The sequence below is a fragment of the Chryseobacterium sp. S0630 genome (assembly GCF_024158915.1).
Taxonomy (GTDB): Bacteria; Bacteroidota; Bacteroidia; order Flavobacteriales; family Weeksellaceae; genus Chryseobacterium.
In genome coordinates, this window is record NZ_JAMZGF010000005.1 from 1 (window position 1) to 57671 (window position 57671).

The 57671-nt window shown below is 35.0% G+C and carries 52 protein-coding genes and 17 tRNA genes (1 of these 69 running past the window's edge); 17 read left to right on the forward strand and 52 right to left on the reverse strand.

From position 1 onward, the window contains the following. Nucleotides 1–265, reverse strand: a 265-nt coding sequence (locus tag NK356_RS03195) for a transposase (RefSeq protein ID WP_253316238.1), incomplete at its 3' end; no start/stop codon positions are given. A 302-nt stretch (nt 266–567) separates the two neighbouring features. On the opposite strand from NK356_RS03195, the gene NK356_RS03200 reads away from it, so the two are divergent. Beyond that, a complete protein-coding gene (locus NK356_RS03200; protein WP_034693560.1) occupies nt 568–1020 on the forward strand; it encodes a VOC family protein in 453 nt (150 codons plus the stop codon). Between the two features lie 83 nt (nt 1021–1103). Here NK356_RS03200 and NK356_RS03205 read toward each other — a convergent pair whose 3' ends face one another. From NK356_RS03205 to NK356_RS03215, 3 genes are read right to left on the reverse strand one after another with little or no spacing between them, the layout of a single operon-like run. After that, nucleotides 1104–2447, reverse strand: a complete 1344-nt coding sequence (locus NK356_RS03205) for an SWIM zinc finger family protein (RefSeq protein ID WP_253316239.1) — start codon at nt 2445–2447, stop codon at nt 1104–1106. Between the two features lie 3 nt (nt 2448–2450). Next, complete coding sequence (locus NK356_RS03210) at nt 2451–5147, reverse strand: DUF6493 family protein (RefSeq protein ID WP_034693555.1); 2697 nt, start codon at nt 5145–5147, stop codon at nt 2451–2453. Between the two features lie 6 nt (nt 5148–5153). Further along, a complete protein-coding gene (locus NK356_RS03215) occupies nt 5154–5471 on the reverse strand; it encodes a DUF6493 family protein (protein WP_156106396.1) in 318 nt (105 codons plus the stop codon). Between the two features lie 803 nt (nt 5472–6274). On the opposite strand from NK356_RS03215, the gene NK356_RS03220 reads away from it, so the two are divergent. The 4 genes from NK356_RS03220 to NK356_RS03235 are packed head-to-tail and all read left to right on the forward strand — an operon-like array spanning nt 6275 to nt 8370. Continuing rightward, complete coding sequence (locus NK356_RS03220) at nt 6275–6700, forward strand: MarR family winged helix-turn-helix transcriptional regulator (RefSeq protein ID WP_253316240.1); 426 nt, start codon at nt 6275–6277, stop codon at nt 6698–6700. A 7-nt stretch (nt 6701–6707) separates the two neighbouring features. Continuing rightward, nucleotides 6708–7046 (forward strand): GIY-YIG nuclease family protein, encoded by a 339-nt coding sequence (locus tag NK356_RS03225; protein WP_253316241.1) that lies wholly within the window; start codon nt 6708–6710, stop codon nt 7044–7046. Nucleotides 7047–7050: 4 nt separating this feature from the next. Then, nucleotides 7051–7488, forward strand: a complete 438-nt coding sequence (locus tag NK356_RS03230; RefSeq protein WP_034693543.1) for a hypothetical protein — start codon at nt 7051–7053, stop codon at nt 7486–7488. Then, a complete protein-coding gene (locus NK356_RS03235) occupies nt 7489–8370 on the forward strand; it encodes an alpha/beta fold hydrolase (RefSeq protein WP_253316242.1) in 882 nt (293 codons plus the stop codon). It abuts the gene before it with no gap. 66 nt (nt 8371–8436) lie between these two features. Here the strand turns inward: NK356_RS03235 and NK356_RS03240 are convergent, their stop codons facing one another. The 33 genes from NK356_RS03240 to NK356_RS03400 all read right to left on the reverse strand — a co-directional run bounded on the left by NK356_RS03240 (nt 8437) and on the right by NK356_RS03400 (nt 26667). Beyond that, nucleotides 8437–8988, reverse strand: coding sequence for a 3'-5' exonuclease (locus NK356_RS03240; protein ID WP_034693537.1), 552 nt, complete (start codon nt 8986–8988; stop codon nt 8437–8439). 109 nt (nt 8989–9097) lie between these two features. Then, the gene (locus NK356_RS03245; RefSeq protein WP_034693534.1) at nt 9098–9640 is read right to left on the reverse strand and encodes a 3'-5' exonuclease; all 543 of its coding nucleotides are present in this window, start codon (nt 9638–9640) and stop codon (nt 9098–9100) included. Between the two features lie 87 nt (nt 9641–9727). Beyond that, nucleotides 9728–10291, reverse strand: coding sequence for a metallophosphoesterase family protein (locus NK356_RS03250; RefSeq protein WP_034693532.1), 564 nt, complete (start codon nt 10289–10291; stop codon nt 9728–9730). A gap of 179 nt (nt 10292–10470) precedes the next feature. After that, complete coding sequence (locus NK356_RS03255; RefSeq protein ID WP_034693778.1) at nt 10471–11415, reverse strand: hypothetical protein; 945 nt, start codon at nt 11413–11415, stop codon at nt 10471–10473. Between the two features lie 184 nt (nt 11416–11599). Then, complete coding sequence (locus NK356_RS03260; RefSeq protein WP_034693529.1) at nt 11600–12616, reverse strand: RNA ligase, Rnl2 family; 1017 nt, start codon at nt 12614–12616, stop codon at nt 11600–11602. 6 nt (nt 12617–12622) lie between these two features. Beyond that, nucleotides 12623–13186, reverse strand: a complete 564-nt coding sequence (locus NK356_RS03265; protein WP_253316243.1) for a DinB family protein — start codon at nt 13184–13186, stop codon at nt 12623–12625. Beyond that, on the reverse strand, nt 13186–13557 hold the full coding sequence (locus NK356_RS03270) for a cyclic-phosphate processing receiver domain-containing protein (RefSeq protein WP_034693526.1): 372 nt from the start codon (nt 13555–13557) through the stop codon (nt 13186–13188). The genes NK356_RS03265 and NK356_RS03270 overlap by 1 nt, the downstream gene beginning before the upstream one ends. Before the next feature lie 59 nt (nt 13558–13616). Continuing rightward, entirely contained in the window at nt 13617–14102 is a 486-nt protein-coding gene (locus NK356_RS03275) for a ribonuclease H-like YkuK family protein (protein ID WP_034693776.1), read from the reverse strand. 126 nt (nt 14103–14228) lie between these two features. Then, nucleotides 14229–14299: transfer RNA gene (locus NK356_RS03280), tRNA-Trp, on the reverse strand. A gap of 8 nt (nt 14300–14307) precedes the next feature. Next, nucleotides 14308–14379 (reverse strand) — tRNA-Gln (locus tag NK356_RS03285). A 96-nt stretch (nt 14380–14475) separates the two neighbouring features. Next, nucleotides 14476–14548 (reverse strand) — tRNA-Phe (locus NK356_RS03290). An 80-nt stretch (nt 14549–14628) separates the two neighbouring features. Next, a tRNA-Leu gene (locus tag NK356_RS03295) sits at nt 14629–14704 on the reverse strand. Between the two features lie 91 nt (nt 14705–14795). Then, nucleotides 14796–14869 (reverse strand) — tRNA-Leu (locus NK356_RS03300). A 368-nt stretch (nt 14870–15237) separates the two neighbouring features. Further along, nucleotides 15238–15309 (reverse strand) — tRNA-Glu (locus tag NK356_RS03305). Nucleotides 15310–15386: 77 nt separating this feature from the next. Then, nucleotides 15387–15473, reverse strand: a tRNA-Tyr gene (locus tag NK356_RS03310). 479 nt (nt 15474–15952) lie between these two features. Continuing rightward, a tRNA-Asn gene (locus NK356_RS03315) sits at nt 15953–16024 on the reverse strand. Nucleotides 16025–16028: 4 nt separating this feature from the next. Then, nucleotides 16029–16102: transfer RNA gene (locus NK356_RS03320), tRNA-Ile, on the reverse strand. A gap of 5 nt (nt 16103–16107) precedes the next feature. Then, nucleotides 16108–16179 (reverse strand) — tRNA-Glu (locus NK356_RS03325). Between the two features lie 6 nt (nt 16180–16185). Further along, a tRNA-Pro gene (locus tag NK356_RS03330) sits at nt 16186–16257 on the reverse strand. A 68-nt stretch (nt 16258–16325) separates the two neighbouring features. Then, nucleotides 16326–16399, reverse strand: a tRNA-Arg gene (locus NK356_RS03335). A 7-nt stretch (nt 16400–16406) separates the two neighbouring features. Next, nucleotides 16407–16480 (reverse strand) — tRNA-Lys (locus NK356_RS03340). Between the two features lie 74 nt (nt 16481–16554). Further along, nucleotides 16555–16628, reverse strand: a tRNA-Ile gene (locus NK356_RS03345). 74 nt (nt 16629–16702) lie between these two features. After that, a tRNA-Arg gene (locus NK356_RS03350) sits at nt 16703–16776 on the reverse strand. Between the two features lie 8 nt (nt 16777–16784). Further along, nucleotides 16785–16852, reverse strand: a tRNA-His gene (locus tag NK356_RS03355). Between the two features lie 576 nt (nt 16853–17428). Then, the gene (locus tag NK356_RS03360; protein ID WP_034693523.1) at nt 17429–17557 is read right to left on the reverse strand and encodes a hypothetical protein; all 129 of its coding nucleotides are present in this window, start codon (nt 17555–17557) and stop codon (nt 17429–17431) included. Between the two features lie 279 nt (nt 17558–17836). Then, nucleotides 17837–18865 carry a soluble NSF attachment family protein gene (locus tag NK356_RS03365; RefSeq protein ID WP_253316244.1) on the reverse strand — a complete coding sequence of 343 codons (1029 nt, stop codon included), beginning with the start codon at nt 18863–18865 and terminating at the stop codon, nt 17837–17839. Further along, on the reverse strand, nt 18852–20546 hold the full coding sequence (locus NK356_RS03370; protein WP_253316245.1) for an APC family permease: 1695 nt from the start codon (nt 20544–20546) through the stop codon (nt 18852–18854). Before NK356_RS03370 ends, NK356_RS03365 begins: the two co-directional genes overlap by 14 nt. Beyond that, on the reverse strand, nt 20536–22914 hold the full coding sequence (locus NK356_RS03375) for a hypothetical protein (RefSeq protein ID WP_253316246.1): 2379 nt from the start codon (nt 22912–22914) through the stop codon (nt 20536–20538). The genes NK356_RS03370 and NK356_RS03375 overlap by 11 nt, the downstream gene beginning before the upstream one ends. Continuing rightward, entirely contained in the window at nt 22905–23648 is a 744-nt protein-coding gene (locus tag NK356_RS03380; RefSeq protein ID WP_253316247.1) for a hypothetical protein, read from the reverse strand. The genes NK356_RS03375 and NK356_RS03380 overlap by 10 nt, the downstream gene beginning before the upstream one ends. Beyond that, nucleotides 23621–24754 (reverse strand): AAA family ATPase, encoded by a 1134-nt coding sequence (locus tag NK356_RS03385; protein WP_034693513.1) that lies wholly within the window; start codon nt 24752–24754, stop codon nt 23621–23623. The genes NK356_RS03380 and NK356_RS03385 overlap by 28 nt, the downstream gene beginning before the upstream one ends. Before the next feature lie 12 nt (nt 24755–24766). After that, a complete protein-coding gene (locus tag NK356_RS03390; protein ID WP_034693511.1) occupies nt 24767–25348 on the reverse strand; it encodes a DUF4919 domain-containing protein in 582 nt (193 codons plus the stop codon). Further along, nucleotides 25335–25991 (reverse strand): hypothetical protein, encoded by a 657-nt coding sequence (locus NK356_RS03395; protein WP_253316248.1) that lies wholly within the window; start codon nt 25989–25991, stop codon nt 25335–25337. Before NK356_RS03395 ends, NK356_RS03390 begins: the two co-directional genes overlap by 14 nt. Nucleotides 25992–26274: 283 nt before the next feature. After that, nucleotides 26275–26667 (reverse strand): VOC family protein, encoded by a 393-nt coding sequence (locus NK356_RS03400; RefSeq protein ID WP_253316249.1) that lies wholly within the window; start codon nt 26665–26667, stop codon nt 26275–26277. Between the two features lie 262 nt (nt 26668–26929). Here NK356_RS03400 and deoD point away from each other — a divergent pair, with 262 nt between their 5' ends. Beyond that, nucleotides 26930–27640: a purine-nucleoside phosphorylase gene (deoD, locus tag NK356_RS03405; protein ID WP_034693505.1), complete on the forward strand. Its 711-nt coding sequence runs from the start codon at nt 26930–26932 to the stop codon at nt 27638–27640. Between the two features lie 52 nt (nt 27641–27692). Here the strand turns inward: deoD and NK356_RS03410 are convergent, their stop codons facing one another. The 3 genes from NK356_RS03410 to NK356_RS03420 all read right to left on the reverse strand — a co-directional run bounded on the left by NK356_RS03410 (nt 27693) and on the right by NK356_RS03420 (nt 30110). Further along, nucleotides 27693–28478 carry a TatD family hydrolase gene (locus tag NK356_RS03410; RefSeq protein WP_034693502.1) on the reverse strand — a complete coding sequence of 262 codons (786 nt, stop codon included), beginning with the start codon at nt 28476–28478 and terminating at the stop codon, nt 27693–27695. A gap of 264 nt (nt 28479–28742) precedes the next feature. Continuing rightward, nucleotides 28743–29393 carry a hypothetical protein gene (locus NK356_RS03415; RefSeq protein WP_253316250.1) on the reverse strand — a complete coding sequence of 217 codons (651 nt, stop codon included), beginning with the start codon at nt 29391–29393 and terminating at the stop codon, nt 28743–28745. A gap of 3 nt (nt 29394–29396) precedes the next feature. Continuing rightward, nucleotides 29397–30110 (reverse strand): DUF434 domain-containing protein, encoded by a 714-nt coding sequence (locus tag NK356_RS03420; RefSeq protein ID WP_253316251.1) that lies wholly within the window; start codon nt 30108–30110, stop codon nt 29397–29399. 237 nt (nt 30111–30347) lie between these two features. Here NK356_RS03420 and NK356_RS03425 point away from each other — a divergent pair, with 237 nt between their 5' ends. Beyond that, nucleotides 30348–31187 (forward strand): DUF4822 domain-containing protein, encoded by an 840-nt coding sequence (locus NK356_RS03425; RefSeq protein WP_253316252.1) that lies wholly within the window; start codon nt 30348–30350, stop codon nt 31185–31187. A gap of 93 nt (nt 31188–31280) precedes the next feature. Here NK356_RS03425 and NK356_RS03430 read toward each other — a convergent pair whose 3' ends face one another. The 10 genes from NK356_RS03430 to NK356_RS03475 form a co-directional block, all read right to left on the reverse strand. After that, entirely contained in the window at nt 31281–32330 is a 1050-nt protein-coding gene (locus NK356_RS03430) for an MBL fold metallo-hydrolase (protein WP_034693495.1), read from the reverse strand. A 162-nt stretch (nt 32331–32492) separates the two neighbouring features. Further along, on the reverse strand, nt 32493–33188 hold the full coding sequence (locus NK356_RS03435; protein WP_253316253.1) for a hypothetical protein: 696 nt from the start codon (nt 33186–33188) through the stop codon (nt 32493–32495). 275 nt (nt 33189–33463) lie between these two features. Then, on the reverse strand, nt 33464–35215 hold the full coding sequence (locus NK356_RS03440) for an alkaline phosphatase (protein WP_051934250.1): 1752 nt from the start codon (nt 35213–35215) through the stop codon (nt 33464–33466). Nucleotides 35216–35450: 235 nt separating this feature from the next. Further along, complete coding sequence (locus NK356_RS24225) at nt 35451–37637, reverse strand: peptidase domain-containing ABC transporter (RefSeq protein WP_367399293.1); 2187 nt, start codon at nt 37635–37637, stop codon at nt 35451–35453. Between the two features lie 9 nt (nt 37638–37646). Beyond that, nucleotides 37647–38564 carry a hypothetical protein gene (locus NK356_RS03450; RefSeq protein WP_034693486.1) on the reverse strand — a complete coding sequence of 306 codons (918 nt, stop codon included), beginning with the start codon at nt 38562–38564 and terminating at the stop codon, nt 37647–37649. 10 nt (nt 38565–38574) lie between these two features. Beyond that, nucleotides 38575–39930, reverse strand: coding sequence for a radical SAM/SPASM domain-containing protein (locus NK356_RS03455; protein WP_034693484.1), 1356 nt, complete (start codon nt 39928–39930; stop codon nt 38575–38577). 56 nt (nt 39931–39986) lie between these two features. Beyond that, complete coding sequence (locus NK356_RS03460) at nt 39987–40163, reverse strand: ecotin (RefSeq protein WP_253316255.1); 177 nt, start codon at nt 40161–40163, stop codon at nt 39987–39989. A gap of 115 nt (nt 40164–40278) precedes the next feature. Beyond that, nucleotides 40279–40479 (reverse strand): hypothetical protein, encoded by a 201-nt coding sequence (locus NK356_RS03465; protein WP_034693478.1) that lies wholly within the window; start codon nt 40477–40479, stop codon nt 40279–40281. Nucleotides 40480–40808: 329 nt separating this feature from the next. Next, complete coding sequence (locus NK356_RS03470) at nt 40809–41012, reverse strand: hypothetical protein (RefSeq protein ID WP_034693474.1); 204 nt, start codon at nt 41010–41012, stop codon at nt 40809–40811. Between the two features lie 320 nt (nt 41013–41332). Continuing rightward, entirely contained in the window at nt 41333–43459 is a 2127-nt protein-coding gene (locus tag NK356_RS03475; protein WP_253316256.1) for an outer membrane beta-barrel family protein, read from the reverse strand. Nucleotides 43460–43669: 210 nt separating this feature from the next. On the opposite strand from NK356_RS03475, the gene NK356_RS03480 reads away from it, so the two are divergent. From NK356_RS03480 to NK356_RS03500, 5 genes are all read left to right on the forward strand, one after another. After that, nucleotides 43670–45400 carry a helix-turn-helix transcriptional regulator gene (locus tag NK356_RS03480; protein WP_034693469.1) on the forward strand — a complete coding sequence of 577 codons (1731 nt, stop codon included), beginning with the start codon at nt 43670–43672 and terminating at the stop codon, nt 45398–45400. A 148-nt stretch (nt 45401–45548) separates the two neighbouring features. Further along, nucleotides 45549–45719 (forward strand): hypothetical protein, encoded by a 171-nt coding sequence (locus NK356_RS03485; RefSeq protein ID WP_156106395.1) that lies wholly within the window; start codon nt 45549–45551, stop codon nt 45717–45719. Nucleotides 45720–45775: 56 nt separating this feature from the next. Continuing rightward, a complete protein-coding gene (locus NK356_RS03490) occupies nt 45776–48001 on the forward strand; it encodes a CocE/NonD family hydrolase (RefSeq protein ID WP_253316257.1) in 2226 nt (741 codons plus the stop codon). Beyond that, the gene (locus tag NK356_RS03495; RefSeq protein ID WP_253316258.1) at nt 48001–50184 is read left to right on the forward strand and encodes a lantibiotic dehydratase family protein; all 2184 of its coding nucleotides are present in this window, start codon (nt 48001–48003) and stop codon (nt 50182–50184) included. Before NK356_RS03490 ends, NK356_RS03495 begins: the two co-directional genes overlap by 1 nt. Before the next feature lie 5 nt (nt 50185–50189). Then, the gene (locus NK356_RS03500; protein WP_034693460.1) at nt 50190–51041 is read left to right on the forward strand and encodes a thiopeptide-type bacteriocin biosynthesis protein; all 852 of its coding nucleotides are present in this window, start codon (nt 50190–50192) and stop codon (nt 51039–51041) included. Nucleotides 51042–51100: 59 nt separating this feature from the next. On the opposite strand, the gene NK356_RS03505 is transcribed toward NK356_RS03500, so the two are convergent. Together NK356_RS03505 and mce are read right to left on the reverse strand one after the other, a co-directional pair. After that, nucleotides 51101–51174, reverse strand: a tRNA-Ile gene (locus NK356_RS03505). A 62-nt stretch (nt 51175–51236) separates the two neighbouring features. Next, nucleotides 51237–51635: a methylmalonyl-CoA epimerase gene (gene mce, locus NK356_RS03510; protein WP_034693457.1), complete on the reverse strand. Its 399-nt coding sequence runs from the start codon at nt 51633–51635 to the stop codon at nt 51237–51239. Between the two features lie 93 nt (nt 51636–51728). Between mce and rbfA the strand changes: the two genes are divergently transcribed. From rbfA to NK356_RS03535, 5 genes are all read left to right on the forward strand, one after another. Next, the gene (gene rbfA / locus NK356_RS03515; protein ID WP_034693455.1) at nt 51729–52088 is read left to right on the forward strand and encodes a 30S ribosome-binding factor RbfA; all 360 of its coding nucleotides are present in this window, start codon (nt 51729–51731) and stop codon (nt 52086–52088) included. Between the two features lie 3 nt (nt 52089–52091). Then, nucleotides 52092–53297 carry an ABC transporter permease gene (locus tag NK356_RS03520; protein ID WP_034693452.1) on the forward strand — a complete coding sequence of 402 codons (1206 nt, stop codon included), beginning with the start codon at nt 52092–52094 and terminating at the stop codon, nt 53295–53297. Between the two features lie 79 nt (nt 53298–53376). Continuing rightward, entirely contained in the window at nt 53377–55170 is a 1794-nt protein-coding gene (locus NK356_RS03525; protein ID WP_253316259.1) for an endonuclease, read from the forward strand. A gap of 61 nt (nt 55171–55231) precedes the next feature. Then, entirely contained in the window at nt 55232–55969 is a 738-nt protein-coding gene (locus tag NK356_RS03530; protein ID WP_253316260.1) for a shikimate dehydrogenase, read from the forward strand. Between the two features lie 74 nt (nt 55970–56043). Continuing rightward, nucleotides 56044–57671, forward strand: partial view of a DUF349 domain-containing protein gene (locus NK356_RS03535; protein ID WP_253316261.1) — the 5' portion only. It continues 172 nt past the right edge of the window; the window shows 1628 of its 1800 coding nt (coding positions 1–1628); its start codon is at nt 56044–56046; its stop codon lies off the right edge, out of view.

Genomic DNA, 57671 nt, shown 5'->3' on the forward strand with positions numbered 1-57671 from the left:
TGAACAAAACATTTTCCCGCATCGCCTTTTCTATTTTACGGGAGGAATAAATATTTTCCATATACGCAAAAACCATCACTTTGAGCATCATCAGGGGATGATAGCTAGGGTTACCTTCTTTGCGGTATGCATCTAATAAAGTCCTGATGTTGATCTTGTCTAAAACTTCATTTACAATCCGCACAGGATGATCCATAGGAATCAGATCGTCAAAAGTATGCGGAAATAAAACCAGCTGATTTTGATTATAATGCTTAAAAGCCATATATCTAATTGATTACTAAATAAATATACAAAAAAAACAAATCAAAATATATAAAAATTATTTACTTTTTAACAAGAAAAACCGCCTCAGTTGTGAGACGGCTTCCTATTGAATAATGTTATATTGAAATTATTTTAACCACAGATTAGCATAGATGTTGTGACGATACAATCGAATTCATCATTCATCATTTATAATTCATCATTATAAAATCCTTCTATCATTCATTTTCATTAAAGAAATCGCTGATGCAGAGTTTTCAGATGAGAGTTTTCTAGCTTTGTTGTTATTAAAATTAAACTATGATTAAAGGAATATATGAAACCCATGTTCAGGTGAGCAATCTGGAAAATGCAATACAATTTTACACGAAAGTATTAGGATTAAAACTGGCTCACAGAGATGAAACCAGACCTATTGCTTTTTTATGGGTGGGAGAAGGAAAAGAATTTATGCTGGGGTTATGGGAGCAAAAAGAGAATCTTCAGACCAGACATTTTGCTTTTTCCAGCAGTAAAGAAGATATTTTGAATTATTCTGTGGAGTTTCTTGAAAAAAAGGATTTAAAACCATACAATTTTCTGAAAAACGGAAGTATTGAACCTATGGTATTTGCATGGATGCCTGCACTGGCCATTTATTTTAATGATCCTGATGGAAACCAGCTTGAATTTATTTCTATTTTAGAAGGTGAAGGCAGACCCGAATTGGGAGTACTTAGCTATGAAGAATGGCTGAATCAGACTGGCAATTAATAAAAAGTTAATACAACACAGTGGCGCAAGATGTTGCGCCTTTGTGTTGGTCAACAAAATGATAAGATGAGCATCAGCAGTATTTAAACATTGATTAGTTTTTTCACTGCCAGTACATGTTTACAGGGACCTCTTTCCCCCTGATATTTACTGAACCACTCACAGGTACAACGTTCTTTTTCTTCTTGAATGATCACTGTATGATGTACACCGGTTCCTTTTACTCTGGCTTCTGTTCTTTCTTTATTATTATTTAAAATTTCAACTTTTCCGTCTTCTATCAATTTTTCTGCATTTTTTATGCGGGGATTGAGTCCGATAATACGGCTTAATTTAAAAGGAAGTCTACGATAGAAAAATTCTCTGTCATTAAGATCGTACCCCAGTAATCCCATTGCAGCAAGCCTGCCAGTACTATTTTCAACTTTGTCAAAACCGATATTCTCTTCCAAAGCAAGCCTGCCAGGATTAAAAGTCTGATTGGCAAAGGCATATTTATCCAACGCATCAATCCATTCATCAGGAACATCTGAAATCAGGCTATCCAACACTGCACCTTCACCTGAAAAACCTCTCCAGCATTCTCTCGATAAAGAAAAACTGAACCGGATATTTCCCATATTGAGTTGCCATGTTGTAGACTGCATATTAGCATGTGCGAAAACCTGCAAACCATCAATATAAGGAAGAAGAGGTTCTAATAGACGCAATCTGTGAAGTCCTCCTATACAAACAGAATCTGCAGATTTTACCGGAGAAAAAATAGGTTTATTTCCTCTCACAATTAAATAATAATCTGACTTCACCACTCCTTTAGGCATTCCTCTGAACAATTGCTGTGTCTGGATTTTATTGAAGGTATGACGCTTTTCTGATTCTGATAAATACACCTGAACAGTTCCCAGTCCTTTGATCCATTTAACAGGCAATGGCACTTTTCTTTCTATGACCTTACTTTCCTCCTTGTATAGCCCAACTTCTTTTTGTCCTACAGAAAGCATAATTTTTTCATTCGGACGGATGCTTCCCAAAGCCGTTATCATAGGCTGATTGAAATCCACATTCGTTGTACCGTTTTCAAGAAACTCTCCATCCAATCCCTCAGGCAGCACATCTACTCTTGCATACACTCCTGCACAATGAGAAAAACCTTCAAACCTTAGTCTTTCATTTCCTGCCGTTACTATGGGATCTTTAAGAAGTGCCATCTGAAAAGGTGACAGGTTAAAACTGGATTTCACGATGTTGGAAAGCGTAATCAGACATCGGGCTAAAATAAAGGGTTGTCCTACATTTCCCCAGAAAAAACAGGGAACATCGGTATTTTTGTCAATCTCACTGTATTTAGCAAGAAATAACTCTTCAAGTGCTCCTCTCCTGACTAAAGAGGAAGCTCCTGAATAGTTGTAAATCAGCGTATCTTCCATGTTCTATTTTTTCAGAAGAAGATTACATATTTTTTTAAGACTCGAGTTTTCTTTCCAGCTGTTTAATTTTTCAACGACTTCCTGATGTACTGAGGAATGGTTCAAAGCCAATACTTCATGATAGATTTCCAGAATTCTTTTCAGATTGGTAACAGGTTCTTCCATTTGAAGCAGAATATTGAAAATCAATTCTTCAAGAGCCGCATTATGATTTTTACTTACATTAAGCATGTGATGCTGCATAAGATCAGTCAATCTCTTCACCGGTGCCCATTCTAATTTTTCGTGCAGACCAATCACTCTTCCCAGTCTTGCATTATCCATCATCTGGCAAGAAATATGTTCAAGCCAAATTTCAGCAGCTGTTCCACGAATGGTCTTATCACTGTCCAGGAAAATAGTCCCAAGAAACAGATACCCAATTTCATCGAGAGGTTTTTTGATCTGGTACAACGTATTTGCAGTGTTCAGAACAAGACTTCTTTCAAAAACTTCTGCAATTCCTGAATAGAAAAGGCAGTATTTAATTACCTTCGCCAGCGCGTTTGCAGGTGTATTGGGGAAGCAAAGCATCAGTGCAGGAATTTCGTTAAGCTCTTTCTGCTCAGCAACAAAATATTCCATGAATAAAGGTTCTTTTCTTTTTTCAAGATGATATTTTGGAATCGTAATATTGAGCTCTACCGGATAATATGAGTTTTTCTTATTATCAATGGTTTTCCATTGATAAGCCCCTGAAAAGAATTCTGCAGGAATATTATCATATCCGAAATTTTTAAATTCCTCAAAAACAGTTTCCGGTGAACGGGTAATTCCAGCTGTCATCCACCATGAAGGGTGTATAAACTTACCTTCCGGCTTTTCATTTTTTCCCAAGAAGAAAAGCAGTAATTCTTTATATTCACCTTTTAATCTTTTCTCTGCTTCGGCAATAGCTTTTGAAGTATCATCTAATGCACAACGTTGCAAGGCCAGCTGAATATCCAGATGATGAGGCTCTATATTGCTGTTCTGATAGCTCTCCAGCCTTTCTACCAAAGTAACAGGAGAAATCCAGCATGGTGCATGGGTTATTGGAAACAACAAGGGAAGTTTGTCACCGCATTTTATTTTTTCAACTGCATAGATAGCAATATCTTTAAAGGCCTGTCTTGCAGGGCAATCTGCCCCAACATCTTCTATCGGGCCTAGTTTTTTCTGATAATTGGAGTAAGACTCTCTCGTAGCTTCTTCTTCTTTGGTTTTCTGATATATTTTTTCCAGATTCTTTAGCTGAACAGGATATTGTTCCATCAAAGCCAAACCATAATTGATGATTGCATTGCACAGTAAAACATTCAGATAAGGAACTTCCCATTTCGCAATGGTTTTACAAGCCTTCAAAAATACAGGTTCCACCAGTTTCACAGATTCTGCATCCACGTCTCCGGCAAATTTGATAAACCCTGTCAAAGCAATATCACAATGATAGCTGTAAGGGTCATCCATTGCCAAAGGAAGATAAAACATCAGGTCTTCAAAATTCTGAAGTACCTGTACTGCATTTTCGTCTGAGGTCAATACTCTTTTTTCCGAAGCTATCGCCTCAAGTTCCGGCTGTTTCTCTTCAATATATTTTACCAAAAGAGGGCGCACATTGGTCAGTATATTATCTGAATAATGGGAAAGTGCCTCTATCATATTTTCTGAAGCCGGAATGTATTTAAGAATGATCTTTGCTGCTTTTGACTGTATGCCGTCATCTTTACTGACAAATGCTGTACTTAAAGCCATTCCGAGCATATCCGGATCCATTTTCTTTCTCTGGAATATTTTTTCAGTAAGTCCCAGACTGGAAACCACTACTGTTTTTACCTCAGAGCTTAGTAGATTCGGAAGATAATGTGAAAATTCTTCATTCTTAAATTCTGAAGTTCCCACAATTTTTTTCAAGTGGGATAATATTGTATTCACGGCTTTTGACTGTGAAGAAACGAGCCCTGCAAGTAGTTCATCCTGTAAATCGGATAATTCTTCTTCCGTTGGTTTTAATGAGGTAAATGCATCCATAAACCAACCCGTGACATTTTTATTAAAATTCCTGTTGGCAGCCAAAAGGCACTCTTTCAGAAATCTTTTTCTTTCAATTTTCTTATCCGTAATAAGCTTTTGAACAATAGGAAACCATTCTTTGCGGAAAGGCAAAGATTTGGAAGGAAATTCACACAAATACCAAAAATGAGTATTGAGTGTTTCAGGATGACGGTCAAGATCTGCCGGATAATTGCTCAGATGATGTCCCAACAATTCAGGTTTAGGCTGTACATATCCTTTCTCTGTCCATCCTAAAATATCTTTATAATTAAATGCTGTAAATTCAGCTTCTACTGATTCATTGATAAAGTCTGAAAACCAATCCGGGCATCCCCATTCCAGGATCTGATCAGTTTGTTCTGCATTACGGAAAAGACTCCAGTAATTTTTACCAAAATTCTTTTTGTCCATGCAGACAAATGAAGCAATATCTATAATGGAATGCTGATTCACAGATCCTGCCGTATGGTAGGAGTTTTTAGTCATTACAATTTTACTGATCTCACGGTCCATTTTCTTTATAGACGGTACCAGTGTTTTCCTTTCTTCAATACTAAGCTCTTTTAGAAAGGGAATAATCTCATGTATTTTTTCCTCATTAAGGATCTCATAAAGTCTTTCTTTCATGGTGCTTTAATTTGATGTATAAATTTGTTTCAGGTTATTCATTTTTTTCCATTCTTTAGGTTGTCTGACAAGATTTTTTTTCATCCCAGACTGATTTGGTTTTAACAGTTTATGATAAAGCCCAAAGAACTTTTCAGCATTCAAAACTGTCTTTTCAACTGTTGAAAGAATGGGTATCAGCAGTTTTCCGGAAGCAACATTACAACTGGTAATCAGACTGATAAGTTTGGGAATTTTGTGGATAAATCCTTTTATCTGATTCCATACAAATCTTACCTTTTTACCGATTATTGTTCCCAACTTCATTTCTTTAAAATTATTCAAAAACATCCTGTTTATAAGGCTTCAAAAGCCGTACCACAGAGCGTTTGATAGTATTAAACAGTCCCAAAAACAAGAATAAACAAAGCCTCTTCCGGGAAGGGTATTCTGTTTCATCCAAACATTCGGAAACACAACATCTATTTAAATAAAATACTGATATACAACACTTAATGAGTTTTACTATTTTTTCCCTGTAAAAGCAGAGTCTGAAAAACAGGATACCGTATATAAAATTCTCATCAGATTATTATCATAAACACCTTGATAAAATTGAATGAAGTATTTAAAAAAAGAAGTATTATCAGGAATGTAACGATCAAAGAATTCACTGACAATGTCAACAGGTGTCTTGTCATATCCGGAATTCTGTTATTTGTACTCGTTTCCTGTTTTACAATACGTCAACAGTTTAAATTTTTCACCTGAAAACCTTTATCAATAAGCATAAACTCATTCTTATCGGCTAAAATAAAAAAAAATGACTGACAGACAGTAAATTATCCCATAAAAGTGATTTTTTTAACAAATATTAAGTTAATTAAAACAATAGCTATCAAAGCCTTTGGTAACATAAAAACAATTCCCTGTTTAAAGATATATTAATGAAAAAGTGGTTAAAAGCGTTATACCATGATATTTACACAACATTTGGTGTCTTAATTCCAGAATTTAAGATACCATATAACAAATCAGGTTAGCTTACCAATACGTTAATTTTTTTTAAAATAATAAAAACAGGATTGTAATTCTCTAAATTTTATATATTTGCAAAATAAAATACTTGACAACTCAAACACTTTTCAATGATAAGCACAGAATTATTATTTTTAATAAACATCAATAAACTACAGTCTGTAATTGCCAGAAAATTTGATTCTCTGAGCGTTCATGGTCTGGGATTCAATGACTTTGTTATTCTTTATGTACTCTATTCTTCCTCTGAGAGTAGAATGAGAAGAATAGATCTTGCTGAAAAAATAGGTCTTACAGCATCAGGAGTTACCCGATTATTGAATCCATTGGAAAAAATCGGACTGGTATCCAGAGAAACCAATGAAAGAGATGCCCGTGTAAGTTATGTGGTCATCACTCCTAACGGTAAAAAGATATTTGAAGAGGCTAAGCTGAGTGCTGAAAATATTACTAAAGAAATTCTTTCTTCCAAAAAGGGTAAATCTCTACGCATGGTCAATGAATTTTTATTTGATTTAGGAGGAAATATACAATAATGAAAAGATGAAAAATGCATTAAAAAAACAACTAAGAGAAAAGGCAAAAGACCATACAACAACAATGGGAGTACTTGCTGTTACTAACATTTCAAACGGGAAACAATATGTTCAGGCTTCTTTAAATCTGGAAGCACTGGTGAATAAGATGAAATTTCTTTTAAACGGAGGACTATTTACCCATCCACAATTACAGAAAGAATGGACTGAATCAGGAAATGATTCTTTTACTTTTGAGTTTGTAGTCGTTGTTCCGGATCAGAACAACAAATTTATCAACTATCGTAAAGAGATTCAAAAGGCTGAACAGTCTTATATTTCCGGACTAACTACAGAATTATATTAAAGTGATGTCAAAAAAATATCTATCTCCTACTTTTGAAGCTGGAAAGCATCTGTTTACTAAAAATATAAAAGGGGCCATTATTAATCTTAACCTTATCAGATTAAAGATGGAAGCAGATTATTCTGAATATCCGGATCTGAAACCCAATGAGCAAACAAGTGGTTGGGATGCCTATCTTACCTATATCAGGGAAACCGAACCTTATTTAAAGGAAAGTGGCGGAGAAATTTTATTTATCGGGAAAGGAGATCAGTTTTTGATAGGTCCTGAAAGTGAATATTGGGATCTATGTCTCTTAATCAGACAACAAAGTGTCAATGATTTTTTCGGTTTTGAAAAGAACGAAGCTTATATGAAAATTATGGGTCATAGAATGGCCGCAGTAGAAGATTCCAGACTTTTACCATTGGAAGAAGTATTGTTGAATGTAAAAAAAGATTAAATGAAAACAGTCAAAATGAATGATGTAGAATTATGCTATGAGGTATTTGGCGAAAAAAATTCTGATGTCATTGTATTAATTCCCGGATTAGGAAGTCAGATGATCCGTTGGGATATTACATTTTGTAATCTTCTGGTTGAAAAAGGCTTTAAGGTGATTCGTTTTGATAACAGAGATTCGGGGAGTTCTGTTTTTAATGCAAAAAGAGAAATTCCTTCTGGTAAAAGAATTGAAGAGATTTTCGAGAATCTCAGTAAAGAAGGGATTTCTTATTCTTTGATGGATATGGCGAATGATGTTATTGGTCTTCTTAATCATCTAAATATTGAAAAGGCTCATATAGCTGGACGTTCCATGGGAGGAATTATTGCACAGCTTTTAGGTTCCTATTATCCTGAAAGAGTTTTATCATTGACGATCATTATGTCGACCTCTATGAATCCGTCTCTTCCTAAGCCTGATCCGGAAGTAATGGCTATGATGACACAGGTAACTGCTGATCCTGTTCTTCAGAAAGAAGAGTATCTAAGAGAAAAGATCCGTTTTGCAAAGAAAATATCGGGTTCGGGATATATTTTTGATTCGAATCAGGAAAAAGCTTTGCTTGAAGAGGAACTTATACGTTTCAGAACCAAAAACGGAATTATCCGGCAGCTTTTAGCCATGGGTTCCTTTCAGTATAACTCTGAAGTGCTGAAGAAAATAACCGTTCCTACTCTGATCATCCATGGAACAGACGATCTGATCTTTCATCCTGATTGCGGAAAAGATATTGCGGATTCTATTCCCAATGCCGAATGGCTTCTTATTGAGGGGATGGGACATTCTATTCCGGTGGAACTTCACAACTTTATTTCTAACAGGATATCTGATATAGCATAATAAAAAGACTGCCTCATCATTTGAGACAGTCTTCATTTTTTAAATATCTGCTTTATTTCAGATGATTTAATAATTCTTCAGGCACCAATGCAGAATCTTTGCAATGTTTTTGGCGTCATCTACTCCTCTGTGGTGAGTACCTTCTAAAGTCATACCCAATTCACCCAAAGCTCTGTTCATTCCGACACTTTTCCTGATCGTAGGATGAATTTCACCAAATAATGTCTTCACATTGATGTGGTCATCACTCATCGGATAATCTGTGTAGAATCTTCTTGCCTGGTTTTGAAGCATATTCAGATCGTAGTTTCCGTAGCTCGCCCAAGTCAGTTCTTCCGAATCATATTCTGCTCTCAGGATATCGAAAGCATCATCCAGCATGATTCCTTCATGATCCAGCATATTTTGGGTAAGAGTAGTCAACTCCGTACAGAACGGACTTACTTTTGAATACTGGGGTTTTACTAAAATCCCTTCATTTTTAGAGATCTTACCGGTTTTTGCATTCATAATGCATACCCCGATTTCAATGATCTCACTTTCCTGACCTCTTGGCGGGCGGTTATCCCAACACGTTGCTTCGAGGTCTACTATTAATATATTATCTGTTGTTTTCACTTGTTTAAAATTTAATTGTTAAAGCATGGATGATATGGGATGGAGGAAGTTTTAATAACGTCTCATTTACTTCCAGCCTCCATCATCAGTCTTCCAGCCTATTTATTATTTACAGAATCTTACTTAAAATTCTGGCTGTGTTATAAGCATCGTCTGCTCCGCTGTGATGAGTGCCTTCAAAATCCATATTCAGATAATGTAAAGCTCTTTTAAGCCCTATTTGTTTATGCAGTTTAAAATGTCTTTTAAATTCATGCATCACATTCATATAGTTTTCTGAAAAAGGATTGGTTATCCCGAGCCAGTCACATTGTTCTATGATCTGCTCTCCGTCGAAGTTTCCATATCCTGCCCAGGTAAGCGGTGCAGAATGGTATTGATCCCTGATTATTTCACAGGCTTCTTCGAAATAGATTCCTTTTTCTTCTATCAGTTGCGGGGTAATTCCAGTCAATTGTGTACAGAATCTGTTGATTTCTGACCGTTCCGGAATTACATAAATGCTTTGTTTCTGGGAAATTGCTTTTGATGTTAAGTTTAATTTGCAAATTCCTATTTCTATAATATCGACCTGTTGCCCAATGGGAATCCTGTCGTTTTCCCAACATGTGGCTTCCAGATCGATGATTATCATCTCATTGGTTGTTTTCATGATTTTTTAGAAATTAGAAGCCAGAGGTTAGAAATTAATCAGGTTTATACTTCTCATATCCTCAAGCTTCATTTTCATCGTTAATTGTTAATTTCTGGGAGCAAATGGAGGCGTCCATTTTTTCCTCTTCATTATTTCTTTGACTTCCTCGTAGGAAACCGGATAAAAGTTGTGGCAATCTACCCCAACGTCAAAACTGAGTGCCATTTCATCATCCGGTAGAGTTCCGTGTGAATGGCCGTATAATTGCCAGACCCCGCGATGTGAGCCATTCCAGGTACGCATGGCGTAATGGAAAAGAATGATTTTCTGTTTTCCATTACTTTGATCCGATTCATCAATTCTGAGTTCGTGGTAATCTCTGATGGAAGCAAATCGTTTGGGATACGTTAAAGCAGCTCCTTCATGATTGCCCTTGATCAGATGAATATTACCATGTAACCGATCTAAAATTTCTTTTGTAAAATCCGGTTTTCCTAAACTCATGTCTCCTAAATGGTAGACTGTATCACCGGGCTCAACTTTCTCGTTCCATCTTTTAATGAGTTCTTCATTCATATGGTCCAGTGATTCAAAGGGTCTCTCTGAAAACTTTATAATATTCTCGTGACCAAAATGATGGTCTGCTGTAAAAAATATATTGGGTTTCATTTTTTTAATTGTTTTTTTAACTACAAAATTCCCAGTGTCATTCTGAATGAAACGAAGGGGAATGAAGAATCTCTAGTACTTTAAACAGATTCTTCCTTCGTCAGAAATCGTAGATTCGACGTAGTCAATGACACATTCAATGTTTAACTTAGTAGTTTTTGTTTAATAAATATTTTTAATTAATTCTTGCGAAACGCTTTATAAAAAGCAGTTTCTATTTCTTCCTGATCACTTTCCGTGTATCTTCTCGAAAAGTGAATCGGAATGGCTTCTTTCACCTTACATTCATTCATGATTTTTCCTGATGCTGAAGCAAAACTGTGAGAGTTGATCTTTGCAAATTCCTGATCAGAGTCCTTGTAGAATGTTTCTATATACACCAAATCCGCTTCTCCAAAAACCGTTTTTATTTTTTCATAATTGTCCTCGGCTACTGCATGATCCATGATAACACCCAATTTGTAACCTTCATTAAGGGTTAATAAGTGGAACAATTCTGTTGCTTTGTAAACATTCCCTTCGATTTCAATCTCTTTCCCTGCATCCTTATTTTCAAATGCAGTCTTCAGCTCACCAATCCACTTTCCTTTTTTGAAATCTGAAGCATTTTCACTGAAGCTTACCGTGTCTTTTTCTTTAAACAAATAAGCAATAGAATCTGTTTTGTGATCCAGAATAGCAAAGTCAACGTTGACATGTTTATCTTCAAACAGGAAATTCTGAGTGTTGATCAATTCCAGATTCCATTGTGGCGGACGAAGGGTGTAAACATTAATTTCTTCTTTTGAAATAATCTCACGGATTTCATATTCGATGGCTTTTTCATCAATCAAATTCCATGTGTAAGATTTTAATCTTGCTTCAACCTGTAGATGGATATTTTTCGGTCCGACAATCACTACTTTCTCACCACTTCCGATCTGATGTCTGAAAATTCCATCGAAATTTGAAAAGTGATCAATATGGGTATGACTGATGAATACTGCCGATACAGACTGTAATTCTTTCACAGTCAGCAAACTTGCTTCACCACAATCACATAAATAATGTTTTCCTGAGTTCGGAACTTTAATTAATATACTGATGTCTTCTTTTAAAAGACTTTTTATTTCTGCCTGTAACATAGTTTTTTTCTTTTTAAACCACCCCGTCAAAAATTCTTTGAATTTTCGCCACCCCTCCAAAGGATGGGAATTTTTCACACTTTCATTAGTACTATTTTTTTTAATAAAATGAAGTGTTTTTCGTTCTTCTGACTTTGATGGATACTTATTATACATAAAAAAGTTTCGGTAAAATTTACCGAAACTATACTTTAAGAGTCATCAACTCTTCTTTTATAAAATCAATTACTAGAGAATTCAACTTTTTGTTGATCCTTTTCTGCTCTTCTTTTTCAATAGTTGCAAAGGCTGCCGGGAAGTCTTTCTGGAAATCCTCTAAAATATCCTGTGAAAAAAGACCAATTAGCTTACCTATCATTTTAGGTTCGAATTCGCCGATTTTGCTCACCACATTATTCAATCTGTTGACTGTAGCATATTTTTGTATTTCTTCCCAGATCTCCTGAGCTTTTTCGCTGAAATGAATCTGTTTCTGAACAGTTTTACCCTCTTTTTTAACCATTTTGGACTTTTCTACCCATTTTTCATTCTTATTTTTCAGAATAATTCTGGCTCCGTTTCCAAAATATTTGGTTTTCAAAGTTTTTACGATGGTTCCTTCACACCTATTGTCTTCCAATTCAGGTAGCCCAAGCCAAGCCGGAATTTTTGAATTGAAAACATTAGGGAATTTCAAAGCTTCTTCAAGACTTCCCTGAAACAAAATTTTAGCATAGAAAAATCCTGTTTCTTCAAAAATCTGATTGACCACTTCTGTATCCAAATAGGTAATTCCATTCAGTTTAATATCGAAAGCGTAAAATTCGTTGTAAGGTGCATACTCAATACCTTTCTGTACTTTCACAGCATCTTTTACGGGTTCTACTTCTTTATGTTTGTATCCACCACCGAACAATTCACCGTAGATCACTACAGTTTCAACATCCGGATGGATGGTTTTCACTTTTTGAAATACTTCTATTACATTTTTTCTGTAGCGTTCCAACATCTGATGGGCATTGAAAAATTTCTCATCTTTTTCGATGAAAGCAGTTCTCTTCGCGATTTTAATTTCCTTTCCGTCGGTAAAGAAAGAGAAATTAGCTCCGTGAACTTTTTCCTGTACGATGAAAACCTCATCCCCAAAACCCTGCATCCTGATCTGTTCGATCACGCGGGCCTGGTAAGCATTTTCTATAGCGTTATATGTTTTGAAAATCATTTTGTTTTAGTTTTTAATCGTTTCTGATTCGTTTTTTCCCATCTGGGTAATGTGTCTTTGGGCATGGAGTGAAAGAAAATAAATATATTCATATACATTAATTTTCCCCAGTTCATTCACTGTCATTGTCGTTTTATACAAGAGTCCTTCCCCATTTTTCATTACTTCAAGATAGTGTAAGCATTGAAGATATTGCTGGTTAATTAAGTTTCGGATTTCATTCAAACTCAATTCTCCTTTCGGCTCCATATGTTCTGGTCTTATCCATTCAAAAGCACCATATTCACCTACTTTGCCAAAGTTTTCTTTATTGAAACTGTAGTTTTTTATTTCAGATTCCAGATCAAGATCCAAAGAATTCTTCATTGCTTTCTTTGAGCCTTTTTCGATAAGGATAAGCAGATAAAAATTCGTAAGATAAATGTGCTCTAAAATTTGCTGAACCGTCCAGCCTCCATTTGAAGGCTGATGATTCAACGTTTTTTTATCTTTTTCAAACCATCTGTCCACTTCACTAAATGTGAGTTTCAGATGTGTTTTTATATCTTCAATAAATCTAAAAATGTTCATTACAATTTTTTAAAGTTTTGCAGCAGGTTTAAGATATTTTCCTTTCCTACCGGATTCATAGAGTGGCAATGGAATTCCGGAAGGTCCAGATCATTGTCCATGCAATATTCTATCAGCCATTTGGCACAGTCGTATCCTGTTTTTTCAACAAATTCCTGAGAATCCTGTTTCAAATAATGCTCATCTGCCAAATCATGGTCAAAAGAGATCATTTCCGGAAGTCCTTTTTCCAAAATCCTGTTAACAAACTGCTCGTAATTCCGAACAATATGCCAGTCGCTTCTGAGGAAAATATCCTGTTTCGTATAATGATAGGCCTCAATCGGGTATCTTATATCATCCAGAAATAGTAATCTTTTTGTTTTTTCCATGATTTAAATTTTATTAATTCATCAAGCTTCCATCTCCCTACTTCCCGCTTCCAGCTTTATTACACCATCATATCAGCACAGTTGGAACTGGCGAAAGCAAAAGGTTTTGCTTTAAATACATACCCCATTCCGAGAATATATCCCATGGCATCTTTTAATGCTACGTTGGATTTAAAATCCGGATCGGTATTAATATCTGCGTGTACCTCCATTTCCACACCATAAGCATCCAACACAGAGCAGATCGCGTATGCAATTTCAACGGATTTGTTGACTTCATTCAGCATTCGCTCCTTGATACTGATACTCTGTATTTCTCTTTCTTTTCTGATAAAGGTAAACGCTCCTTTTCCCTCACGAATAAATACTACTGCTGTAGCATAGTTGATGGCATCTCCGTATACATGGGAGTCTGATCCCACACATACTTTCAGACGATGTCCGTTGGCCTGTTCGCGGAGGATGGCTTCTTCTACCAGCTGTGTGATAGAGTGTTGGAAAATTTTTCCATTCATATTCTGCCATGTTTGTTGTTGCGTTTCCATTTTTTCTACATGTTTTAAATTTTGTTTTAAATTAATTTGTGAATTGTGAATCGTCAATTCGTTTTACTGTCAATTTGTAAAGATTCATTTGCAAAGCAAAATTCACTATTGACTATTCATTTTTTGCACTCCGAACCGGACTCGAACCGATACCATCAGTTTTGGAGACTGAGATGCTGCCATTACACTATCAGAGTAAATACTGTTAATTCATCAGGACTCGAACCTAAACTCCAAGAATCAAAATCTTGTGTGCTGCCAATTACACTATGAATCAATTTCATGAGTAATAAGTAATTGGTAATGAGTAACATCAGAAATCAGTCAGGTATCAATGATTGCTCATTGCTTATTACTTATCATTCATGTTTTGCGGAACAGACAGGAATTGAACCTGTACCTTTAGTTTTTCAGACTAATGTGCAGACCTTCTACACCACTCTTCCGGATTTTATAAGTAATGAGTAATATGAAAATCTATGACTGGCATTATTACTCATTACTCATTATTTATTGCTTATATTTTTGGTACGGGAAGAGGGATTCGAACCCCCAAAAGCTTGATCCTAAATCAAGAGTGTCTACCATTCCACCATTCCCGCAGGTTTTTTATAAGTAATGAGTAATTGGTAATTAGTAATACTTTCTATTTTCATTATTACTCATTGCTCATTACTTAGTACTCATATTCTGTACCTCTCCCCAGATTCGAACTGGGACTTTACGGGGTTTAAAGCCGTTTTCTCTGCCAATTGGAATAGAGAGGCGTAACTTATTAGTAATGAGTAATCGGTAATGAGTAATATGAAAATCTAGGGTTATTACTCATTGCTCATTGCTTATTACTTATGTCATGCTAGGTTTGAGAAAGCTCTGTCTGTTGATAAACTATGCCTGTTAGTGTTTGTAAAGATCTTCTGCGCTTGACAAACCTTTCTCTTTTCCTAATTCTATTTTGTTTTAAAAAAGTAAAAGGCTGTCTGTTTTTATTGACTAAAGATCTTCTGCTCTCGACAGTCCTTTTTTCTCTTTTCTTCATTTTTTGTGTGAATGGTAACTGGCCAATTTTTTCAATAAAATCTGAACTTTCATGGTATTAATATCAATTCAATATTGACCAGCTATTCACATCCAGTACTCTATAAGGGAATCGAACCCTTGTTTTCTGCTCGAAAGGCAGGCGTCCTCACCGTTAGACGAATAGAGCATTAAGCCACTGACCAGGAATCGAACCTAAACAACAAGAGTACATTTCCTGCATGCTGCCATTACATTATCAATGGTTGGTGGAAGTAGTAGGATTCGAACCTACTCAGCAATGAAGCAACAGATTTACAGTCTGCCCCGACTCTCCAACTTCGGCGTACTTCCGGATTTTTATGAGTAATAAGTAATTCCTCATTTTTCCTATTAAAAAGAAAAGGTCTGTCTTTATATTGAATGTTTGAGTAAAGATCTTCTGCGCTCGACAGCCTTTTTCTTTTATTAATAAAGGATATTCTTTGCTATAGATGATAAAAGATTCTTATATCTCCTATAGTTTTTACATTGAGATGGTTATGGGATTCAAACCCACTCAGTTTACACAACGGTGTTGCAGACCGCCCCGACTCTTCCACTTCGGCGAACCATCAGATTAAAAAATAAAGTCTGTCTTCATTTGTTTGATATAAGAACTTCTGCGCTTGACAAACTTTATTTTACCTAAAAATTTATAAATGATATTCCTACTTTTAATGAATCCGGAGAGAAGAAAAGCCTGTCTCTATTTTTCGTGTTTGGCGTAAAGATCTTCTGCTCTCGACAAACTTTCACTTTTTCTCCTGAAACAATTAACAATTAGTTACCTGCGATTCTGGAAAGACTTGAACTTTCAACTTCCGGTTTAACAGACCGGTGCTCTGCCATTGAGCTACAAAATCATTGTAATTCCGGAAGGACTCGAACCTTCAACCTTCGGTGTATCAGACCGACACTCTAACCACTTGAGCTACGAAATCATTTGTATTCCATAAGGGAATCGAACCCTTGTCGTTCGGTAGAAAGCCGAATGCACTTACCTCTATGCTAATGGAACCAATTGTCTGGAAAGCAAGATTCGAACTTGCGACCTCCCGCGTCCAAGACGGGTAAACAACCACCGTTATCTTTCCAGCTTTAGGGTTCATTTCTGTTTCTTTTCCGGGAGACAGCCGGATGGGAAAGTTTCCATGAACCTTTTTGTGATTCCGAGAGGATTCGAACCTCTAACCCTGGGTTTAGAAAACCCATGCTCTATCCAGTTGAGCTACGGAACCGTTTTTGTAACCCCAGAAAGATTTGAACTTTCAACCCCCGGTTTAAAAGACCGGTGCTCTAACCATTTGAGCTATGAGATTGTTTTAATTTTGTGAATCGTCAATAATCAATTCGCTTCGCTTGTCAATTTTTAATTTCAGAATTCACATTTTTGTAATCCCAGAAGGAATCGAACCTTCAACCTTCGACGTATCAGGTCGATGCTCTAACCAATTGAGCTATGAGATTGTTTTAATTTTGTGAATCGTCAATAATCAATTCGCTTCGCTTGTCAATTTTTAATTTCAGAATTCACATTTTTGTAATCCCAGAAGGACTCGAACCTTCAACCTTCGGTGTCGTAAACCGACGCTCTATCCAATTGAGCCATGAGATTTTCTCCATTGGGTATCTCCGGGGATCGAACCCTGTTCTCCGGTTCCACAGACCGGCGCTTTACCAAATAAGCTAAAGAAACCATAAAAAAAAGCGCCTCTTTTCGGGAGGCGCTTCATATATTTAAACGTAAGAGATCATTAGCTGACCCACGTATATAAGCACCTTTTATCCACAATTCCACTTTCAAGAATACACGCAAAACCTGCCGGCTCCTGTCCGAATAGTCTTGAATATCGATTGAATATGTTGTGTAACTGTTTCATTTTATTTTTGTTTGTTTCTAAATTATTTTTAATTGAATCCTGAAAACCTGTTGCTTTCAATTTTCGGTTGCAAAGTAAATATGATTTTTTTTAACCTGCAAATAAATTTTCAAATTAAAATATTGATAATCAATTAATTACATGTTATTTTTAGAATAGAGAATTTCTGTCCGCAATATTTTGCAGATATCTTAATTACCTAAATGACTGTCTCTCACCGGGTTGCTTATCACTCTATTTTATCGTATTAAAGTTTCATTGTTTATTAAAAATTTTTCATGTTTATGGTTATTTTTTTTCATTCTAAATAATTTCTGACCTAAAAAACAAAAAACGCCTCGGTTTTCCGAGGCGTTTCTGTTGTATTTTGATTAATTTTTTACAAGTTTATAGTAAATAATTTCCAAAGTCAGCACATTTCGCCTCATTCCATATCACCTCATCACGTCCGAATAATCCTTTGTTAGAAGGACTTTCGCATAGTTCTGCATAGATATGTGCTCTTTGTATTGTCATAATTTTCTGGTGCAAAGATAAATCTTTTTTAGTATTATTTTATAATATTCACAATTTGGGGAAGGTTTTCGGCACGCAAAGGCTCAAGAAAATTGCAGTAACATTAATTTTTAACGCCTTTGCTATTTTCCAACAAAACAGAATTGCCATGCTATCTTCAACGCAATGTTTTAATTTCAGGAATTTCTTATTTTTAGGGAGCTAAGAAGAATCAATTAAAAATTGATTTGATGAAGCAGAAGTTTTATTTATTTTTTAATTGATTCAATCTTTAAATATTTAGTTCCTGAACATTTTGTTTCTTCCTGTTTTGAATCTTGAAATATCTTTCAGAATCACTTCATCATTGGGATTGAAAAATTTCAGTTCATTAACAATTTCAGAACGGGTGTTTACTTTTTCAGCAATAATTTCATAGGCTATATTTCTTGTTACAGCATGCAGCTCCTGAGATTTTTTAAATTCATATTTCATAGCATCCAGATAAGTAATCTTTTTATAGGACGGCGTTTTTTCGTATAAATTCAATATTTCAGATTCCAGCTTTTTAATATCAACGATATTGGCGAAGTAGTTATTCAAACAATTGAAAGCGTCTTTATCTTCTTCCCATCCTTTTAACAGTACTTCCTGAGCATCTTCTGTTTTTTCCATCTTTTTGCGGTACACTAAAGAAGCTTTTACCATCTGGCTGTTTTTCACATAATCATCCGCTACTATCTGATAATAATAATGGGCATTTCTGAGATCGTTGATTTCTTTATAAAGATCTCCTACTTTTTCTTTCTGCTCCATTTCTTTGTAAAGATCAATGGCTTTCTTATGTTGTTTGGCTTTTTCATAGCAGGCTGCAGCATCGGATTTATTGTTGAGTTTTTTAAGGTATACAACAGCTGCTTCATTGTAGAATCCCCCATTTTCCAATGTTTTTGCTCCCCTGTAGTTATCCTGCAAAAGATTCATATAAACTCTTGCTGCTTTTTTATAGTCTTTTTCGGCGATGTATTTTTCGGCAAGTTCTTCATATTTGCTTCTGATTCTGTCAAAGAGTGAATTTTCCAGATAGAAACTGCTACTTCCGCTGCCTTTTCTTCCTGATGAATTCCTGTTGTTTTGCTCCTTATCTTTTAAAGAAGTGATCACAAGAAGAATGATGAAGGCTACAATTAAGAAAATTCCCAATGTTCCCAGTACGCTCCAGAAACTTTCATGGAATAACTGAGCTACAATTCCGACAACCTTGAACATGGCTAGCAGCACGAATGCTGCTATAAATTTGTCTATAAATTTCTGTCTATTCATCATCATCGGAGTTTAAAATGGTTTTATCTTCTCTAAACAGACGGTAAAGGAGTAACAACACGCAAATTACCAGAACCCATACAAACCAGTTGTATCCAAACATTTTTACCAACGGGTAAAATAAATACACCAGCATGGCTACAAGAATTGCTATTAAAACAAACTTTACCCAGCCGGGTACATTGTCTCCACCAAGGTTTAACGATTTATTTTTAAACAGGAATGAGTACAATCCTACTCCGGCAATCATCAGGATTACCATATACAGAATATCTGAAACGGGAGCTTCTTTTTCTAAAGGAGTTCCTTCTGAACCCACTCCTTTTACTTTAGATTTGTCGATTGAAGCAGAAGAAGGATCTACGATATCCAGTGTACCGTAAAGTTTCCCTAATGAATCAGCCATCAATGCCTTTTTCTTTTTCAGAAGATATTTTACAACATCACCATTCACCGGTTTTCCTTTGGTGTATTGCTTTAGAGAATCTGAAATTTTACGTTTCAGATTTTCAGTTTTTTGTTCAAGATGTTTTGTAATTTTTTGGGTGTAAATGGTTTTGAGAGAATCTCTGCTTTGTTTTTCATTATTAACAAGCTTTTCGATATCTCTTCCTATTTCACTTACATCTCTTCCACCGCCTTTCTTATAATTTTCTTTGTCTTCTTTCGTTTTTGATTCTATGATTCCGGCATGAATAAGCTCTTTGGATAATCCCTTTCTCTGCTGGTGATACATTGAATCTATTTTAAGATCAATTTCCGAAGTTCCGGACTGGAAAGCAATCATATCTGAAGGTGCTTTTACCGCATTGTTTGCTATCTTTCCTGAAGAAGGAGTGTCTTCTTTCTGTTCAGTATTATTTTTATCTGAAGGTAATGCAATCTTTAAAACGATCGCTGCAATAATAACTGCCCAAAATACTCTGCGAAAATTTCGGGTTCCTGCACTCTCCTTTTTACCTCCTGCACCACCAAATAATCCTTCCAGCCAGGTAAATTTACCAAATCCATCTCCTCTCGAAGTTCCCATAACATCGAGAGAAACGCCCAATTCTACAGCTCTTTCAGGATATTTCTCAATATATTTTAAATATTTCTCTATTTCTTTTTTATTTCCGGCCATTACTTTTTTAAGATCAAATGGCAGGTCGTTCATCCATTCTTCTTCGGTTTGTTTGCGCTGTAATGCTTCCATTACTTTTTCATCATCCATTTCAACCGTGTAGCTTTCAATATTTTGAGGGATTGAAACTCCGTTCAGTGGTTTTCTGATGGTTTCATTTATGGTTTCCGGCTGTTGAATTAATGAAATCCAGTCGATTTCTTCTGAGAGTTTTACCAATCCGAATTCGGGATGCATAATCAGAAAACGAGAATCAAGCTGTACCCAATCTTCAGGATTTATTTTGGGATAAAAGGTTGTATTTTCAGGGATGAAAAGTCTGTCATCCACCTTTTGAAAGTAGCTATTTCGTCCTATTTCCTGTGGAACATGGTCATCAAAAATAAGAAAACATCCATACAGCACATTGGGGCTGTCTGCCGGAATAGCATAAGATTTAACCTGGTGTAAATTAATTCCAAGGACTTCCATTTCCTGAAGCCATACCACAGGCGAAGAACCTTTGATCAAAAGTCCTTTTTTGGGATAGTTATTTTTCGGGAAAGGTTTTATTCTAAGCTCCATAATCCAAAATCTGTTCTATAAACGGTTTTAAAAACCTGTCGCACATATCATCCATTGTTCTTACTTTCAACAAGGCATGTTCCGGAAGATAATATTCTGATCCTCCGAATTCGGTATAGGTAGCCAATGAAAGAAAACCACCCAGTGTAGAAGGAATAAAGAATTCTTCAATACTTTTGTTACTGCTTCGGAAAGTCAGCATTCCCCGGGAATCGGTAATGATTTCACTTCCGTCAGGGAATGTAAATTTATTTTTATTCTGTTCTGCAAAAATTTTGATATCAAATTTATTTTTGGAAAAGTCCAGTGTATTTTCCGAGGCACTGTATAATTCATTTCCGGAAATAACGAGGTTTTCATACTTGTTGATTCCTATTTTATTGAAATTATTGATCACCTTCAATCCACTTCCCTTCAGTTTAGCAACTTCCGCTTCTGCTTTTATATTATTTTTTTCAAATTCTTTATCCTTTCCGGTAATAGGCTCTACCGAAATGTTCCCATCAATATTTATTTTATAATGAGTAACGTTATCCGGATGATGGAGATAAAAATTCCGTCCAAAATAAATCAATCTGTAAGATTCCGGAATATTCATCCCGGTAAGGTTCTGGTCAGAATATTCTCCGGTATTAAGATTAAGTTTTAAAATAAGTTTCTGCTCAGGATGGTACTGACACAGAATAAAGTGCTGCTGTCTGTTTTTTGCTAAGGCAAACTGTCCTTTTGGTTTTATAGAAATTTTATCAAACAAAACTTCACAGCCATGATATGTTTTATAATAATCGTAGGAATGTCTGTCGTAATAATTATCAGAAAGGTAAGTTTTCAGTAATTGCTTTTTTGAACTCAAGATGAAAAATTCCCCTTCATATAAGAACTTAGCGATCTTATTAACAGGCGTTGGAAATAGAATCGGATAGTTTTGTGGAAGATCCGTTTTCTTTCCGTTGAAGTTCTGGGTGGATTGTTTTTGCTGCGGCGGATTGGCCCACAGCTCCTGCAATGGAAGTTTTATTTTCTGGATATGCTTTCTCGCTCCTTTGTGATGTTTGTAAAAATTAATTTCACCATCTGAAGCGGTTGTTACCAAAAACTTCAATTTATCCCTATTCTGATGTACAACCCGCTGAATTTCCTCATCAGCCATATTATCCTGATGGGTAATGAAGAAAACTTCAATATCTTTTTCTGAATGATGTTCGTTAAAAAACTTCTCCAATGCTTCCGAAACTTCCAGAACCGGACTTACCTGGTTAAGGTTTTCCACCACTTCTTCCACTTTATTCAGCGAAATCGGAATTGCTGCCTGCCCTAAAGCAAGAACTTTACATTCAGAATGGGCTTTGGGATGTTTAATAACAGCTATTGCAGAGGCATAAGCCAATACCTTTGGTGTTCCCCAGTTTCTAAGGGAAGTATCAATCAGGATAATTCTTTCAAAAATATTTTCTTCGGGTGGAATTTCTCTTTGAATATAAAGTGCTTCGTTATTGGCAACACGATTCATAAAGACATCATCTTCATTGGCAAATTCGGAAAGAAGCATCCTGTGAAAATCGCCTTTGTTGGTCATATCAGAAATGCCTCCGATAGGCTGCTCTCCAGGAGAAAGATGACGCATTGGAATTTTCAAACCACTCCAGATTCTCTTGATAAGGCTTCCCACCTGAAAAGTCTTTGGTTCATCAATTAATTCTTTGATAAAATCTTTACCGGAATCTGCAGTTGTCTCTTCTTCTACCACCTCATCATCCAGTTCCGGCTCATGAATCAGTCCTTTCATGGCATCAATGATGGATTGTACCGTAGGAAATTTTTCGTTCAGATTCAAAGCACTTAAATCTTTGTTTAAAGCTGATGAACCTTCATCATGTTTTTCTGCACTGGAAGCAAGTTCATGTGGTCTTTTATAATAAAACCTTAAGAAACCATCGGAAAGACTTGGAGACAGTCTGTTGTGTCCGTTTTCAAAAAGAGTCTGCAGCAGTACAATTCTGTTCTGTCTTTGTTTATAAGTTTTGGGAAGTGATTTTATTTTTTCAAGAAATTCAATTTGTTTTTCCACACTGAATTCAAAATCCTCTCCGCTATAAAACTCTGCTGTGCGTCTTAATGGACCTGCAAAATCTGTATAGCCATCCTGCATTGCATATAAAACCATAAGCAATGCTCCGAACGGAGGCCATCCCACGGGCTGAAGATAATTCAAAATCTCCATTACATAAGGTCTGTAAGCAATGGCTCCCACTCCCGGTACCGAGAGGAGATTGTTGTCATGATAACCGGAATCTCCGGGAACATCTTCATCTGTTTTCCATTCCCAAAAGTAATTTTCGTAGGACTGGAAATACGTTTTTAATTCCATTCTCTTGATTTTTCAGTAAGACGGAATGAGCTCACGGACAATGGACGGAAATCGGCATCTTTTATTAAAATACAGTCCCCATTTTCATCCCATAAAAGCCATCCTTCCTGCTCTTTATTATATTTCTGCTGCAACAATGGGCTTACATTTTTAAATTCAAAATCCAGACCGGCTGGCAGTAAATGTCTGTCTTTGGTCCAATAGGTTTTTCCGGGAAAGCTGAGTAAAGGAATTCCTACAAACAGGGCTTTATCTCCCAGCAAAGTCCATTGTATTTTTTCAAGTTTAAATTTGGGCAATGCTACCATACGGTCTTTAATATCAGCAATATTACAGAGTAAAGCGATGGCCGGCTGTTCTTCATTACTTTCTTTTAGTTGTATCTGAACCTGTTCATGAATCCCAAAATAGTTTTGGTTCGAAGGGGGAAGACTAAGCTGCAATGCTTTATCTATAGGAATCCAAAGCAGTGCTGTTCTCATCTTTTTACTGGGAACCAAAGCCTCTTTTCTGAATAAAAGCCCATCACGAAGTTCATATAAAATAAAGTCTGGCAATTGTTGTATTTCTGAGGCTGTCGCCTGTTCTTCGGTAAAACCTTTCAGCCAGATCGTTTCATCCTCTACAGCAATCTGAATATTCTTCCAGTCTCTGATTGAGCCCAGAAAATCTTCATCAGCACGGGGAATTTCCGCCCAGAATTCTTTTAAACGCTTTGAAGAATCTTCTGCCATAAGCTTTCAATTTCTTGCTGGATATACTGCTTCTGTTCCGGATTTCTGATCCAGTCACAACGGGTCTGTAAATATCTCAGTTTATCTTTTATTACATTCTGTTCTTCAAAACTCAATGTTCCTCCATTCCATTTTTCTACAAGAATTTTCACATCTTTCATGACTTCCTCAGGATTGGGAGTTTTGTTTTGCATGGCCTGTGGATGGGAATCCGGATGATCATCTTTCTCAATGGTCCTGTTGATAATTCCTTCCAGAATTTCGATCTGTTCTTCGGTATCCCAGATATGCTTCAACACCCACAAATCAGAAAGTACGGCTTCTTTTCTTCCACAGATCAGGGCGCTTGCGGCAATCAGATTCTGAAGTTTCACCGCTCTACGGTCTGAAATGGCAATCCCTGTATTTCTGAGGCTCATGATTGTGTTCAAATAGACTTCATAAATGGGTTTAAGATCTATGGTTCTACACAGTTTTTGTAATTGTCTGATTTCGTCAGCATGAATTTCCGGAACTTCCGTTTCTTCTTCGTTTTCCAGTTTTCTTCCGGCCAAAAGTACCTGTTGTAAGAGTTCGGGATTGACATAGTCTACGTTAATTCTTACCAGAAAACGGTCAAATAATGCATTCAATGCTTCATCTTCCGGAAGAACGTTACTTGCTCCTACAAACATCAGTGCAGGAAGGTGTTTGGTTTCTTTTCCTCTTTTAAATATTTTTTCGTTGAGTGCCGTCAGAAGGGAATTCAAAATTGCCGAGTTCGCATTGAAAATCTCATCCAGGAAAACCATGGAAGCTTCGGGCATCATTCCTTCTGTATTGGTCAGAAGCTCTCCTTCCTTCAGTTTTCTGATATCAAAAGGTCCGAAAATCTCGTTCGGTTCTGTAAAACGGGTAAGTAAATATTCAAAGTTTTTTCCGTCTTTCACTGTTTTGGCCAATGTTCTGACAATCGCAGATTTTGCTGTACCCGGAGGTCCGTATAAAAATGCATTTTCTCTTGCCAACAGGCATATTCCCAACAGATCTACGACATCATTTTTACCTACAAAAGTATCTTTTACGTAGTTAAGGACTGTATTAAGCTGATTTATATTCTGGTTCATTGATTTTAAAAATTAAAATTTCCACCACTTTTTCTTCGGGTTTTTCTCTTCGTCTTTATTTTCTGCCTGTTCATTTCTTTTACTGAATGAAAAAGCCAGTCTCTGATAAGGCACTTTGATATCGAAATACAGCTGTGTTCCGTCATCCAGTGTAAGGGCATCCATGATTTTATCTCCATCCTTGACCAGACTTTGTGAAACATCCTGTTTATTGAGGTGATGCCTGATCAGATCTCTTTCGTCGGAAATTCTTGTGATCATATAAGGAGAATCTTGGGTTCCGTCTCCTGTTTTTTCAAGGCATTCAAAAATAAGCTGTGCTATGGTCATTTCAATATTCCTTCCTTTTTCATCACCCAGCTCTTTGTAAGCAAAATATTTACAGATATGTGCTCTTGGACTCAGTAAAATATTGACGTTGACATATTGTATAACCTCTTCAAATTTACTTTCATTCAGTAAATCCTGCATGTTTTCAATATCTTCGGAATAGGGATCATATTCCGGATTATTGATCACCAGTTCACGGCATTTCAGGAATGTTTCTTTTGTAGGATCGGTTAAAAATTCAAATACTTTCTCATACGTTTTCATTGTGGTCTTCGGTTGTAGTTTTTAGTTCTCGCCAGAATGCATCTTTGTGCATTCCGAATTCGGCTATTAGTTGTTTATTAATGAACGGAATTTCCGCCAGTTTATAATCTCTTTTTTCAACAATTCTTTCCAGATAGAGTTTTCTGTATGTATTGTCTTTCAGTTCTTCTGTCCAGTTCACGTTCTTCAGATCAAGATCATACCCAATTCCGGAATAATGAAACTGTGTCAGAATATTTTCCAGCATGGCAATTAGTGGATCTTCAGGATCAACTGTATTTAAGGCAACTATTACCTGTGGCAAAAATCTCAGGGATAAATCTGCAGATAAGATAGAAGGAATATCCCGTGTTCCTTTGAATTGGGGAATAAGCTTGTCAATGTTTTTTTCTGTATTTTCTCTAATGAGATAAAGCTGTACACTATGGTAGAACAATTTGGCAGCCCAAACAGCGGTTTCTTTACTGCAGGTTAATCGATCTGACAAAAACTCAAGTCTTTCTTTTTCGAATTCAGTTTCAAAATAATCTCCAGCTTCCGCCTCTTCCTGAGGGGAAATTTGCTGTAAGCCTGAAAAAAGAGTAATACATTCTTCTTTACGAAGCAAAAAGATCGTGTCTAAAAACGGTGACTTGGTTTCCATGATCTAACAAAAATAAAATTATTTCGTTGAGAATAAAATTTTTATGAAGAAGATTCTTGTTAAATATTGATTCTTTAAGGGAATTATAAGATTGGAAAGCGCAAAGGTTGTAAGCATTATGCTGTTTTTAAGGAGTGAGAACATTTCAGCTTCGCTCAAGGTGAGATTTTCAGCAAGGTAAATCTTACAATCTAAACCTTATAGGTTTTAAAACCTATAAGGTTTGAAATTACGTATTCATTACTATAAAGATTGCTTCGTTGCTAAAGCTTCTCGCAATGACTTACTGTGATACAATTTCAATGATATTATTTTCGGGATCAAGGATCACGCTTTCGTAATATCCGTCTCCAGTTGTACGTGGTTCTCCTACCACTTTATATCCATCTTTTCTCAGTATTTCTGTAAGTTCGTCTACTTTTTGTTTATTGTCTACAGAAAATGCAAGATGAATAATTCCATACTGCTGGGATTCGTAAGAATTTTCACTTTCTTTGATATCCGGTCTGGTCATGATTTCAAGACGGCAGCCATTCTCAAAGCTTAAAAAATAGGATTGAAAATTTTTAACAGGATTATGATATTTTTCATTGGAAACCGCTCCGAAATATCTCTGATAAAATGCTCTGGATTTTTCAAGATCTTTAACCCAAATGGCAATATGTTCGATTTTCATTTTTAAAATTTTAAATGTTTTTCTTCTGCAAAAGTAGCCGGACTACTTTCATGATGCCTGCTCTACGTTATTATTTTGTTGTTCTGTATTTACAAGGTTAGGTTTTGGATTATACAAAGGACTTTATTTTAAATATTATTTAAAGCATTTATTAATAATATCTTATATATTTTATTAAGAAGAGATGGTTTCATTGTTTCCATTTTCGCAATTACAGAAACAAACTAAAAGTTATTATCTTTGTCGCATTCAAAAAAACATTATGAGTATTCACATCAGTGCAAAAAAAGGAGAAATTGCTAAAGTAGTATTGCAGCCGGGGGATCCGCTTCGTGCACAGTATATTGCTGAAAATTATTTAGAAAATGCTAAACTGGTAAGCAAAACCAGAGGTATTTTTTATTATACAGGGCTTTATAAAGGTAAAGAAATCACTGTAGGAGCGAGTGGAATGGGGTTCCCAAGTATCGGAATCTATTCTTTTGAGTTGTTTACAGAATATGAAGTAGATACGATCATCAGAATCGGAACTTGTGGTGCTTACAATACAGATCTTCAACTTTTTGATATTTTAAATATTGATAAAGCGGCCAGCGAAAGTACGTATGCCAAATACGCATGGGGAATTGAAGACGAAATTCTTTCTCACCAGGGGAATATCTTTAACACCATCAATGAAACGGCTAAAGATTTATCTTTAAATGCTAAAGCAATCAATATTCATAGTAGTGATATTTTCTACAGAAAAGATCCTAATACTCCTGAAATTGCTACAAAATACAACTGTCCTGCAGTAGAAATGGAAGCTTTTGGTTTATTTGCCAATGCTCAGCATTTAGGAAAAAATGCAGCAACAATTCTTACCGTAACGGATATTATCCCTACCCATGAGAAAATCTCTGCTGACGAAAGAGAAACAGCTTTGAATCCTATGATGGAACTGGCTTTGGAATCGGCAATAAAGAGTTTGTAAGAAATAAATTAATTATAAAAAAAGAGCTTTACTTTATCAGTAGAGCTCTTTTTTATAGTCTGAAAAAATTTCTGGCCGTTTCTGTAGTCTCATCTGCTACTTCAGAAATGCTGATCTCCTTCAGATGGGCAATGGTTTGTGCTACATAAGGTAAAAATGAAGGTTCATTCCGCCTGTTCTGTATTCTCGGCATATTTTTCGGAAGCATAAATGGAGCGTCCGTCTCAATCATCATCCTGTCAAGAGGTGTATATTTAATAACGTCTTCGAGATGTTTAAATCTTTTTTCATCACTGATAGCTCCTGTAAATCCTAAATAAAATCCTTTATCCAGATAGATTTTTGCTTCGTTTAATGTTCCGGTAAAACAGTGTACAACGGCTTCAGGTAATCTTGAAAGATAGTCATCCGTGATTTCATTGAATCTTTTAAAAGCTGACCTTTCATGAAGAAAAAGGGGTTTATTCACTTCAATGGCGAGTTCAAGCTGGGCCTGATAACATTTTTCCTGAATGGGCCTGGGAGAAAAATCACGATCGAAGTCAAGGCCGCACTCTCCTACCGAAATCACATGATCCTGTTTTAATAGTTTTCTGAGTTCACTGATGCTTTGTTCATTAAAAGATTTGGCATCGTGAGGATGAATTCCGGCTGTTGAAAATAGAATTTCGGGATATTCTTCTGCAATTTCCGCAGATTCTTTGCTTCCGCGTACGCTGGTTCCTGTGAGAATCATATGTTCAACACCATGATCCAAAGCCCGGTTGATAATTTCTTCGTGTTCATTATAGAACTGTTTATTGGTCAGATTAATGCCAATATCAATATAAATGTTCATTTGTTTTTTAATTTTTATTCGATGTTAATTTCTAAATATAAAATGGAAACTGACAGAATTCTATTTGAAAATTTTTGTTCTGATTGATTCATAGCTTCTGTTTTATGTCTGCAAAACTAAAAGCATGGTGCGCAATGTTTTTACGCAGTAAAAAAGTAAAAAACAAAATACTTTACGATTAGAAAATCTGCGTCATCTGCATAATCTGCGAGCGTTTTTATTTTTCCACGGATTTCACAGATGGCGCAGATGTTTGTGGATAACTTATTCGTTGATAAATTTTTCGAGAAAACCGATCAGCTTTGTTCCTCCGTGGCTCCAGCGGATTCCATGGCCTTCTTTTTCCCGAACTTCAAAGACAAGTTCATGTTTGTAATGGAAGAAAACATTCCACCAGGTTTTATTGTCAAGAATATCGTTGATTTTTGCCATTACTTTTTCCTGCTTCTGTTGGTTATCCCCTTTTATTTCTCCCCAGAAATCATCATCCATTCTTCCAATATGCTTTTCCCAGGCTCTTTGTGCAATGGTAATTTCATTGTTGAACGGTTCTTTGCAGGCATTGATCAACGTTACTTTCAAAGGCGGAATAGCACTTTCATCACGGATACTGGCAGAGGTTACTCTTTGTCCCAAAACATTCAGCCAATGTTCAAAAGGAATTTCTTCCAGAAGTTTGGCTTTTACCTCATCAGAATTATCATTTTCAAGAATCTTCATCAGTTTTTCAAAGCTTTCTTGTCTGTTAATCTTTATTTCTTCATTAAAATAGGGAAAATCCCAATCTAAGCTTCCGTCTTTAAATCGGTCAATATTTTTTTCCAGATCTTCCAGATGTTCTTTTGCTAAAAGGGCTTTGTACTGAGCTTTCCATGTTTCGGAAAACAGGGCAATATAGGGTTCGAACAGATTCATATTTTACGCCATTTTGATCAGATTAGCAGGAAGATCTTCTTCTGTAATCAAATATCCGATCAGGTTAAACCATTCTTTACAATGATCCAGAATCCAGGCATCTGAGGAAATAATAATTGCGGAACTTTCTGCCAGGAATTTATCGGGATTGTATTGCAGATCTGCCTCCCAGTTGAGATGATGCTCTTCGGCAAATTCCAGAATAATCTGTTTGATTCTTCCACTGTTGGAAACCGGTTGATCAAAGATCCATACCAATTGATGAATCTGATTTTTCCGGTAAAAAGAAGCCACCAGTTCTACCGCTCTTAAGGTTTGATTCACTCTTTTATAAGTTCCATGAACTCCTGAAAGATCACGGATGCAGCCATCCAATCCTTCAAAAACATAAGCTTCGGAAAGCAGACTTTCCAGTAAGATAAGAACATTAAACCCATCAAGATATACCGTTTTATCTTTTAAATCTGAAGCATCAACATGCTTCAACTGTCTGTTATGAAGCTGCACAGTGGATGCAGATGCTCCCCGAAGAGCTTGTATCTGACGGGTTTTCAGTCTATATCGGTTACCCACAAGATCTGAAGCCGCTTTTTCCGGATACTCTCTGCTCAACAGATACTGCATGTCTTCAACAGCTAGTTTCAGCTTGCTGAGCTGTTTCTCTGAACCGAATAAAGTATCGTCGCCAGTATTTTTTCCACGGTTTCTGTTATTCATACTCAAAAATAGAGTTTTTGGTGGATGTTAGAAACCACCCCGTCAAAAATTCTTTGAATTTTTGACACCCCTCCAAGGAAGGGGAATTTCACACCTTTGATTGTTAAATTTGTCAATGATATTATTCTTCTCATTCTAATCTGGGATCTGTTATGTTTTCTACAACAAAAGAGATATTTCGTACAACACATTGACATTTATTAGGAATAAGTTTGCAAAGACTTAAAAAATACCCTTATGAATACACTGAAAAAATTATGTTATCTGTCAGCAGCCGTATTGCTATCGGCATCATTTGTTTCATGTTCAAATGACGACAATGAAATAAGTATTGAGCAGCAGACTCCCTCACAGGTACTGTCTTCTACTCCATGGGAAACTACAGGAGCCAAAGATAAAAATGGAAATAACGTAGCTCTTACCGATGCCAGCGTAGCCGGATATGTTGGTTTTGCTTATTTCAAAGCAGATGGAAAGTTTGCAATTTATAATCTGACTGACGTATTAAGATCTATGGGAACATGGTCTGTAGATGCTCAGGGAAAGACAAGAACTATTGCAGCATTAAACCCTGATGGAACCACTATTTTCACCCGTAACGTTGAAATTCTTATTTTGAACAAAAATGAATTTGCGTACAGAATCCGTCCTAACTCCAGTGATCAGTCAGTTTACTATGATATCATCCATACCAAAACCTCTCATGCTGAGCCAACCAATGGACAGCTTACTCTGGCTTCTACGCCATGGGAAACGACTGGCGCTAAGGATAAAAGCGGAAATAATGTTGCATTGAATGATGCCAGTGTAGCCGGATTTGTAGGATATTCTTACTTCAAGGCCAACGGAACTTTTAAAATTTTTGGGTTAAATGATGTCTTGAGATCTGAAGGAACATGGTCTATTTCTCCGGATGGAAAGAAAAGAACCCTTACCACTCCTACTTTTACCCGTGTTGTGGATATTCTCGTCCTGAACGAAACTACCTTTACTTACAGAATTACCCCTGATGCTGCTAACCCAGCCGTATTTTACGATATTATTCATTCCAAGGTCAACCATAAGGAGCCTTTGTAGTGATTATTTTTTTGATAAGAAGGAAAAAACCTGCTCAGTGATGGGCAGGTTTTTATATTTTAAAATTAAAGGAATGTACTACTTGTAATTTATTTACCTGTATTCTTCCCACCATTTTTTCCAGCTTATTGTTCCTAATTGATCCAGCTTTAATTTTTCCCCGATCATTGGAAGACTTATGCTGATATTGTTTTCTTCTGCATGTTTAGAAGCCAATTCCAAAGGTTCGTACCAGGTATGCTGAGCCAGTTTAAATTTAGAATTGTGTACCGGGATAAAGTTTTGGGCTTTCAGTTCTTTTATTTCTGTCATCAACTGATCTGGTAATGTATGAATGTAAGGCCACTTTTCATTATACTGTCCGGTTTCCATTACCGCTAAATCAAATGGTCCGTATTTTTCCCCAATTTCTGTAAAATGATTTCCATAGCCGCTGTCCCCACCCAAAAACAGATTTTTAGTCGGAGTTTTTAAAACAAAAGAAGTCCAGAGTGATATATTACGGTTCAGTAATCTTCCGGAAAAGTGTCTTGCCGGAGTGAGTGTGACTCTGAAACCTTCTGCAATGTCTATACTTTCCCACCAGTTTTTTTCAATAATTGTATCAAAACTCCATCCCCAGTATTCGAAATGTTGTCCTGTTCCCAGACCACAAATAACTTTACCGACCTTATCTTTTAATTCCTGAACAGTTTTATAATCAAGATGATCCCAATGGTCATGGGAAATAAGCAGAAAATCTATATCCGGCATATGTTCGGGTTTGTAATAATCTGCTCCCTGAAAAGCTTTTATAGAACCAGGCATTGGGGAAGCATTTCCACTGAAAACAGGATCTATAAGAAATTTCTTTCTATCCACCTGTATGAAATAGGAGCTGTGCCCAAACCACACCAACACATTTTCATCCGGCTGAAGATTCTTAAGGTCAGTTACTACAAACGGGAGAGCTGTTTTTGGTGATGTATTTTCTACTTTGCACAAGCTTTGAAGAAGTAATTTAGTCATGCTTTCTCCTTCTAACAGTGCCGGGGTTGTTAATATATTCTGAAATCGTCCGTTGAGATAATTGGGCAGTGTACTGAAATATTCTTTTCTTTTTTCATCGGGAAACTGTCCGAGCTGTTTTTTTAAACTTTTCATTCATTTAATTTTAAATCCGGCCATAGTTTCTAGAGAAATATACTCTATTTCATTGACCGGTAAACCTTAATATAAAATAAATATAAGGATAAGATTTTGAGATGTAAAAATAAATTGAAAAGGATATGAAGTTTACATTCTTCATTAATCGATGAGAAACTCTTAAAAAAGCCATTTAACCAATCCGAGCATGATGGTTCCCAATACTAAACAGAATAGGATCATTATTGCAAAAACCTTCCCAAATTCTGACCAAAACTTTTTATGATTGAAAGTAAAATCAACAGGATTAATATAATAGACATCATACACCAAAGGATTTATGCGCAAATCTGGTCGAAAATGCACAATTCCCTGGATATATCTTCTTCGTAAAGCTCTCAAATTTCCAATATAAGTACGGTAGCCTGCATCCATTCCATTAAAATCAACTTCAGCTACTGAGCCATTGTCATTTACTTTCAATATATAAGTTTTGTGCCTTGGGCTGATACTCACATCATATTCATCAGAAAAGGAATATTTTTTCAGGTTGTTGTACAAAATTTTATCTATCGTTCCATCGGCTCTCTCATAGTGAACTCCTTTATCATCAACCTCTATCTTTCTGACTATTCTTTTTCTGATTCTCCGTTGGTAAAGAAAAAAACGATATAAACCGAAAGCAAGTGCCGGATAGTATAGTATGGCTACGATAACAAATATGACCAGTTTATCACTCATCACAACAGGCAATCCTACTATGATCAGAAACGCTACCAACAATAAAAGTATCCCAAAAGTCCTGGTCAACAAGGTCATGAACCACCATGTTTTAGAAACTAATGGCAAAAAATCTTTTCTTACTTCCTCTTGCATCTGTTCAAGATACGAAAAAATTAAGTAAACTCTGGTAAAGATGGAAGCTGGAAGCAGGAGGCTGGAAGCAACTGTTAGTCTGATAATTTCTGGCAGTTATCGTAAAATCCATGAAATTTTCCATAAAAAAATAATAAAGTTGAAGAGTAGCTTTTGTTATGATCTCCATAACTTCTCTCCTCCTGCTTCCAGCTTCCAAACTATAATACAAAAGAGCCACCGTAGTACACCGTGACTCTTTTTACTAAATTGAAAATAAGATATGATTATTGAAACTATGAAATGGTATAGGTTTTTTCTGTACTTACATTATAGGTATCAGAAATAACATTATCTACAAATCTCCATTCTGCGACTGAACTTCCTGAGGTAAATTTCACATGCAGATATCCTCTTTTATAAAGATTGGCATAATCCAGATCGTCAATCAGTAATGAAAATGCCTGTGCCAGCTCTATCGCTTTTGTCGGATCTGAAGTGATTCCCAGATATCCTTCAAGACCAGGAGAAGAAACGGAACTGCAAGCAAGCTCTGTCCCGATGAATTTACCTTGTGCATCGTTCAGTTTTCCTAACCACGCATTGTGAGTATCTCCTGCTAATACCACTACATTTTTTCCTGCAAGAAGGGAATAAAGCTGTTCTCTTTCCATGAAATATCCATCCCATGCGTCCAGATTGTAGGGTAAAGTAGTTGTGATTCTTGCTATTTCCTGAGGGGTCAGTGTTGGGTCCTGCTGCTGGTGTCTTGTTTTAAGAATAATCAGTTGAGTGATGGTATTCTGAAGGGCCTGCATGGTTGCCGGCTGTGCGCTTCCATGTTGTTTAATTTCTGCCAGAATTTGATTCAACAGCATCAGAAGTTCTGCAGGAACCATCATTTTAGTCATTAAAATCTGCTGTCCAAGCACTTTCCATTTTGCTGTATCGCTATTGATCTGAGAGCCTAGCCACGCCATCTGCTCATTTCCGATCAGTTTTCTGTTCGTACTTAAAAAATCTGTTTTAAACTGTACCTGATTAAAATTCCCAGTGCTATCAAGGTAATCGGAATATTCCATTTGCTTATCTCTGGCAATCACCCTTGTATCCATCATATAAAGTGAAACGATATTTCCGAAGTTGAAACTTCTGTAAATTCTCATATCTTTCCCCGTTTTAAGAGGTATATATTCGCTATATGCCTGGAAAGCTGCCATTTTTCTTGCCTGAAAATCTCCTTCGTTAGGCTGATGGTTTTCTGCTCCGGATTTATAGGTATCATTAGCAAATTCATGATCATCCCAAACACAGATGAACGGTTTTTTCTGATGAAGAAGCTGAAGATTCTTATCTCCTCTGTACTGCCTGTATCTTTCTCTGTAATCGCTGAGGTTAAGAATTTCCTTCGCTGGCTGATGTGCTCTTCCTAACTGGTTGGTGTAAGGATTCGTTCCATATTGTCCCGGAGCATATTCATAAATATAGTCCCCAAGATGTACTACAACATCAGCTTCAGATTTTGCAATCGCACCGTATACATTGAAAAGTCCGGCAGGAAAGTTGGAACAAGACACCACTGCCATTTTTACTTCACCTACAGCATCTGACTTTGAAGGTAAAGTAAGAGTCTCTCCTGTTACACTGACTTCCTTAGTTTTAACGTTATAGAATCTATAGTAATATTTTGTGTTGGAAGAGATATTCTGAACGTCTACTGCTATAGTAAAATCATTAACAACTGTGGCATTCGCCTGTCCTCTTCTTACCACTTCTGAAAAGTTACTGTTTTTACTGATTTCCCATGTAATCTCGGCATCAGTTCCTTTTGAATATCGGGTCCAGATAATAATTCCTGTTGCGCTGGGATCAAAACTCGCTACCCCGGATTCGAAACCTCCGTTTTGAAGATTATCGGGAGCATTTCCATTTTCAGTAAAATCATCACTGCAACTTTCAATAAGAGGAGCAAGAAAAATTCCTCCGGCTGCCAATAGTGAATTTTTAAGAAATCTTCTTCTGTTGAATTGGTGGTTGTTTTCCATCATTACTTTTTTTGCAAAGCAACAGTATCTGGAGAAGAAGGTTGTTAACTGAATTTTAAATGTATTTTATGATTTTTTAAACAAATGTTTAATGTTATGCATAAGAAATTAAATTATGCAAATATTGCTGTAATGGGCATACACAAAAGGAAACCTTCCGGCTTCCTTTTTTCAACAAGTTCTATAGAAGAGAATTTGTTTTCATCAAATATATTATTTAAGGTCTCTAAGTTTTCTTTTATTCTCCTAATTCCAGCTGGTTTCTGACCAAATTAAAATATTCTCCTTTTTTGGATACTAATTCCTGGTGGTTACCCTGCTCTACAACTTCTCCCTTTTTTAAAACAATTATATTGTCTGCACTTTTCACTGTGGATAAACGGTGTGCAATGATAACAACAGTTCTTCCTTTAAAAAACTCCTGCAAATTATCATGTATAATTTTTTCATTTTCTGCATCCAGTGCAGAAGTAGCTTCATCAAAGAAAATAAAATCCGGATTTTTATATACCGCTCTTGCAATTAGAATACGTTGTTTCTGTCCACCGCTTAAATCATCTCCTGCGGCTCCTATTTTGGTGTCAAATCCTAAAGGAAGACTTTGAATCATTTCGTATATATTGGCTAATTTACAAGCACTGATCAATAATTTTTCATCTGCGTCTTCCTGCATAGCAATATTGTCTCTTATGGTTCCGCTGAATATGTATGAGTCCTGAAGAACAACTCCACAATTGCTTCTCCACCAATCATGATTGATCTGAAACAGCTCTTCTTGTCCGATGTTCAGATCTCCTTCTGAAGAGGGATAAAATCCCAGAAGAAGTTTGGATAATGTAGTTTTCCCACTTCCGCTTTCTCCAACTATGGCAAGAACTTTCCCGTTAGGAATTTTAAAATTGATGTTTTTTAAAACATAGGGTTGATGTCCCCCCGGATACTTGAACCATAGATTATTTAAACTAATATCTTTTCTCAGCAGAGCCTGATCTCCGTCTTTTAAATTTAGGTTTTCATCGGTTTGCTGTAAAATTTCCTGAACTCTTTTATACACTAAACTTGAATCCTGAAATGAGCGAAAAAAAGCGACCAGGTTTTCTATGGGTGCGGAAGCAATACCTATTATATATCCTATACTAAGCATCTCACCAACTGTCATTTTCCCAAGTGATACCCAATACACGCAAAAAAAGGTAGTTGAAAATATAAATAACTGTTTAATAATGCTGGTAACATTGGTTTGATAAATATCCAGGATAAGACTTTTTACTTTGGTCTTATATATTTTTTTCTGAAGCTCTTCCCACTTTGATATTCTTGAAATATGAGCATTACTAATTTTAACGGAAACCATCCCGGTAATCATCTCAACAAGATGATTTTTGCTTTCTGAATTTAATTTAAAGGCATAATAATCTATAATCCTTCTTTTGTTATGAAACAAGTAAATCCATACGGTGGAAAAAACGGCAATTCCCAAAAAACCCAATGCTATATACTGGTTATATATTAAAAGCCTTATTATTAGTACAATCAGTAAAAAAACTGATAAAATATTCGATAACAATTGTCTGGTTAATAACTGTTCTATTTTTGACTGTTCTTCTATTTTCTGTAATAGATCTGTATATAATCTGTTTTCGAAAAAAGAGACCGGAAGTCTGACTGTTTTCTGCAGCAAGTCATTCAGCATTTTAATACTCACCTGTGAGCTAAAGTGTACTCCTACAAAATTCTGAAGGATATTGATGAGTATCTGTCCTCCATACAAAAGCATCTGAAATCCGAAAATTCCCATGATCACTTTTCCTTCTTTCGACTTCATTCCTTCATCAAACATCTTCTGAATCAGCTGAGGAAAGATGTAGGAAATTACGGAACTTATGGTAATTAAAAAAATCAGCAGTCCAATTTTGAAATTTTGCTTTTCTAAAACTGAACGAATATAGCTTTTGAAAATTTTTAAATCCTGTTGTTCAAAAGGAGGTTTAAACTCAACAAACTCTTCTTTCGGGATTAATTGTAATCCAATCCCTTCGTTATCTGTAGACGAAATCCAAAGCTTTACAAACTGCTCTTTTTTAAGCTTTAGTCTGCCATATTTGGGATCTGAGATATAATAAAAATTATTTTTGATTTTATAGAGTACAACAAAATGCTCCTGCTCCCAATGTAAAATGCAGGGTAAATGCACATCCTGATTCAGTGTAGACAAAGAAACCTTAAAGGGAATTGTATGAAAATACAACTTTTTGCCAGCATCATTAATATCAGCCAGAGTAACCCCGGATCGGGTAACTTCAGTAAGATTTCTCAGATATACCAGATCACAATCTTTACCATAATATTTTAGAATAATCTTAAGGCAAACCGGACCGCAATCCATCTGTTCTATTTGGGAATAAAAGGGAAATTTGTTGAACACAATAATAAGTTAAATTGTTATGCCTAGTGTTTTTAGCTTTTTAGTAAATTCTTCGTCATTAACTAATTGCTGGTTATTGGATATTTTATCTAAATAATTTTCTATTATAATTTTCACTAATTTCTGAGGAGAACTTTTAATATGAGAAAAATTCTCATTCAGATAATCTAAAAAATCTTCATCTTCAATTTTATCAATACAGCGCATGGTTATCAGTAAATTTTCCTGATCGCCTGAAAGTTCATTTTGTCTTAGCAGAGTATTAAAGATCTGCTGAAATATCAGCCTTGTTTTTTTCTCATCCTGCAAAGATTTAAGAATGGCAATGTAAGAGTTGTTAATGATATGTTTTAACATCCCCTGCTTATCAATAAGGGGAAGATCTTCAGCCAGATTTTTGCAGCTCTCATTTTCATGTTGGTTAAACATAAAAAAAGCCAATATCTTCAGGACTTCTGTCTTGTACCGTTCTTCATTTTGAGTACGTGCAAAAATTCTGATTTTATTAAGTGATTGTTCTCCAATAATTATGGCAAAATAAGGAAACGTATTACTCTGAAATAAAGCACTTTCAATAGCCTTGTCAATATTTTTCTCTGCCAGTACAAAATCATTTTCCACGTAATTTTTATACGCAAGCAAAGCATAGTCTAAGCTTATCATCCCCTGATGAATAGGCTCTATGAAATAGTTATTCATACTTTGCATTTTTGAATAAAGGTAATTTCCTAAGGTGGTATTCCCTGTACGGAAAGCAGAAAGTGATTTTTCAGACAGGTTCATATAGTAAAACAATCCTGCCTGGATATCTTCCGGAATATCTTTTCTAAATTCCTCAATCAGATTTTCGAAAATATGTCTTGGCTTTTTCACCTCATATTCCCTGAATTCTACGGTCTTTATTTTGTCTAAAATTATTGTTTCCATACATAAACTATTAAGAAAGCACAGCTTGTTCATTAATATATCTCTGAAGAAGAATTCTGTCGTCAATATTAAATTTGAAGGAAGGACACGCCGGGATATTATCATACCAGTTTTTCGGACATGCTCCACCACAGAGAGGAAGGAATTTACAGCTTTTGCACCATGAGTTGTTGTCCGGTATTTCATTAAACCAGTTTCTCATGACAACATTTTTGCTGTCTACATCTTTATCTTTCACAATGTTTCCAGCATAAAATTCAGAGTTGTCATATTTTGGAGTATACGGAATTTCCCAACATGTGGAGACATTTCCGAAAGCGTCAAATACTTCTGAGGTCTGGCTTACTACCATACAAGGTTTAGTAACTCTTTCAGGAATAATCTGTGTTTTAAATTTTGCTTTTGATTGCAGAAGCTTCATATAAACTTCTATTTCAAGCTCAGCAAATTCTTCTTTTGACACACCTTTAATAGTAGCTTTGTTATCACCCCAGTCGTGGATAGGAGCAAGGTAGAAACTTACGTGCTGAAGGATTCCTTCTGCTTCCAGATAATCAATAAAATCTATCACATTGTAGCTGTTCTCTTTATCTACATTACATCTAATATTGAAACTTGCTTCTTTTTGGTATAATTCGGAATTAACAATTTCTTTGATATTTTTAATGATAATATCAAAACTGTTAGAACCATTTTTCAGATATCTTCTCTTATCATGGAATTCCTGAGTTCCATCAATTGTGATCTGATATTCTGTAACCCTGTAATTTTTTACCAGTTTTTCAAAAAGAGAATATTTAAGGCTTAAAGCATTTGTAATAATTCTTGAAGAATATTTTAAATTTTTCTCTTCGCAAAGGTTAATTAGCCGAGTAGATAAATTAGAAATAGCCGAAAGACCTGTTAACGGCTCTCCTCCATACCATGTAATACTCAGGTGTTCCAGGTCGTTTGACAAACTTTCCATTTTAGTAATGATTCTGTCATATGTAAGATCTAAAACTTCTTTTGACATACTTTTGTTAGTATGCAGCTGACCGCAATAGTGACATCCCAGCTGGCAGTTTCCTGAGGGCTGAATCACATAAGAAAGTGTTTTCAGATCCTGATGATCAACAGACATGATGTTGTCTGAAAGAATTTCTCTTAATTCATCTTCAAACTCAGGTACATAAAACTCATTTTTTATCAGGTTGATAAAAATTTCTTCGGGAATTTGAGTGGTTTCAAGATTACATATTTTTTCATATAACCCTTTTTTCACTTCAATGGATGTTCCGGAACGTGTAGAAAAAAGAATGACATGATCATCTAAAATTTCCTCGTTTTCTATGGTATGGATATATCTTGATAATTTGTATTTCATAATTATTTTATTTTAATATTAAATAGAGTAGCACGAATGCTACTCTACTTTTTACTTTAGTTGTAACTCCAACATTCGTTACCACTGCAAGTTTGTGTACCTCCGAATCCCCAGCAGTCATTCTGACTTGTACAGGTTGCTGCTAGTTCTAAAGGCAACTTACCTCCTTTGATTGTCTTTACTGAACTTTCGCTTAATCCTTGTAGCTTATTTTCAGTGATTTTTTTAGACAATTCAAACAATTTTTTGTTTTTCATCACAATAAATCTTAGGTTAATTTTTTCTCTTGTAAAGTTTTAATTCCACACAAGACCCTGCAGAACATGATTTTGAGGAATCAGAGTTCTATTAGTTATAACTCCAGCAGCTGTTACCACTGCAAGTAGCTGTACCTCCAAATCCCCAGCAGCTGTTCTGGCTTGTGCAGTCTGCAGCTAGTTCTAGAGGCAGTTTACCTCCTTTGATTGTCTTTACTGAATTCTCGTTCATTCCCTGTAACTTGTTTTCAGTAATTTTTTTAGACAATTCAAACAATTTTTTGTTTTTCATGACAATAAATTTTCATGGTTAGCATTTCCCTGAACAGTTTTAATTCCACACAAGGCTATACAGAACACAAATTTCTTTATGAAAAGATCCAGCAATTAGGATCTGTCTGCAGATCCGGCCTGCACCCACTACAGGTACATTGGCTACAATGGTAAGCGAATAAGCCGCCGGTAATAAATACCAGGCCTTCTTTCTGCAGCTTTTTCATTTTGACATTTGTGATTTTTTTAGAAATCGTTTCAAGCTTTTTGTTTTTCATAGAAATAAGTTTTTTATGTTTATTACGAATCTTAGCTCTATAAAAATTACTCAAGTTCGAAAGAAGATCATCAATCGAGGAAAGCCCAGCAACTATTTAATGCACATGGACTGGTTCCGTATCCCCAGCATGCATTCGCACCAAAACATGCACAGTCTGATATTATTTCTTTTTGTATACCGCCTTTAATAATTTCTACTGATTCTCTTTTCATCATGATGATTTTGTTTTCAGTAATTTTTTTTGATATTTGATACAATTTTTTGTTTTTCATCACAATAAATTTTAAAGGTTAACAGTTTTGCTGAAAAGTTTTGATTCCAGAATCAGGTTTTCATAATAAAGTCTTTATGAAAAGCTCCAACAATTGGGAGCATTCGTTGAGCAGATTTCGCAATAAGAATTACAATCGGGATGTCTAATGCAATCATCTACAGTAAAGTCTTTCCCTGCGTAGATAGTGAGAACTTCATGTTTTTGTAGTTTTTTGAGCTTACCCTGAGTTATCTTTTTGGATAACTCTTCAAGTTTTTTGTTTTTCATGGTTATTAGTTTTATCCTTTAGCGTATTAGTTTTTCAGTAAAGAAACAGGATTATAATCGGGGATTTTCGTTTTGAGTTCTACCCTTGTCTATATCGCCGGTATTCACCTTTTTTACCTTGTTGTTTCCAAATGTTTTGGATATGCTGAGTGATATGGATCTTAAATTAGATTGTGAAACGGTTTCAATATATCCGTCATTATTATATAGTGTATTACGGGAGTTTGAAAGATTCAACATATCTTTTACAGAAAGCTTGAATTTAAAATCTTTATAACTCTTTGAAACCTCAAGCTGATTATTGATAAAATAACCGTTTTTCTTATTAACTAATGTATATGGAGAGGTGTAACCAAAGTTATAGCTTATGTTCCAGCCTTTATTCCAAAGATTATTTCCACTAATTGTAACGGAAGAGTTATTATACCAAGAACTAGGATGAACATCATAGATATCTGCATTATTGATATAATACATTCCTGTTGAAAGATTAAACATCCATTTGTTTTCAAACAATGGTTTATTATAGTTCAATCCCACATAAAAACGCTTTACATTACCTTCAAAGTTTTTGGGCCTTGTAATAGAAACATTATCTACAACCTCTGTATAAGGAAGAATAGGATTTTTCACAATTCCGAAATTACTTACAAACACCCAAGTTCTTTTTATGCTGTAGCTCGCATTAAATAAATACATCTTTGCCACATTAAGGTCAGGATTTCCGGTTTCCCACCAGGTTTCATTATTCTTATAAATAAATGGGTTCAAATCATCCACATAAGGTCTCCATAATGCAGTTCTGTATCCCAAAGAAACTCTGTTGTTCTTATTGATCATATAAGAAAGGTTGATGCTGGGTACAATATTGTTGTAACTTCTGGAGAAGTTCTCGCTAACTGTATTTTGTTTTGCGTTGATGTTTGTGTTTTCATAACGTACCCCTAAGTTGACGTCCAGAACAGAAAAGATTTTTTTCTTAACATTAGTATATAACGCGTTGATATTTTCATGATACGTGAAATTATTAGAAAATAATGTATTCAATGTACCATCTGCGTTGTAATAAGCATAGGGGTTATCTGTAGAAAGCCAGTTAAGCTTCCCTCCTGCTTCAAAACTAAGTTTTAATTTTTCAAAAGTCTTGGAATAATCTACTCTTACCGTATAATTGTCCTTCTGGTAATCATTATATATTAAATTAGTATACGGATTTGTCAAATTGAAAAACTCTGTCGTATTATCTCTGTGATGAGTATAATAATCAAAGTTGATATCTAGTCTTTTGGCTTTTTTATCATCATTAAAGCTGTAATAAATATTTCCTCCGAAAAGATTCAGCTTATCATTTTGTGTATTTACCGTTCTGTTTTCAAAAATTCCTCCTGTAGTATCATAATAAATATTCCTGTTTTCAAGGGAAGATTCAGGTGTTTTGTGATAATATTCCAGAATCCCTCCTATGCTGCTTTTCTCATTAAGCTCGTAATCAAAACCTGTATTTCCTCCAAAATTGGTTTCTTTAATCAGCGTACTTCCTATAATCTGATTTCTACTGAATTTCGAGCTATAATTATCAATACTATTTCTTTGCAGGTCATTATTATTTTCAAAAAACAACATGGTATTATTTGAAAATCTGTTTTTATGATAATTTAAAGCAATATTTGCCTGCTGACTGTTTTTTCTGTTTTGTTTATCTGTAATAGTAAAACTTCCTTTCAGACCATCTGTTTCCAGTTTCTTCAGCTTCAGATTAATAATCATTGCATCCTCCAGATCATATTTTGAGGAGGGATTGGTAATCAGCTCTATCTTTACCAGATTAGAAGCCGGCATAGCATTAAGATATTGTATTAAATCTTTTCCTTTCAGAACTGATTTTCTGTCATTGATGTAAACAGAGGCGTTCGTTCCCAAAAGAGTTATTTTATTATCATCTACTTTTAGCAATGGTGTTTGAGAAAGAACTTCGGATATGTGGTTTCCTACAACTAAATCGCTATTTTCAACATTAAAAACAAAACGGTCATCCTTTTGTTCAAAAAAAGGTTTTTTACCATTCACTTTTATTTCTGCAATTTGTTTTTCTATAACTGTTTTAATAGAATCTTTCTTCTCTTGAGAGAAACCCAACAACGGAAATAGAACACTTACACATATTAATATTTTCCTCATTTACTTTCAATATTTCTGATGCAAACATCATGATTATACCTAAGGCCTACAAGATTATTAATCCGAGATTGATCAATATCGGTATATCCTTTTCCAAAAATTTACAAATTCACGATTCAAAGAGACCAACACATAACTGATAAACAAACACTTATACTTCCATGATGAAAATTCGATGATAATTCATAAATTTGCAGGGTATTTAGAAATATGAAGAAGTTTCATTTAATTATTTTAACTGTTTTTCCTGTTTTTTTCTTTTCTCAAAGCATAAAGGGACTAAACATTCCAGACTCGTTAAAGAATAAAAGTTATAAGTATATTAATGATGCTTACAATAAAGTATTCCAGGTTGACAATGATAAAGCTGAGCTTTTAGCCAATTACATTCTATTAAAAGGAAAGAAAGAAAATAACAGGGACATCCTGTTTGATGGATATTATAATATAGCCCGGGTAAAAAATCTGAAGAATGAAAACGGACATCCATTTGCAGATTCACTCATCTCTGCATCAAAAAACGTTAATAACTTCGATTACCCAGCAAAATCTTATATATTAAAAGGTATTTTATTCAACAATGAAGGGAAATACAAAGAAGCTTTAGATGAATATACTAGAGCTATTAATCACAACAGGGCTGAAAATAAAGAACAGTTTTTTTATATAAACAAGCTTATTGCCATCCTAAAAACAGCTACAGAAGAATATCAGGAAGCCCTCCCTCTTTTTTTGAAATACTATGGTTATGAAAAAGATAAAATAAGAACCAACAATGTAGATGCGAAAAACTATATTGCTTCTATTTTTTCTTTAGCTAATATTTATACTAAATGTAAGGATTATAAAAAAGGTATTGAATTTGCAGATTTGGGGCTTGCAGAATGCAAGAAATACAATAATTATTCTTATTACAGCTATCTCCTTATGATAAAAGGGATTAACCTCTTTTATCTAAAAGATTATTCGCTTTCTTATAAAATCCTGCTAGAAGTACAAAAAGGATTGATAAATAATAAAGATTATAGCAATCTCGGAGTTTTATATTACTATCTGGGAAAAATAAAACATGCAACCCGAAGTGAAAACGAAGCTATAGAATTCTTTAAAAAAGCAGATTCCATTTCTTTTACTTTCAACAGTTTTGAACCTATAAAAAGAGATGGATATGAAATTCTGATAGATTTTTATAAAAAGAAAGGCGATTTAAAAAACCAACTAAAATACATTGACAATCTAATACATAGCGACAGTATAATAGCTGAAAACCGCAAAAATCTTTCAAAAGAAATTCTGAAAAAATATGACACGCCTTTGCTTATGAAAGAAAAGGTAAGTGTAATTGAAAAACTGAACCATCAGAATGCTTGGCTGATAGCGTGTTTGCTTCTGATTACTTTGGTTTTCATATTCGTCATCAGGAAAAACAGGAAGAAAATAAAAGAATACGAAAAGCAGGCAAAAGTATTATCAGAAAAACCTTTGATTACCCCTGTGTTGGAAAAAGAGCAAAAGAATGAAACTCCCATTACAGATAATCCTTCCACGATCATTGAAAGAAAGGAAAAAGCTACGAAAAGTGACCTTTCTTCTAATCCAAAATTTAAAATACTCATTGATAAAATAGAACAGTTTGAAAAGACTAATAGTTTTCTCAATAAAAATATTACTTTAGATTCTCTGTCAAAAGAATTTGATACCAACAGAGATTATCTCTCCAAGCTAGTCAATGAACTAAAGGGTAAAAACTTTTCCCAATATCTGAATGAGCTTAGGATCAACTATATTGTGGAAGAATTAAAATCTAATGAAAAAATAAGAAAGCATACTATTGCTGCTATTGCTGATGACATTGGTTACAACAATGCTGAATCTTTCACGAATGCCTTCAAAAAAATAACAGGAACACTTCCTTCTTATTATATAAAAGCACTCAATTAAAACAAAATCACAAATTACTTAAAATCAAATAATTAAGATTAAATATTATCGAAATTTATCAATTCCGGTATATATAAATTCTTCATTTACAGGAATAGAATTTCCTTTGTACTTCAATTTATTTAAAAATCTTAAAATTACTTTAGTCGTGAAAAAAATTAAAAAAACAGAAAAAAAATTATCCTTAAACAAAGTTCAAATGTCTAAGATAAAAGGAGGGATTAGCTCTGGAGGAGGTAATCAAATACTTTTGAATGATGGTAATGATACTGTATTAGACAAAACATTAGATACTCTAGATGTGACAGTAAAAAATTAATAACAATTTCAACATTTTATCAGTAATTTTGAGAAAAATTACTGATTTTCTATTTTATGAAGTACCTGTTAGCCCTATCTTTTCTTCTTACATTCAATATTAGTTTTTCTCAGAAAATAAGTATTAAGCATTTTAATGAATACAATATTGAAAAACTGCAGCCTTTGATTTTTTATTTAAATTCTGAAATACAAAAGAATTATAAAGAAAAAGACAAAGCAGTAAAGTATGATAATCTTTTCCGAGTAAGTATGGCAGCACAAAACTATGATATTGCTTTAAGTCAGCTAGATTCAGTACGCAGTGTTTACAGAAAAAGTAATCCCATTATTTCATACGCTATGGGAACACAGTATGAAATTTACATAAATGCTCAAAAAAATAAAAATTCATACAAAAATTTTCAGGAAAAATATAAAGAAGAATTCCTGAAAAAATACGAAAGTCTGCCTATAAAAACACAGATAATACTTCCACGTTATTTCAATGGTGATATTGAGAAAACAAAAAAGGAAATTCTGGCAACACTTAAAAATGATTTTGAGAATAAGGACAGCGTAGATCTGAAAAAAGCTTTACTGCTGTGCAGAAGTTATAACTCATATATAACACTTCCTACATTTGATATCGCTAAAAATTATTTAAAAGAATTCGACTCCAGGAACTTCGAGGTAAAAGACAGTTTATTAATCAATAATGAAATAAGTATAAGAGTTGTTTTAAATAAAAAAATAACTAATCCAGAATCTACTATCCTGGTCAATTCCATCTATCCTGATCCGGAAGATGTCAATGATCAAAAAGTACAGGCAAGCTATGGTTATCATTCTGTTTACATATATCCCAGAGGAAAATATACGAGCAACGCTGCCATAGAACCTTTTGAACATGAACAGGAAGATATTAATAAGGCCATTGACTGGATTATAAAACAGCCATGGAGCAATGGCAAAGTAGGAATGATCGGAGGCAGTTATCTGGGATTCAGCCAATGGGCAGCCGCTAAAAATATTCATCCAGCTCTAAAAACTATTATTCCACAGGCCTCTGTAGGAATTGGCGTTGTAGATTTCCCAATGAACAATAACATCTTTTCATCCTATTCTCTTCGTTGGATCAACTACGTTACCAACAATAAAATGCTTGATGCAGGTTTTAAAGATGAAGATCAATGGAATTCTGTTTTTAAAAAATGGTATGAAGGTGGTGAGGCATTTAACAAGCTAGATTCTATTGCTGGTAAAAAAAATATCATATTTCAGCGCTGGTTAAAGCATCCGGCATTTGACAGCTATTGGCAGAAAATGATTCCTTACAAAAAGGAATATTCTAATATAAACATCCCGGTATTAACCATTACAGGATATTATGATTCTGATCAGCTGGGAGCATTATATTATTTAAGAAACCATTCTAAATATAACAAAAACGCCGATCACTATGTCATTATTGGCCCGTATGATCATTCAGGAGCTCAAGGTTATATTAAAAGTAATTTAAAAGGGTATGCTATTGATCCTTCAGCCAATATTGATCTCGGAAACGTGACAATGGAATGGTTTGATTATATTCTGAAGGGCAAATTAAAACCAGCTTTCTTAAAAGATAAAATTAATTATCAGGTAATGGGAACCAATGAATGGAAAAGTACTTCTAACATTGATGATTTTGATAAAAATAAATTAAAATACTATATCACAAGCCAACATCAGCTTTCTCTGGCAAAAGATACTGATAAAGACTTCACACCACTTACGGTAGATTTAAAAGACCGTACCAATGCAGATGAACTCTTTAAGCAAAAAGATAACGTGCTGGATAGTAAAATTTACAGTCCAAACGCTGTTATATTTTCATCAGAGCCATTTGAAAAACCGGTGGAATTTACAGGAAATTTTGTGGGTAATCTGAAATTATCTGTCAATAAAAAAGATGTTGATGTATATATGAAACTCTATGAAAAGACCAAAGAGGGGAAATATTTTCTGTTATCCACCTATTATGGAAGAGCAAGCTATGCTAAAAGTTCAGAGAAAAGAAAATTGTTGCGTGAAAACAAAGAAACGGATATAGCTGCTGTCAACAACGAATTTGTAAGCAAAAAAATAGCAAAAGGCAGTACACTGGTCTTGGCCTTGGGAGTTATAAAAAATCCACTTATGCAGATCAACTATGGAACTGGAAAAGATGTGAGCGAAGAAACCATCAAGGATGCTGCAGTTCCTCTGGAAATAAAATTTTACAACAACAGCTTTATAGAAATCCCTATTTCCCTTAATTAATGCCACGTTTTCCATTTCAGTTTTTTGACACATTTGTTGTCAGATCACCACTTTTTTCATACAAAGATTTAAAAAATAATTGGGGTGATAAAAGCACCTTTGATAAAAATTTTAGTAATCCTATTTTCAGAGAAGCCATTTATTTAGCTTCTCTTTCTTTGTATCAGGAGATAGAAAAATCTAAAGACAGTGGTCTAATAGACTATCAAACCTTAAACAAAAGAACAAAAAAATCATTATTAAAATATTACAACCGCTCAAGTACCCGCTGTACTCCATTTGGTTTATTTTCAGGAGTAAGTACAGGAAAATTTGAAAAAGAGACTCTATTTCCGATATTCTCAGAGCAAACAAAAGTAAGAGATACAAAGCTGGATATACATTTTTTAGTGGCACTATCAGAGCAGATTCTTTTAATTCCATCCGTTAAAAATAGTATCTCTTTTTTTCCTAACAACTGTATTCATAAGGTTGGAAATAAAATTCGCTTTGTAGAATATGAAAATACAGGAGGAAAAAGAGATTACATAATTTCTTCTGCTCCATTTTCCAAAGAGTTAGAACTTATACTACAATTTTCAGAAACAGGTAAAACAATTGACCAGCTTGCCACCTCTCTCGTTCATGAAGATATATCTTTTGAAGAAGCACGGGAATTTATTGATGAGCTTATCGGAAATCAGGTTTTAATAAGTGAAATTAATCCAACAGTTTCGGGAGGAGATTTTCTGGAACGATTAATTTACATGCTAAACAAAATTGGCAGACATCAGGAAAAAGATATTTTAAAGACTATTAAAAACAAGATCAGTGAACTTGATTTCCATTTTGAAAATACAGCAGAACCATATTCTGAAATTGAGGAATTCATCAAAAAGCTGAATGTACAATATGAAAAAAAATATCTTTTTCAGACAGATCTTTATTTTGAAGATGAAACAAATTTATCCTATCAATGGAAAAAGGAACTGAAGAAAGGAATATCCTTTCTGAATAAAATTGCTGTTCCTTACAAAAAATCTGCTTTAGAAAAATTCAAAAAAGCTTTTCATGAAAGATTTGACAACGAAGAAGTTCCTTTATCTTATGCTTTAGATCCGGAAATAGGAATTGGTTATTTACAAGATATCCCGGCCAAAGGAGTTCATCCTTATATTGAAGATTTAATCCTACCGTATTCTAATCAGAAAAAAGAAATTCAGGTAAATCTTAATCCAATACAAATTATTCTCAACCAGAAATTACAAAAAGCTTATTGGAATAAAGATCATATAATACATTTAACTGATGATGATTTTAATGGTTTTGAGGAACAATGGAATCAACTACCAGATACATTGTTCGTTATGTCTGAAATTATTTCAGAAAATCAGCAGGAAAAATTATTTTTAAAATCTGTAGGTGGAAATGCTGGAAAGTTATTGGGTAGATTCTGCTCAGAAAAATCATCTATAAAAGATTTAGTAAAAACTATTGCTGAAAAAGAACAGGAACTTAATCCGGACAAAATTTTAGCAGAAATTGTACACTTACCCGAATCCAGAATTGGAAATGTGATCAGAAGGCCTTCGCTAAGAGAATATGAAATCCCTTATCTGGCGAGCTCTGTATTAGAAAAAGACAATCAAATTCTTGTGGAAGACTTGTACCTGTCCATAAAGAATAGCCGGTTATTTCTAAGGTCAAAGAAGCACAATAAAGAAATTATTCCTCATCTTACGAATGCCCATAATTATTTAAACAACTCTTTACCTGTTTACCATTTTTTATGCGATTATAATAATCAGAATGTAAAACCTAATTTATCGTTTAGCTGGGGTGGTTTATCCCAAATCTATGACTTCCTGCCAAGAGTTGAATATCAAAATATCATTCTGTCTAAAGCACAGTGGAAAATTGATCCTGAACAAATTCATTATTTTAATTCCATTCTTCAATCTGGTAAAAGAGATCTTCTGTTTCAAAACATTGAAGAGTGGAGAAAACTAAAACAAATTCCACAATGGATACAGTGGGTAAAAGGAGATAATACACTGGCGGTCAATCTGAAAAATTACGATTTAATGCAAATGTTTTTATCATCCGTAAAAAATGAGAGAACAATTTTTATTGAGGAGTTCCTGTACAATGATCAGTCAGATTATATTCATCAATTCGTTTTCTCTCTTTATAAAGATCTATAAATAAGATGATAACCAGAAAATTTCATCCGGGAAGTGAATGGCTTTATTTGAAAGTTTACACCGGGATCAAAACTTCAGATAGTATTTTACAGGAAGTTATAGAGCCACTAGTTGAACAATTACAAACTCAAAACCTTATTTATCAGTGGTTTTTTATACGATATAACGATCCTAAACCCCACCTGAGGATAAGATTAAACCTTAAAAATATAACTGACCATAGCATTATCTTGGGAATGATCAATTCCTTATTTAAGGACTATCTGGAATCAGGAGAAGTCTCTTCTATCATTATGGATACCTACTCAAGAGAACTTGAGCGTTATGGTGAAAACACGATAGAATACGCGGAAAACCTCTTTTTTAAAAGCAGCCAATTGATTTTAAACTTCCTGGAATACAGTGATGAAGAAAAGATCATTACTTCTTTATTTTATATAGATCAAATTTTATCAGCATTCAACCTATCTCTTGAACATAAAATAGAGTTTGCAAAGGATTCTGAAAGTGTATTCAAATCAGAATTTAATGCAGATAAGAACTTAAATGATCAGTTAAAGAAAAAGTATAATGAGTTTTATCCTCATTACTTTGAATTTATTACCTCTGAGGAATATGAAGAAATCAGAGATTTAATAAAAAGTAATATCACTGAACTTACATTAAAGCCTGAAGAACTTTCAAAATTGGAAAGCAATAATGTATTAAAAATAAAACCAAAAGATTTCTTCAAAAGTATTTTTCATATGCACATTAACCGATTGTTTATTTCCCATCAAAGATTATTTGAGATGGTAGTTTATGATCACTTATTCCGTCTTTATAAAACAAACAGAGCTCATTCTCTAAAAAAATAAATTTGAATTTTATGAAAAATAAAAAAACCGCTCACATTTCGTAAGCGGTTGATTTTCTGTGGTCCCACCTGGGCTCGAACCAGGGACCACCTGATTATGAGTCAGGTGCTCTAACCAACTGAGCTATAGGACCTCAAAACTTGGTTAAATTTTGTGTTTGCAAAAATAGTAAAATTTCTTTCACTACAAAATTTTTTATTGCTTTTCTTGGCAAAGTTCTACCAGCACACCGTTTGTAGACTTGGGATGAAGGAATACAACTAATTTGTTATCAGCACCTTCTTTCGGTTCTTCGGAGATAAATTGAAATCCTTCTTTTTTCAGTCTTTTCACTTCTTCCACGATATTTTCAACGCCAAATGCCAGATGATGGATGCCTTCTCCCTTTTTATCGATAAATTTAGAGATCGGACTTTCAGGATTACTCGCTTCTAAAAGTTCAATTTTACTTTCTCCTGTTTCATAGAAAGAAGTTACTACCCCTTCCCTTTCCACTGTTTCTTTTTTATAGGATTCTTTTCCTAATAATTTGGTAAAAAGTTCATCAGAAACCCCTAAAGACTTTACAGCAATACCAATATGTTCTAGTTTCATAAATACTAATCAATATAATTAAATCGTAAATTTGATACTGTAGTTGAATTTCAAAGTATCAATTCAAACAAAAGTACTAAATTTGCAGAAATTATGGAAAGTAACAGACAAAGAAAAGTAGCACAGATCATTCAGGAAGACTTCGCAGAGCTTTTCCGCAAACAGGCTTCAGAAAGCAAACAGAGCATATTGGTATCTGTTTCAGATGTAAAAGTAACTGCTGACTTAGGAATTGCTAAGATTTATTTAAGCATTTTCCCACAGGAATTCCGTACCGCTGTGATGAAGGAGATTGAAGAAAACAAACCTCAATACAGAAACTTCATTGGCCAGAAAATGGCAAAACAGGTGCGTATTATTCCACAACTTAACTTTTACCTGGATACCGCTCTTGATGATGTTGAAAGACTGGAAAGAGAATTAAGAGGCGAAGGCGACAATCCTGTTTTATAGATCTTGAAGAATATTGCATTTTACATAGCATCCAGATACCTTTTGGCTAAAAAGGGAAGTACTGCCGTTACGTTCATTACGTGGCTGGCTGTAGGTGCCATGACGGTTGCTGTGGCTGCAATGTTCGTCATTATTTCTGTTTTTTCAGGACTTGAAGACCTGAACAAAGATCTTATTTCCAATCTTCACGCTGATCTTACGTTAAAAAGCACCTCCGGAAAAACCATCAAAAATCTGGATAACGTCAGTAAAGTTTTGAGCAACAACAAGGAAATCAGCAGTTTTTCCCGCGTTATTGAAGAAAAAGTATACATCAGTTTCAACGGAAAGGGTGATATTGCTTACCTAAGAGGTGTAGATTCTGCTTATGTTAAGGTAAATCCTATTAATAAAGAAGTGTTCTACGGAACTTATCCAAGTTTCAAATACTCGAATGAGGTATTAATGGAAAACAGCCTGGATAACAGACTTTCAATTCCTGTGGATTCTTCCAATCATTATGCAACCGTCTTTATGCCCAAACCGGGGACAGGGATTATCAGTAAGGAAGAAGATATCTATAACAAAAGAGATATTCTGGTAACGGGTGTTTTCCCGGGAAAAGACCAGCTGGACAATTATATCGTTTCTCCTATTGAGCTTACAGAAGAATTACTTACTCTTCCTAAAAAGTCCGCTTACCAGATTGTTATTAAACTGAAAAATCCGGAAAATGCAGATGCTGTAAAACAAAGCCTGCTTTCTTCTCTCGGAAAAAATATTGAGATCAAAACCAAGGAAGAGGAAAATGCCGCTTTCTGGAAAATGATTAACACTGAAAAGCTTTTTATTTACCTGATCTTTGCATTGGTCATCTTTATTACGACCTTTAATCTTGCGGGAGCTATTATTATTCTTCAGCTTGATAAAAAAGAACAGGCAAAATCATTGATATCACTCGGCTTTCCTTTAAGCCATTTAAGAATGACCTATTTCTACACCGGGCTCCTGATTGTTATTTCCGGTGTGATTACCGGATTAATTCTTGGAACTGCACTTTGCTACTTCCAGCTTTACACAGAATTCTTCAGAGCCAATGAGGTTCTGCCATTCCCGGTAAAAATTGTAGGTAAAAATTATCTTATCGTAGCCCTTACGGCTTCCTTATTTGGAATTACTATTTCATGGTTCTTTTCAAAAATCAGTAAAGAATATATTACTAAAGGCTAACATTTCAACTTTATATATTACATACAATTAATATACTTCGGTTTCATTTTTTCGTACCTTTACGCCCCAATTTTAAAAAATGAAACAAATTTTATCTTTTTTTCTTTTAAGCGTGACATTTATAAGCGCTTTGGCACAGGCTCCGGCAGGATATTATACAAATGCTAACGGACTAACAGGTGCAGCTCTTAAAACAGCTCTTCAAACCATTATCAGTGATGGACACATAGACCACGGTTATGGCGGTTTATGGACAGGCTATGCTACAACTGACCGTGATTATTTCTATGAAAATGACGGAACTATTCTGGATATTTATTCTGAAAATCCAAATGGACCGGATCAGTATAATTTTACCCTTGGAACCAGCCAGTGCGGATCTGCCGGATATTCTAATGAAGGAGACTGCTACAACAGAGAGCACGTGATTCCTCAGAGTTTATTCAACAGTGCTTCTCCTATGGTTGCTGATATTCATTTTATCCGAGCTACCGATGGAAAAGTAAACGGAATGAGATCCAACTACCCTTTCGGAATCGTTGGCAACACTTCTTTTACATCTAAAAACGGATCTAAACTAGGTACATCTGTATCAGCAGGATATGGAGGTACGGTATTTGAACCTATTGATGCTTTCAAAGGAGACATCGCGAGAATGATTCTTTATTTTGTGACAAGATATGAGGATAAACTTCCTAATTTCACTACTGGTGACATGCTTGGTAACACAGCATTCCCGGGACTACAGCCTTGGGCACTTAATCAATATTTAGCATGGAATGCAATGGACCCTGTGTCTGCTGAAGAAATTGCAAGAAACAATGCTTCTTATGCTTATCAGGGAAACAGAAACCCTTTCATTGATCACCCTGAATATGTTACTCAGATCTGGGGAGCTCCGGTTGTTGATAACCAAGCCCCTACAGCTGCAACTAACCTTGTTGCCAGCAACCCAACTTCAAACTCTATTGCTTTAAGCTGGACAGCTGCTACGGATAATGTGGGAGTAACTTCGTATGGGATTTATGCCAACGGAACCTTAAAAGCGACTGTTTCAGGTACAACAACATCTACTATAGTTTCCGGATTATCACCTTTGACTCAATACACATTCTACATCATTGCTAAAGATGCTTTCGCAAACTCTTCTCCACAAAGTACAACAGCTACAGAAACAACTCTTGATGTACCTGCCGGAGGAGGAAGCTGTGGAACTGAAAATTTCGAAATGATCAGCGGTGCTCCAAATACTTATCTGACAGCAACCTGGACCAACAACGGAATTTCATGGACTGCTACTGACTCAAGAGTTGACCAAACCATCAATAATAAAGCCATTACCATAAAAAATGGAACTTTAACAAGTTCAACTTTTTCAGGTGGAATTCAAAGCTTAACTTTAACAACTCAATTGAAATTCTCCGGGAGCGCAGGATATTTCAATGTTCTTGTAAACGATGTGAATGTAGGAACTATTCCTTACAGCAATGTTGTTACTACAACTACCATCAGTAATATAAATGTAAGTGGAAATACAGTGATTAAACTGACAAATTCTTCTACTTCCAACAGAGTGGCTCTGGATGATCTTAGCTGGACATGTTTCGGAACTACGTTAGCTACTGCTGAAAACCAAAAAGACAAATCAGCATTTACCATCTACCCTAATCCTGTAAGAAATAATGAATTATTTGTAAAAGGAGAAAACCTTAGCAAAATTTCAAAAGCTGAGATCTATGATCTTTCAGGTAAATTAATTGAAACCATTGCAAATCCTTTCAGACATTCAAACAAAATCAACCTTAAAGGTATGGTAAAAGGAAATTATATCCTTAAAACAGATAATTTCTCTACTAAATTTATCGTAGATTAATTATTAAAAAATATTTCAAACCAAGGCCGGATTTATCCGGTCTTTTTTTTATTTTTGATGTATGGATTCCAATAAAAAATTAGGATTGATAGGACGAAATATTTCTTATTCTTTTTCTAAAAAATTCTTCGAAAACAAGTTCCAAAAGCTCATGCTGAAGAATTTCTCCTACGATATTTTTGATCTGAATGAAATCAATGAAGTAGAAAATCTTTTTGCTTCTCCGGACCTGTTAGGATTCAATGTGACCATCCCTTATAAAGAAAAAATAATCGATTATCTCGATGAACTAAGTGATGAAGCTGAGAAAATAGGTGCCGTAAACTGTGTTCTTATTCAGAATGGCAAAAAAACCGGCTACAATACAGATGCGTTCGGTTTTGAAAAGACGCTTCTTTTACACAAAAAACCTTCACAGGATAAAGCATTGATCTTAGGAAACGGAGGGGCAGCAAAAGCAGTCAAATATGCATTGGACAAACACAATATTCCTTCTATAACTATTTCAAGGAGTACAGAAATCAATTATGAAAATCTTGATCAGGAAACTGTTGCAGAACATAAAATTATTATCCAATGTACACCGGTAGGTACTTTCCCGAATGTGAAAGATTGTCTGAACTTTCCTTTTGACGGGCTTTCTTCAGATCATCTGGTTATTGATCTGATTTACAACCCAAACTACACCCAATTCATCATCAATGCCTCAGAAAAAGGAGCAAAAACAGTGAATGGGTACTATATGCTTGAACAGCAAGCAGAAAAAGCTTGGGAAATTTGGAATTTTCAAAAAAAATAACATAAATTAGTACTTTAATTGGCCTTAAAGCTATATTTAAAGGATATTAACGCCACTCACATAAAAGATTTGCTATGACTACAGAAAACAATCTTTCTGAAAACGAAGAAAAGAAAAATCCTAACGAAGTATCTCAGGACCCATCAGAAAACACAGTTTCTCATGATGCAAACCAACACGAAGATGATGCAGAGCACCTGGATGACCATGAAGAAGAAATTTCCCTTGCCGATGCTTTAAAGGAAATGGAAAAAATCATCAACACTCCCAATGCCGGTGAGAACTTCAAAAGATTCAACCAGCTGAAAGAGAAAGCAAGTCATTACATCCATGATGAAGTGGAGGATAAAAAGCATGAATATGTAGAAGCCGGAAATCCAGCTGAAAATTTCAGCTACGAACACCCTTCTCAGACTAAGTATTCTGCGTTGGTTAATATTTTCAAGGAAAAACATGATACCTTCCAGAAAGGACAGGAAGAAGAGCAAAAGAAAAACCTTGATCACCGTCAAAGCATTATCGAAAGACTTAAAAATCTATACACCAACTCTGAACCAGGTGTCAATCTTTTCAAATCTATTCGTGAGATTAAAGAAGACTGGTCAAAAGCAGGACAGGTGGCAAAGTCTGAATTCAAAATTCTCAACAATAATTATTTCCATCACCTGAATCAGTTTTATCAGATGCTGGATCTTAATAAAGAATTTTTGGAGCAGGAATACAGCCACAATCTGGAAAAGAGAGAACACATTATTGCCCGTGCTAAAGAGCTGGAAAATGAACCCGTTATCCAGAAGGCTCTAAACGAACTTCAGTATCTTCATAAACTTTGGAAAGAAGAAGCTGAACCTGTAGCAGAGGAATTCCGTGAAAAAACATGGGAAGAGTTCAAAGAAATTTCCAATAAAATTCACGAAAGAAAATCTGAACTTTCTGCTTCTATTGAAAAAGAACAGAGTGAAAATCTTGAAAAGAAAAATCAGATTATTGCTGAAATCAAGAAACTGTCTGAACCTTCAGAAACGCCTAACCACAACTATTGGCAGAATGCTATTAAAAGAGTGGAAGATCTGCGTTCTGACTTTTTAAAGACAGGAAGTGTTCCTAGAAAACTTTCCAACCAAAACTGGAATGATTTCAAAACAACACTAAGAGGTTTCAATACAACGAAAAATAACTATTATAAATCGTTGAAAGGTTCTCAACAGGCGAATCTTGAAGAAAAATTAAAACTGATCCAGACTGCACAAGACAATATGAATAATGAGGAATGGGATATTGCCGTTCCGTTATTCAAAAAACTTCAGGAAGACTGGAAAAAAATCGGGCATGTTCCAAAAAGCATGACCAATAAAATCTGGGATGAATTCCGTGACGCTTGTAATGCATTCTTCAACAACTACAGAGAGAAGAGCAACACGTCTACCGACAACTGGAAAGAAAACTACAAGAACAAAAAAGCTCTTCTTGATGAGCTTAAAGAAGTTTCCAACGAAGAAGGAAGTATCGAAAGAATCGAGCAGATTAAAACTTCATGGAATAATATCGGAAAAGTTCCAAGAGATAAAATTTCAATCAACTCTGAATTCAACAAGACATTAAGAGAGAAATTGAAAATAAACAAAATCAATGAACTTGAACTGAAAGAGGAAGGTTTATCTGAAAACCAGCTTACTGACAAAGCAAGAAAGATCAAAAATCA

Coding starts and splice junctions, on each gene's coding strand:
- NK356_RS03245 (WP_034693534.1), bottom strand. CDS start 9,640: ATGAAAACAACCAATGAGATGATAATCATCGATCTGGAAGCCACATGT.
- NK356_RS03210 (WP_034693555.1), bottom strand. CDS start 5,147: ATGAAAGAAAGACTTTATGAGATCCTTAATGAGGAAAAAATACATGAG.
- NK356_RS03490 (WP_253316257.1), top strand. CDS start 45,776: ATGAAGTACCTGTTAGCCCTATCTTTTCTTCTTACATTCAATATTAGT.
- NK356_RS03395 (WP_253316248.1), bottom strand. CDS start 25,991: ATGGAAACCAAGTCACCGTTTTTAGACACGATCTTTTTGCTTCGTAAA.
- NK356_RS03410 (WP_034693502.1), bottom strand. CDS start 28,478: ATGAACATTTATATTGATATTGGCATTAATCTGACCAATAAACAGTTC.
- rbfA (WP_034693455.1), top strand. CDS start 51,729: ATGGAAAGTAACAGACAAAGAAAAGTAGCACAGATCATTCAGGAAGAC.
- deoD (WP_034693505.1), top strand. CDS start 26,930: ATGAGTATTCACATCAGTGCAAAAAAAGGAGAAATTGCTAAAGTAGTA.
- NK356_RS03465 (WP_034693478.1), bottom strand. CDS start 40,479: ATGAAAAACAAAAAATTGTTTGAATTGTCTAAAAAAATTACTGAAAAC.
- NK356_RS03365 (WP_253316244.1), bottom strand. CDS start 18,865: ATGATGATGAATAGACAGAAATTTATAGACAAATTTATAGCAGCATTC.
- NK356_RS03235 (WP_253316242.1), top strand. CDS start 7,489: ATGAAAACAGTCAAAATGAATGATGTAGAATTATGCTATGAGGTATTT.
- NK356_RS03415 (WP_253316250.1), bottom strand. CDS start 29,393: ATGAATCTGTTCGAACCCTATATTGCCCTGTTTTCCGAAACATGGAAA.
- NK356_RS03360 (WP_034693523.1), bottom strand. CDS start 17,557: ATGACAATACAAAGAGCACATATCTATGCAGAACTATGCGAAAGTCCT.
- NK356_RS03420 (WP_253316251.1), bottom strand. CDS start 30,110: ATGAATAACAGAAACCGTGGAAAAAATACTGGCGACGATACTTTATTC.
- NK356_RS03455 (WP_034693484.1), bottom strand. CDS start 39,930: ATGAAATACAAATTATCAAGATATATCCATACCATAGAAAACGAGGAA.
- NK356_RS03275 (WP_034693776.1), bottom strand. CDS start 14,102: ATGGAAACGCAACAACAAACATGGCAGAATATGAATGGAAAAATTTTC.
- NK356_RS03385 (WP_034693513.1), bottom strand. CDS start 24,754: ATGAACCAGAATATAAATCAGCTTAATACAGTCCTTAACTACGTAAAA.
- NK356_RS03200 (WP_034693560.1), top strand. CDS start 568: ATGATTAAAGGAATATATGAAACCCATGTTCAGGTGAGCAATCTGGAA.
- NK356_RS03430 (WP_034693495.1), bottom strand. CDS start 32,330: ATGAAAAGTTTAAAAAAACAGCTCGGACAGTTTCCCGATGAAAAAAGA.
- NK356_RS03230 (WP_034693543.1), top strand. CDS start 7,051: ATGTCAAAAAAATATCTATCTCCTACTTTTGAAGCTGGAAAGCATCTG.
- NK356_RS03370 (WP_253316245.1), bottom strand. CDS start 20,546: ATGGAGCTTAGAATAAAACCTTTCCCGAAAAATAACTATCCCAAAAAA.
- NK356_RS03495 (WP_253316258.1), top strand. CDS start 48,001: ATGCCACGTTTTCCATTTCAGTTTTTTGACACATTTGTTGTCAGATCA.
- NK356_RS03425 (WP_253316252.1), top strand. CDS start 30,348: ATGAATACACTGAAAAAATTATGTTATCTGTCAGCAGCCGTATTGCTA.
- NK356_RS03390 (WP_034693511.1), bottom strand. CDS start 25,348: ATGAAAACGTATGAGAAAGTATTTGAATTTTTAACCGATCCTACAAAA.
- NK356_RS03250 (WP_034693532.1), bottom strand. CDS start 10,291: ATGAAACCCAATATATTTTTTACAGCAGACCATCATTTTGGTCACGAG.
- NK356_RS03400 (WP_253316249.1), bottom strand. CDS start 26,667: ATGAAAATCGAACATATTGCCATTTGGGTTAAAGATCTTGAAAAATCC.
- NK356_RS03255 (WP_034693778.1), bottom strand. CDS start 11,415: ATGTTACAGGCAGAAATAAAAAGTCTTTTAAAAGAAGACATCAGTATA.
- NK356_RS03435 (WP_253316253.1), bottom strand. CDS start 33,188: ATGCAAGAGGAAGTAAGAAAAGATTTTTTGCCATTAGTTTCTAAAACA.
- NK356_RS03480 (WP_034693469.1), top strand. CDS start 43,670: ATGAAGAAGTTTCATTTAATTATTTTAACTGTTTTTCCTGTTTTTTTC.
- NK356_RS03475 (WP_253316256.1), bottom strand. CDS start 43,459: ATGAGGAAAATATTAATATGTGTAAGTGTTCTATTTCCGTTGTTGGGT.
- NK356_RS03530 (WP_253316260.1), top strand. CDS start 55,232: ATGGATTCCAATAAAAAATTAGGATTGATAGGACGAAATATTTCTTAT.
- NK356_RS03470 (WP_034693474.1), bottom strand. CDS start 41,012: ATGAAAAACAAAAAATTGTATCAAATATCAAAAAAAATTACTGAAAAC.
- NK356_RS03220 (WP_253316240.1), top strand. CDS start 6,275: ATGATAAGCACAGAATTATTATTTTTAATAAACATCAATAAACTACAG.
- NK356_RS03450 (WP_034693486.1), bottom strand. CDS start 38,564: ATGGAAACAATAATTTTAGACAAAATAAAGACCGTAGAATTCAGGGAA.
- NK356_RS03225 (WP_253316241.1), top strand. CDS start 6,708: ATGAAAAATGCATTAAAAAAACAACTAAGAGAAAAGGCAAAAGACCAT.
- NK356_RS03525 (WP_253316259.1), top strand. CDS start 53,377: ATGAAACAAATTTTATCTTTTTTTCTTTTAAGCGTGACATTTATAAGC.
- NK356_RS03270 (WP_034693526.1), bottom strand. CDS start 13,557: ATGGAAAAAACAAAAAGATTACTATTTCTGGATGATATAAGATACCCG.
- NK356_RS03260 (WP_034693529.1), bottom strand. CDS start 12,616: ATGATTTTCAAAACATATAACGCTATAGAAAATGCTTACCAGGCCCGC.
- NK356_RS03375 (WP_253316246.1), bottom strand. CDS start 22,914: ATGGAATTAAAAACGTATTTCCAGTCCTACGAAAATTACTTTTGGGAA.
- NK356_RS03440 (WP_051934250.1), bottom strand. CDS start 35,215: ATGATGGAAAACAACCACCAATTCAACAGAAGAAGATTTCTTAAAAAT.
- NK356_RS03265 (WP_253316243.1), bottom strand. CDS start 13,186: ATGAACATTTTTAGATTTATTGAAGATATAAAAACACATCTGAAACTC.
- NK356_RS03205 (WP_253316239.1), bottom strand. CDS start 2,447: ATGGAAGATACGCTGATTTACAACTATTCAGGAGCTTCCTCTTTAGTC.
- NK356_RS03380 (WP_253316247.1), bottom strand. CDS start 23,648: ATGGCAGAAGATTCTTCAAAGCGTTTAAAAGAATTCTGGGCGGAAATT.
- mce (WP_034693457.1), bottom strand. CDS start 51,635: ATGAAACTAGAACATATTGGTATTGCTGTAAAGTCTTTAGGGGTTTCT.
- NK356_RS03500 (WP_034693460.1), top strand. CDS start 50,190: ATGATAACCAGAAAATTTCATCCGGGAAGTGAATGGCTTTATTTGAAA.